The organism is Actinoallomurus liliacearum (assembly GCF_039542035.1).
Taxonomy (GTDB): Bacteria; Actinomycetota; Actinomycetes; order Streptosporangiales; family Streptosporangiaceae; genus Actinoallomurus; species Actinoallomurus liliacearum.
Genome location: NZ_BAABHJ010000030.1, coordinates 56,596 through 111,584 on the forward strand (window position 1 = coordinate 56,596; position 54,989 = coordinate 111,584).

General features: G+C 72.1%; 59 protein-coding genes, 1 tRNA gene and 2 pseudogenes (1 of these 62 running past the window's edge). 24 read left to right on the top strand and 38 right to left on the bottom strand.

The features are described 5' to 3' along the window. Both ABD978_RS34185 and ABD978_RS34190 read left to right on the top strand, forming a co-directional pair. A protein-coding gene (locus tag ABD978_RS34185; protein WP_345363986.1) for an alkaline phosphatase family protein crosses the window boundary here: on the top strand, positions 1-782 show its 3' portion. It extends 331 nt beyond the left edge of the window; 782 of the gene's 1,113 nt are visible here — the last part of the coding sequence; its start codon lies beyond the left edge, outside the window; the stop codon is at positions 780-782. 50 nt (positions 783-832) lie between these two features. Next, the gene (locus ABD978_RS34190; RefSeq protein WP_345363988.1) at positions 833-1,666 is read left to right on the top strand and encodes a sulfurtransferase; all 834 of its coding nucleotides are present in this window, start codon (positions 833-835) and stop codon (positions 1,664-1,666) included. 61 nt (positions 1,667-1,727) lie between these two features. Here ABD978_RS34190 and ABD978_RS34195 read toward each other — a convergent pair whose 3' ends face one another. Together ABD978_RS34195 and ABD978_RS34200 are read right to left on the bottom strand one after the other, a co-directional pair. Further along, positions 1,728-2,093: a DUF2203 domain-containing protein gene (locus ABD978_RS34195; RefSeq protein ID WP_345363990.1), complete on the bottom strand. Its 366-nt coding sequence runs from the start codon at positions 2,091-2,093 to the stop codon at positions 1,728-1,730. A 230-nt stretch (positions 2,094-2,323) separates the two neighbouring features. Beyond that, complete coding sequence (locus ABD978_RS34200) at positions 2,324-2,887, bottom strand: TetR/AcrR family transcriptional regulator (RefSeq protein WP_345363992.1); 564 nt, start codon at positions 2,885-2,887, stop codon at positions 2,324-2,326. 97 nt (positions 2,888-2,984) lie between these two features. On the opposite strand from ABD978_RS34200, the gene ABD978_RS34205 reads away from it, so the two are divergent. Beyond that, positions 2,985-3,521 (top strand): hypothetical protein, encoded by a 537-nt coding sequence (locus tag ABD978_RS34205; protein ID WP_345363994.1) that lies wholly within the window; start codon positions 2,985-2,987, stop codon positions 3,519-3,521. Positions 3,522-3,525: 4 nt separating this feature from the next. Here the strand turns inward: ABD978_RS34205 and ABD978_RS34210 are convergent, their stop codons facing one another. The 5 genes from ABD978_RS34210 to ABD978_RS34230 all read right to left on the bottom strand — a co-directional run bounded on the left by ABD978_RS34210 (position 3,526) and on the right by ABD978_RS34230 (position 9,336). Further along, positions 3,526-6,069 (bottom strand): CHAT domain-containing protein, encoded by a 2,544-nt coding sequence (locus ABD978_RS34210; RefSeq protein WP_345363996.1) that lies wholly within the window; start codon positions 6,067-6,069, stop codon positions 3,526-3,528. Beyond that, the gene (locus tag ABD978_RS34215; protein ID WP_345363998.1) at positions 6,062-6,478 is read right to left on the bottom strand and encodes a hypothetical protein; all 417 of its coding nucleotides are present in this window, start codon (positions 6,476-6,478) and stop codon (positions 6,062-6,064) included. The genes ABD978_RS34210 and ABD978_RS34215 overlap by 8 nt, the downstream gene beginning before the upstream one ends. Then, complete coding sequence (locus tag ABD978_RS34220) at positions 6,475-7,005, bottom strand: RNA polymerase sigma factor (RefSeq protein WP_345364000.1); 531 nt, start codon at positions 7,003-7,005, stop codon at positions 6,475-6,477. The genes ABD978_RS34215 and ABD978_RS34220 overlap by 4 nt, the downstream gene beginning before the upstream one ends. A 102-nt stretch (positions 7,006-7,107) precedes the next feature. Then, a complete protein-coding gene (locus ABD978_RS34225; RefSeq protein WP_345364002.1) occupies positions 7,108-7,866 on the bottom strand; it encodes a GH12 family glycosyl hydrolase domain-containing protein in 759 nt (252 codons plus the stop codon). A gap of 306 nt (positions 7,867-8,172) precedes the next feature. After that, on the bottom strand, positions 8,173-9,336 hold the full coding sequence (locus ABD978_RS34230) for a S8 family peptidase (RefSeq protein WP_345364004.1): 1,164 nt from the start codon (positions 9,334-9,336) through the stop codon (positions 8,173-8,175). A gap of 142 nt (positions 9,337-9,478) precedes the next feature. On the opposite strand from ABD978_RS34230, the gene lnt reads away from it, so the two are divergent. Continuing rightward, entirely contained in the window at positions 9,479-10,987 is a 1,509-nt protein-coding gene (gene lnt / locus ABD978_RS34235) for an apolipoprotein N-acyltransferase (RefSeq protein WP_345364006.1), read from the top strand. Here lnt and ABD978_RS34240 read toward each other — a convergent pair. Then, a complete protein-coding gene (locus ABD978_RS34240) occupies positions 10,947-11,306 on the bottom strand; it encodes an FxLYD domain-containing protein (RefSeq protein WP_345364008.1) in 360 nt (119 codons plus the stop codon). The genes lnt and ABD978_RS34240 overlap by 41 nt on opposite strands. A gap of 225 nt (positions 11,307-11,531) precedes the next feature. Here ABD978_RS34240 and ABD978_RS34245 point away from each other — a divergent pair, with 225 nt between their 5' ends. The 4 genes and pseudogenes from ABD978_RS34245 to ABD978_RS44075 all read left to right on the top strand — a co-directional run bounded on the left by ABD978_RS34245 (position 11,532) and on the right by ABD978_RS44075 (position 13,395). Next, on the top strand, positions 11,532-12,026 hold the full coding sequence (locus ABD978_RS34245; protein ID WP_345364010.1) for a DUF3145 domain-containing protein: 495 nt from the start codon (positions 11,532-11,534) through the stop codon (positions 12,024-12,026). Between the two features lie 194 nt (positions 12,027-12,220). After that, positions 12,221-12,460: a DUF4158 domain-containing protein gene (locus tag ABD978_RS44065; protein WP_425550795.1), complete on the top strand. Its 240-nt coding sequence runs from the start codon at positions 12,221-12,223 to the stop codon at positions 12,458-12,460. A gap of 16 nt (positions 12,461-12,476) precedes the next feature. Then, a pseudogene (locus ABD978_RS44070) lies at positions 12,477-12,566 on the top strand (hypothetical protein); the annotation flags it as partial. A 622-nt stretch (positions 12,567-13,188) separates the two neighbouring features. After that, entirely contained in the window at positions 13,189-13,395 is a 207-nt protein-coding gene (locus ABD978_RS44075; RefSeq protein ID WP_425550796.1) for a winged helix-turn-helix domain-containing protein, read from the top strand. Here the strand turns inward: ABD978_RS44075 and ABD978_RS34260 are convergent. The 3 genes from ABD978_RS34260 to ABD978_RS34270 are packed head-to-tail and all read right to left on the bottom strand — an operon-like array spanning position 13,382 to position 17,316. After that, positions 13,382-14,014 (bottom strand): response regulator, encoded by a 633-nt coding sequence (locus ABD978_RS34260; protein WP_345364014.1) that lies wholly within the window; start codon positions 14,012-14,014, stop codon positions 13,382-13,384. The two genes, ABD978_RS44075 and ABD978_RS34260, sit on opposite strands and share 14 nt — an antisense overlap. Then, complete coding sequence (locus tag ABD978_RS34265; RefSeq protein WP_345364016.1) at positions 14,011-15,150, bottom strand: sensor histidine kinase; 1,140 nt, start codon at positions 15,148-15,150, stop codon at positions 14,011-14,013. The genes ABD978_RS34260 and ABD978_RS34265 overlap by 4 nt, the downstream gene beginning before the upstream one ends. A gap of 6 nt (positions 15,151-15,156) precedes the next feature. After that, positions 15,157-17,316, bottom strand: a complete 2,160-nt coding sequence (locus ABD978_RS34270) for an MMPL family transporter (RefSeq protein WP_345364018.1) — start codon at positions 17,314-17,316, stop codon at positions 15,157-15,159. A 102-nt stretch (positions 17,317-17,418) separates the two neighbouring features. Between ABD978_RS34270 and ABD978_RS34275 the strand changes: the two genes are divergently transcribed. Then, entirely contained in the window at positions 17,419-17,736 is a 318-nt protein-coding gene (locus ABD978_RS34275; protein WP_345364020.1) for a hypothetical protein, read from the top strand. Between the two features lie 747 nt (positions 17,737-18,483). On the opposite strand, the gene ABD978_RS34280 is transcribed toward ABD978_RS34275, so the two are convergent. Then, on the bottom strand, positions 18,484-18,759 hold the full coding sequence (locus ABD978_RS34280; RefSeq protein WP_345364022.1) for a hypothetical protein: 276 nt from the start codon (positions 18,757-18,759) through the stop codon (positions 18,484-18,486). Positions 18,760-18,938: 179 nt separating this feature from the next. Here ABD978_RS34280 and ABD978_RS34285 point away from each other — a divergent pair, with 179 nt between their 5' ends. Genes ABD978_RS34285 through ABD978_RS34295 form a run of 3 tightly spaced genes read left to right on the top strand, consistent with a single transcriptional unit; the run spans position 18,939 to position 21,060 of the window. After that, complete coding sequence (locus ABD978_RS34285; RefSeq protein WP_345364182.1) at positions 18,939-19,265, top strand: tyrosine-type recombinase/integrase; 327 nt, start codon at positions 18,939-18,941, stop codon at positions 19,263-19,265. Between the two features lie 59 nt (positions 19,266-19,324). Next, positions 19,325-19,600 (top strand): helix-turn-helix domain-containing protein, encoded by a 276-nt coding sequence (locus ABD978_RS34290; RefSeq protein WP_425550798.1) that lies wholly within the window; start codon positions 19,325-19,327, stop codon positions 19,598-19,600. Beyond that, positions 19,597-21,060, top strand: coding sequence for a hypothetical protein (locus tag ABD978_RS34295; protein ID WP_345364026.1), 1,464 nt, complete (start codon positions 19,597-19,599; stop codon positions 21,058-21,060). Before ABD978_RS34290 ends, ABD978_RS34295 begins: the two co-directional genes overlap by 4 nt. Here ABD978_RS34295 and ABD978_RS34300 read toward each other — a convergent pair. After that, positions 21,057-21,554: pseudogene (locus ABD978_RS34300) on the bottom strand (S1 RNA-binding domain-containing protein); the annotation flags it as partial. The gene ABD978_RS34295 and the pseudogene ABD978_RS34300 overlap by 4 nt on opposite strands. A 200-nt stretch (positions 21,555-21,754) precedes the next feature. Between ABD978_RS34300 and ABD978_RS44080 the strand changes: the two are divergent. Continuing rightward, the gene (locus ABD978_RS44080) at positions 21,755-21,949 is read left to right on the top strand and encodes a tyrosine-type recombinase/integrase (protein ID WP_425550799.1); all 195 of its coding nucleotides are present in this window, start codon (positions 21,755-21,757) and stop codon (positions 21,947-21,949) included. On the opposite strand, the gene ABD978_RS34305 is transcribed toward ABD978_RS44080, so the two are convergent. Beyond that, positions 21,865-22,362 (bottom strand): hypothetical protein, encoded by a 498-nt coding sequence (locus ABD978_RS34305; RefSeq protein WP_345364028.1) that lies wholly within the window; start codon positions 22,360-22,362, stop codon positions 21,865-21,867. The two genes, ABD978_RS44080 and ABD978_RS34305, sit on opposite strands and share 85 nt — an antisense overlap. 172 nt (positions 22,363-22,534) lie before the next feature. After that, complete coding sequence (locus ABD978_RS34310) at positions 22,535-22,993, bottom strand: MarR family winged helix-turn-helix transcriptional regulator (protein ID WP_345364030.1); 459 nt, start codon at positions 22,991-22,993, stop codon at positions 22,535-22,537. 97 nt (positions 22,994-23,090) lie between these two features. On the opposite strand from ABD978_RS34310, the gene ABD978_RS34315 reads away from it, so the two are divergent. Beyond that, positions 23,091-24,314 (top strand): amidohydrolase family protein, encoded by a 1,224-nt coding sequence (locus ABD978_RS34315; protein ID WP_345364032.1) that lies wholly within the window; start codon positions 23,091-23,093, stop codon positions 24,312-24,314. A gap of 19 nt (positions 24,315-24,333) precedes the next feature. On the opposite strand, the gene ABD978_RS34320 is transcribed toward ABD978_RS34315, so the two are convergent. Then, a complete protein-coding gene (locus tag ABD978_RS34320; protein WP_345364034.1) occupies positions 24,334-25,059 on the bottom strand; it encodes a hypothetical protein in 726 nt (241 codons plus the stop codon). Between the two features lie 307 nt (positions 25,060-25,366). Between ABD978_RS34320 and ABD978_RS34325 the strand changes: the two genes are divergently transcribed. Next, a complete protein-coding gene (locus ABD978_RS34325; RefSeq protein WP_345364036.1) occupies positions 25,367-25,771 on the top strand; it encodes a hypothetical protein in 405 nt (134 codons plus the stop codon). Positions 25,772-25,836: 65 nt separating this feature from the next. Here ABD978_RS34325 and ABD978_RS34330 read toward each other — a convergent pair whose 3' ends face one another. Continuing rightward, positions 25,837-26,214: a VOC family protein gene (locus tag ABD978_RS34330; RefSeq protein ID WP_345364038.1), complete on the bottom strand. Its 378-nt coding sequence runs from the start codon at positions 26,212-26,214 to the stop codon at positions 25,837-25,839. Between the two features lie 111 nt (positions 26,215-26,325). On the opposite strand from ABD978_RS34330, the gene ABD978_RS34335 reads away from it, so the two are divergent. Beyond that, positions 26,326-26,721, top strand: a complete 396-nt coding sequence (locus ABD978_RS34335) for a winged helix-turn-helix transcriptional regulator (protein ID WP_345364040.1) — start codon at positions 26,326-26,328, stop codon at positions 26,719-26,721. 180 nt (positions 26,722-26,901) lie between these two features. On the opposite strand, the gene ABD978_RS34340 is transcribed toward ABD978_RS34335, so the two are convergent. The 11 genes from ABD978_RS34340 to ABD978_RS34390 form a co-directional block, all read right to left on the bottom strand. Next, positions 26,902-27,294: a VOC family protein gene (locus ABD978_RS34340; protein WP_345364042.1), complete on the bottom strand. Its 393-nt coding sequence runs from the start codon at positions 27,292-27,294 to the stop codon at positions 26,902-26,904. Positions 27,295-27,445: 151 nt separating this feature from the next. Next, positions 27,446-28,894, bottom strand: a complete 1,449-nt coding sequence (locus ABD978_RS34345; protein ID WP_345364044.1) for an acyl-CoA carboxylase subunit beta — start codon at positions 28,892-28,894, stop codon at positions 27,446-27,448. Next, a complete protein-coding gene (gene fabF, locus ABD978_RS34350) occupies positions 28,891-30,144 on the bottom strand; it encodes a beta-ketoacyl-ACP synthase II (protein WP_345364046.1) in 1,254 nt (417 codons plus the stop codon). The genes ABD978_RS34345 and fabF overlap by 4 nt, the downstream gene beginning before the upstream one ends. A 29-nt stretch (positions 30,145-30,173) precedes the next feature. Next, positions 30,174-30,428: an acyl carrier protein gene (locus tag ABD978_RS34355; RefSeq protein WP_345364048.1), complete on the bottom strand. Its 255-nt coding sequence runs from the start codon at positions 30,426-30,428 to the stop codon at positions 30,174-30,176. Between the two features lie 79 nt (positions 30,429-30,507). After that, entirely contained in the window at positions 30,508-31,473 is a 966-nt protein-coding gene (locus ABD978_RS34360) for a beta-ketoacyl-ACP synthase III (protein WP_345364050.1), read from the bottom strand. After that, entirely contained in the window at positions 31,470-32,405 is a 936-nt protein-coding gene (locus ABD978_RS34365; protein WP_345364052.1) for an ACP S-malonyltransferase, read from the bottom strand. Before ABD978_RS34365 ends, ABD978_RS34360 begins: the two co-directional genes overlap by 4 nt. A 102-nt stretch (positions 32,406-32,507) precedes the next feature. After that, positions 32,508-33,629 (bottom strand): PucR family transcriptional regulator, encoded by a 1,122-nt coding sequence (locus ABD978_RS34370; RefSeq protein ID WP_345364184.1) that lies wholly within the window; start codon positions 33,627-33,629, stop codon positions 32,508-32,510. A gap of 73 nt (positions 33,630-33,702) precedes the next feature. Next, entirely contained in the window at positions 33,703-34,905 is a 1,203-nt protein-coding gene (locus ABD978_RS34375; RefSeq protein ID WP_345364054.1) for an acyltransferase family protein, read from the bottom strand. Positions 34,906-35,048: 143 nt separating this feature from the next. Beyond that, a complete protein-coding gene (locus ABD978_RS34380; protein WP_345364056.1) occupies positions 35,049-35,960 on the bottom strand; it encodes an alpha/beta hydrolase in 912 nt (303 codons plus the stop codon). Positions 35,961-36,104: 144 nt separating this feature from the next. Further along, positions 36,105-36,764 carry a response regulator gene (locus ABD978_RS34385; RefSeq protein WP_345364058.1) on the bottom strand — a complete coding sequence of 220 codons (660 nt, stop codon included), beginning with the start codon at positions 36,762-36,764 and terminating at the stop codon, positions 36,105-36,107. Further along, entirely contained in the window at positions 36,761-38,020 is a 1,260-nt protein-coding gene (locus ABD978_RS34390) for a sensor histidine kinase (RefSeq protein ID WP_345364060.1), read from the bottom strand. Before ABD978_RS34390 ends, ABD978_RS34385 begins: the two co-directional genes overlap by 4 nt. A 179-nt stretch (positions 38,021-38,199) precedes the next feature. On the opposite strand from ABD978_RS34390, the gene ABD978_RS34395 reads away from it, so the two are divergent. Next, a complete protein-coding gene (locus ABD978_RS34395) occupies positions 38,200-39,447 on the top strand; it encodes an RNA-guided endonuclease InsQ/TnpB family protein (RefSeq protein ID WP_345364062.1) in 1,248 nt (415 codons plus the stop codon). Between the two features lie 34 nt (positions 39,448-39,481). Continuing rightward, positions 39,482-40,504, top strand: a complete 1,023-nt coding sequence (locus tag ABD978_RS34400; RefSeq protein ID WP_345364064.1) for a PHP domain-containing protein — start codon at positions 39,482-39,484, stop codon at positions 40,502-40,504. Here ABD978_RS34400 and ABD978_RS34405 read toward each other — a convergent pair. From ABD978_RS34405 to ABD978_RS34415, 3 genes are read right to left on the bottom strand one after another with little or no spacing between them, the layout of a single operon-like run. Beyond that, a complete protein-coding gene (locus ABD978_RS34405; protein WP_345364066.1) occupies positions 40,494-41,423 on the bottom strand; it encodes an ABC transporter permease in 930 nt (309 codons plus the stop codon). The two genes, ABD978_RS34400 and ABD978_RS34405, sit on opposite strands and share 11 nt — an antisense overlap. Beyond that, a complete protein-coding gene (locus ABD978_RS34410; RefSeq protein ID WP_345364068.1) occupies positions 41,410-42,396 on the bottom strand; it encodes an ABC transporter ATP-binding protein in 987 nt (328 codons plus the stop codon). Before ABD978_RS34410 ends, ABD978_RS34405 begins: the two co-directional genes overlap by 14 nt. After that, the gene (locus ABD978_RS34415; protein ID WP_345364070.1) at positions 42,393-43,571 is read right to left on the bottom strand and encodes a LolA family protein; all 1,179 of its coding nucleotides are present in this window, start codon (positions 43,569-43,571) and stop codon (positions 42,393-42,395) included. The genes ABD978_RS34410 and ABD978_RS34415 overlap by 4 nt, the downstream gene beginning before the upstream one ends. A gap of 163 nt (positions 43,572-43,734) precedes the next feature. On the opposite strand from ABD978_RS34415, the gene ABD978_RS34420 reads away from it, so the two are divergent. The 4 genes from ABD978_RS34420 to ABD978_RS34435 all read left to right on the top strand — a co-directional run bounded on the left by ABD978_RS34420 (position 43,735) and on the right by ABD978_RS34435 (position 47,661). Further along, positions 43,735-44,412, top strand: coding sequence for a response regulator transcription factor (locus ABD978_RS34420; protein ID WP_345364072.1), 678 nt, complete (start codon positions 43,735-43,737; stop codon positions 44,410-44,412). Beyond that, on the top strand, positions 44,405-45,862 hold the full coding sequence (locus ABD978_RS34425) for a sensor histidine kinase (protein WP_345364074.1): 1,458 nt from the start codon (positions 44,405-44,407) through the stop codon (positions 45,860-45,862). The genes ABD978_RS34420 and ABD978_RS34425 overlap by 8 nt, the downstream gene beginning before the upstream one ends. Positions 45,863-46,084: 222 nt before the next feature. After that, positions 46,085-46,633, top strand: coding sequence for an amino acid-binding protein (locus ABD978_RS34430; protein WP_345364076.1), 549 nt, complete (start codon positions 46,085-46,087; stop codon positions 46,631-46,633). Between the two features lie 29 nt (positions 46,634-46,662). Continuing rightward, positions 46,663-47,661 carry a cation diffusion facilitator family transporter gene (locus ABD978_RS34435; RefSeq protein ID WP_345364078.1) on the top strand — a complete coding sequence of 333 codons (999 nt, stop codon included), beginning with the start codon at positions 46,663-46,665 and terminating at the stop codon, positions 47,659-47,661. 94 nt (positions 47,662-47,755) lie between these two features. Here the strand turns inward: ABD978_RS34435 and ABD978_RS34440 are convergent, their stop codons facing one another. After that, on the bottom strand, positions 47,756-48,133 hold the full coding sequence (locus ABD978_RS34440; protein ID WP_345364080.1) for a hypothetical protein: 378 nt from the start codon (positions 48,131-48,133) through the stop codon (positions 47,756-47,758). A gap of 201 nt (positions 48,134-48,334) precedes the next feature. On the opposite strand from ABD978_RS34440, the gene ABD978_RS34445 reads away from it, so the two are divergent. Beyond that, positions 48,335-49,033 carry a helix-turn-helix transcriptional regulator gene (locus ABD978_RS34445; RefSeq protein ID WP_345364082.1) on the top strand — a complete coding sequence of 233 codons (699 nt, stop codon included), beginning with the start codon at positions 48,335-48,337 and terminating at the stop codon, positions 49,031-49,033. Between the two features lie 10 nt (positions 49,034-49,043). Here ABD978_RS34445 and ABD978_RS34450 read toward each other — a convergent pair whose 3' ends face one another. The 4 genes from ABD978_RS34450 to ABD978_RS34465 all read right to left on the bottom strand — a co-directional run bounded on the left by ABD978_RS34450 (position 49,044) and on the right by ABD978_RS34465 (position 52,028). Then, on the bottom strand, positions 49,044-49,754 hold the full coding sequence (locus tag ABD978_RS34450) for a hypothetical protein (RefSeq protein WP_345364084.1): 711 nt from the start codon (positions 49,752-49,754) through the stop codon (positions 49,044-49,046). Positions 49,755-49,824: 70 nt separating this feature from the next. After that, positions 49,825-50,223, bottom strand: a complete 399-nt coding sequence (locus ABD978_RS34455) for an MmcQ/YjbR family DNA-binding protein (protein WP_345364086.1) — start codon at positions 50,221-50,223, stop codon at positions 49,825-49,827. A gap of 120 nt (positions 50,224-50,343) precedes the next feature. Further along, positions 50,344-51,096 carry a glycosyltransferase family 2 protein gene (locus tag ABD978_RS34460; RefSeq protein ID WP_345364088.1) on the bottom strand — a complete coding sequence of 251 codons (753 nt, stop codon included), beginning with the start codon at positions 51,094-51,096 and terminating at the stop codon, positions 50,344-50,346. Further along, a complete protein-coding gene (locus ABD978_RS34465; RefSeq protein ID WP_345364090.1) occupies positions 51,093-52,028 on the bottom strand; it encodes an alpha/beta hydrolase in 936 nt (311 codons plus the stop codon). Before ABD978_RS34465 ends, ABD978_RS34460 begins: the two co-directional genes overlap by 4 nt. Before the next feature lie 41 nt (positions 52,029-52,069). Between ABD978_RS34465 and ABD978_RS34470 the strand changes: the two genes are divergently transcribed. Next, complete coding sequence (locus ABD978_RS34470; protein WP_345364092.1) at positions 52,070-52,546, top strand: MarR family winged helix-turn-helix transcriptional regulator; 477 nt, start codon at positions 52,070-52,072, stop codon at positions 52,544-52,546. A gap of 96 nt (positions 52,547-52,642) precedes the next feature. Here the strand turns inward: ABD978_RS34470 and ABD978_RS34475 are convergent. Together ABD978_RS34475 and ABD978_RS34480 are read right to left on the bottom strand one after the other, a co-directional pair. Beyond that, positions 52,643-52,715 (bottom strand) — tRNA-Val (locus ABD978_RS34475). Between the two features lie 63 nt (positions 52,716-52,778). Beyond that, positions 52,779-54,884, bottom strand: coding sequence for a PIG-L family deacetylase (locus ABD978_RS34480; RefSeq protein WP_345364094.1), 2,106 nt, complete (start codon positions 54,882-54,884; stop codon positions 52,779-52,781). Positions 54,885-54,989 lie beyond the last annotated feature (105 nt).

Consider the following 54,989-nt stretch of genomic DNA (forward strand, 5'->3'; position numbering starts at 1 on the left):
TGCACAACTGCCTGCGCTGGAGCGACGGGATCGACCCGCTGACCTGGCAGCCCGCGCCCACGATCTACGACCGGGCCGCGGCCGCCGGCGTGGTGACCGGGCACGTCTCGGCGAGCGCCTTCCAGAACAGCGGGCTGACCCGTTCGGCCTACCGCGGGGCGCGATATCTCCCCGCGGACCTGCTCGGCCAGCTCGTCGCCCGCGCTGAGCAGGCCGTCCGCGAGGGCGAGCGCGCCCTCGTCACCGTCTACCACGGTGACCTCGACGCCATCGGGCACATCAACGGGTCACGATCGGCGGCCTGGCGCCACCACCTGGGCTTCGTCGACCTGCTGGCGCGGCGGCTGGCCGAGGTGATGCCGCCGGACGCCGCCTTCTACGTCACCGCGGACCACGGCATGACCGATCCCACGGACCGGGTCGACGTCGACGCCGAGACCGGCCTGAGGGCGGGCGTGGCCCTGCTGGGCGGTGAGGCACGGGCCCGGCACGTGTACACCGAGCCCGGGGCCGCCGCCGACGTGCTCGCCGCCTGGCGCGAGCGCCTCGCGGGTCAGGCGTGGGTGCTGTCGCGGGAGGAGGCGATCGCCGAGGGCCTGTTCGGGCCGGTCGAGGCGGCCCTGGCCCCGCGCATCGGCGACGTCCTCGCCATCCCGTACGCCGACGTCGCCATCGTCGCGACCGAGGCGGAGCCGCTGGAGTCCACCATCGTCGGCATGCACGGGTCGCTGGTCGCCGCCGAACAGCTCGTTCCGCTGCTGTCCCACGAGGATCCGGGATGAACGCCGAACGGCCTCTCGCAGACGGCGGGATTAACGGTCAGACTGGCGGCGTGCAACCTCTCATCGACGTCCAGTCACTCGTCCGCGAACTCCGTGGTGACGTCGTCCTGCTCGACGTCCGCTGGCGACTCGGCGGCCCACCCGGCATCGAGGCGTACCGGCGGGGCCACCTGCCGGGAGCGGTCTTCGTCGACCTCGATGTCGACCTCGCGGGGCCGCCCGGCCCGGCCGGTCGGCACCCTCTCCCGGAGCGGCAGGCATTCCAGGACGCGATGCGGCGGGCGGGAGTGCGCGACGACGGCCTCGTCGTGGTCTACGACGACGCGGACTCCACCGCCGCGGCACGCGCCTGGTGGACCCTCCGCTACTTCGGGCACCAGCGCGTCCGTGTCCTCGACGGCGGCCACCACGCCTGGGTCGAGGCCGGCCGGCCCGTCACCACCGAATCACCGAAGGTGGCGCCGGGGGACTTCACGGCCCGGCCGGGCGGTCTGCCGACGCTCGACGCGGACGGCGCCGCCGCCCTGGCCAAGGGCGGTGTCCTGCTGGACGCCCGCGCGCCGGAGCGGTACCGCGGTGAGGTCGAGCCCATCGACCCGGTCGCCGGGCACATCCCGGGCGCCGTCAGCGCCCCGACCACCGGGAACGTCGGGGTCGACGGCCGCTTCCTGCCCGCCGACCTGCTCCGCGAGCGGTTCGCCGAGCTGGGCGCCACGGACGCCGCCGAGGTCGGCGCCTACTGCGGCTCCGGGGTGACGGCCGCCCACGAGATCCTCGCGCTGACGGTGGCCGGAGTGCCCGCCGCCCTGTACGTCGGCTCGTGGTCCAACTGGGTCGCCGACGGCACCCGTTCCGTCGAGACCGGCGACCAGGCCGGATCGTAGCCCTTCCGGCCGGGGTCCCGCGCCCGCGCGGGACCCCGGATCGCGGCCCGGCGCGCCCCGGCTACGTCAGGGGACGTCGCCCGGCGAAGCCGAGGTCGGCGCGGTGATACCAGGTGAGCGCGGACTCGGTCTCCAGCAGGCACAGCCGGATCGACTCCCCGCGTAGGAAGGCGGGGAAGTCCACGAGGACCGGCGTGACTCCCTTCACCTCGATGCCCTGGATGGTGAACCACCCGATCGCCTCGTCGATGCGCGCCTCGTACGCCTTCAGCTCCGGCGTGCCGCCCAGCGGCGACGGCCGGCCCGACCGCAGGTCGAAGGCCAGCTCGGCGAGGTCGGCGCGGGCGGCGACGATCACGTCGATGTGCGCGCGCACCTCGGGAAGCAGCGCTCGAGCCTCCCCGAGCGTGAAGACGCGTTCGGTCACGGACCGTACGCTACCGCCGCGAAGCGGCCCTCGCTCGGATCCGCCGCACTGACGGGCGAGCCATCGCGCCGATTTCGGCCCGCCCGCCTCCGACGTCGCCGGCGAGGCGTGCCGATTGCTCGGTGAAAGCCTGGGCTGAGGTCGCGAGATGGGCGGTTCGTTCCGGATTGGGAAGGCGGTCCCGAGTGTTCGGTCCGTGGCGGCCGGGAGGGGAGCGGCGTGGAGCGTTCTCAGGGCGCTCGCGGCGGGATGCCGAAGGGCGCGAGCGCGGCGTCGACGTACGCGTGGGTGTCCTCCGGCGAGATGTCGACGCGCCGCAGCGCGGCGGCCCCCAAGAACGCGGAGTAACTCACCATCGCGTAGTGGCGTGCGAGGTCGGACGGATGTCCCAGCTCGGCGAACGCCGCCTCGATCACGTCGAGCCGCCGGCGGGTGACCCGCGAGACGACGGCTCGTACGGCGGGCTCGTCGGAGGCGGTCAGCAGCCGCAGCGCGAGATCGCCCGCGCCCGTCGCCGCGAACGCCCCATGGACCAGGCGGCGCAGGCGTTCCGCGGGATCGGGGATCTCGGCCAGCCCGGCCACGACCGCCGCGGTCTGCCGCCGTTCCCAGCGCTCGAGCGCGGCCTCCAGCAGGGCCTGCCGGTTCTCGAACAACCAGTAGAAGCTCGACTTCGACGCGTTCAGGCGTGCGGCCACCGGTTCGACGGCCACCGCGTTCGGCCCGCCTTCGGCGAGGGCGTCGAGCGCCGCGGCGGCCCAGTCGTCGCGGGTCAGGCGGGCGGTACGCGGCATCGGGTCACCTTGGGAGAGCCAGTTCTGTACGGTGCCGTACAGTATAGTTCTGTACGGCGGCGTACAGAACGCCTCCCTTCTCGCAAGGAGCGACCGGATGGACTGGATCCTGGATCGGCTGGTCCCGACGTACGACTTCCGCAGCCGGTACACCCGCCGGATCGCGGCGTCCCCGGAGGCCGTCTGGGCGGCGCTCCACGCCGTCACCGCGGCCGAGCTCCCCGTCACCCGGCTGCTGATGGGCGTCCGCTCGGCCGGCCGCAGCCGCATGTCCGGGCCCATGGCAGAGGTCCTGTCCACGAACGAGCTGGGGCGCCAGGAGGGGCGCGAGGCCGTGGGCGGAATCGTCGCGAAGTTCTGGCGGCTCCGCCCGGCGTACGGCCCGGAGGAGACGGCCGATCCCGCCGGGTTCGCGTCCTTCGCCGAACCCGGTTGGGCCAAGGCCGCGATGGCGTTCCAGCTCAGCCCCGCGGGGGAGGACACTCTGCTGGCGACCGAGACCCGTATCCGGGCCACGGACGGGGCCAGCCGGCGTGCCTTCGGCCGGTACTGGCTGCTCATCCGTGCCGGAAGCGGCGTCATCCGCTTCGAGTTCCTTCGCGCGATCGCCCGCCGCGCCGAGAGCACCCGCTGATCGCTTACCGCCGGGCGTCCTGGCAGCCGAAAGTCCTGGCACTGACGGGAAGCCCTGCTCGGGTGTGGCCCGCGCCGAAGCAGACGAAGCCGAGTGCGGACGAGGGCCGGGGCGCCGCGGCGAGGGCCTCGGCGGGGGACAGGCCCGCGGTGAGACGCGTGTGAAAGCCGGTCATCAGGTCGCGGGCGGCGGCGTCGCCGACGGGGGTCACGGCGGCGACGACCGTCTCCGTGCCGTAGCCGAGGGCGGCGGTGACCATGCCGATGACCGCCTCGCCCTCGTAGATCTCCGCGCGGCCCGCGTCGCAGGCGGACAGCACCAGCAGGCGTGGTGCCCGCTCCAGGTGCTCCAGGTCGTAGGTGAACAACGGCCCGTCGGCCAGGCGGAGGCCGGAGAACAGGGCGTTCCCGGAACGGAAGACTCCGTGCGCGGCGACGTGGGCGACGGAGGCGCCGTCGAGGACCGACCGGGCCGCCTCAGCGGTCGCGGCCGCTCCGGCGCGGACCCGTGCCTCCGGATACCGCGCGCGTACGGCTCCGATCTCCTCGTCCGCGTGCGCGAGGCCCGGACCGGCGACCAACGCCACATGCCCGCCGGACGAAGGCGTCCGCATCGCGCGCAACCAGCCCGCGGCGGACGGCGCGACGGTGCACGGACGGCCCCGCAGGGACGGCAACGCGGGCCACGGCAGGCCGTGCAGCGCCCCGACCGGGGCGAGGACCAACGGCCGCTCCCCGGCGGACGGCGGTCCGATCAGCCGGGCGTCGAGGCGGCCGGCGGTGGCCTCGAGCGAGGCGCGCGCCGCCGCGTTCTCGGGATCGCGGGCCAGCCGGGAGACGGCGAAGCGCAGCAGCCGCACGTCGTCCCGGACCCGGTCGTACGGGCCCAGCGACCGGCGGCGGCAGCGCCCGTTCGCCAGGGTCACCGCGACGAGGTCCGCGCCCACGCGGACGTACTCGACGAGCATCCGGTCGCCCAGCGTCTCGGCGAGGGCGGGGACGAGCCAGCCCCATCCGGCGACCGCGTCACGGCTGGACGGCAGGCGGCGGCACCGGGCGCGGACGGCGTCCTCCAGACGGGCCTGGGCGGTGAGCAGCTCCGGGCGGTCGGGCACCTCGGCGCTCACGCGGCGGAGCTCGGCCAGAAGCCCGGCGAGCCGCCGGTCACGGGGTGGACGGATGGCCGGCGGGCGGTCGGCGATCGCCCGCGCCCGCTCGGCCGCGACCAGCAGGGCGCGGGAGCCGGTCGCGAGCCGCAACCCCAGCTCGGCCAGCTCCACCGCCCAGCCCGCCGCGCGTCCGCGCAGCTCGACCGCGCCGAGCACGGCGGCGTGCTCGTCGACCGCGCGCAGCCCGGCGCCGACGGCGGCCGCCGCGCCCGGCCGGTCACCGCGCGCCAGTCGTAGCAGCGCGGTGGCGTGCAGGCCCGCGACCCGGGCGCTCACGGTGTCACCGCCGACCCGGTGGAGGAGGCGTTCGGCGTGCTCCCGGTCGCCGTGCGCGAGGGCGACCAGGCCCGCCAGCGTACGGGCGTCGGCCGCGGCGGACGCCCAGCCGTGGCCCGCCAGCCGTTCGGCGGCCTGCTCGGCGGCCGCGAGCAGGGCGGCGGACCGGTCACCGGCCGCCCAGCGGGCGCGCAGACCGACCTGCCCGGCCAGCAGGGCGAATCCGGCGCGGTCCGCGAAATCCGCCTGGGCCCGCCGGGCGGTCGCCGCGGCGGCGCCGGGGTCGCCGTCGGCCAGCTCGGCGTGCGCGAGGAGCAGCAGCGCGTCGGCGGTGTCGCATCGGTAGCCGCCGGCCGTCGACCGTTCGAGCGTGTCCGCCAGGACGACGCGGGCCTCGCCGGGCAGCCGGGCGGTGATGAGCGCCTCCGCCCGGTCGATGCGCAGCTGGCAGAGGCGCTCTTCCGCGCCGACGAGCGCCGGCTCGACCGCGTCGTACAGGGCGAGCGCGCGGGGCAGGTCGCCGCGCCGCATGGCGACGAACGCGAGGTTGTGCCGGACCATCGCCGCCTGGTGCCGCAGGCCCGCCCGCTCGGCCACCGCGAGCGCCGCGCGAAGGTCGGCCTCCCCGCCCCCGAGCCGCCCGGCGTACGCCTTGGCCAGCCCGGTGTTGATGCGCAGGCCCACGAGGACCTCCGGGTCGGCGCAGGTCCGGGCGACGCGGGCGACCTCCCGGATTCGGCCGCTCCGGGCGAGGAGGTACGCGCGATTGGCGCGCAGCCGGTCGGCGTCGGCGCCGGTCAGCACCGGCGCGGCGGCGTCGGCGGCGGCGAGCGCGCCCTCGATGTCCCCGCCGGTGGCCAGGAGGCCGACCAGGTTCATCCGCACCTGGGCGGCGGCGTAGTCGAGGCGCGCGGACTCGGCGACGTCCAGCGCCTCGCGCAGGTGCGCGATGCCCTCCCCGAGCCGGCCGAGCTCCTTGTCGGCCAGGCCGAGGGCGCGCAGTGCCAGCACGCGCTGTCCGGGGTCGCCGGTGTCCCGCAGCGCCGACGCGGTGGCGTACGCGCCGCGCGGATCGGCGGCCGCGCGCGCCAGGAGGTCAGACATGGATCCAGCTCGTCACGATCGAGGTGCCGTCGGCCGGCCGGAACAGAAGGCTGATCAGGCCGGCCGGGACCTCGGACAGCACGAACCCGCCCGACTCGTCGGTGCGGGTGCCGCGCTCACCGCGAGGCGATCGGAGGATCACCTCCGCGGCCGCGCCGGGGGCCAGCTGCCCGACGATCTCCCGGCCGTGGACCTCGATCTCCACCCGGACGCCCGGCCCGGCGAACGTCAGCGTCCGCGGCTCGCCGCCGCGCACCCCGGCCGGCGTGTCCGCCGCGTCGTAGGCGAGCGTCGCCAGCGTCGCGTTCGGGGCCAGCCAGTCGAACGCGGCCAGCCCCAGGGCGAACAGGCGGCCCGGTACCGGCGGGAACACCCCGCGCAGGCGCTCGATCAGCTCGTCGTCGGTCACGTCACCCCCAGCCGGCGCCGCAGGTGGAGCAGGCAGCGGGTGCGGGTCGGGCCGACGCTGCCCAGCGGAACGCCCAGCGCCGTCGAGATCTCCGCGTAGCTGAGGCGCGGAGAGGCGATGGACAGCTCGAGCAGCGCCCGGCAGCGGGGCGGCACGGCGTCGAGCGCGGCCGCGACCGAACCGGCGAGCTCCCGTCCGAACACCACGTGGTGCGGCCCGGTCACCACCGGGGTGTGGCCGGTGAGAGGGCGTTCGCGCCCGCGTCGCCGCAGCACGGCCTGGCTCTCCCGGCGGGCGGTGACGGCCAGCCAGGCGCCCGCCCGCGCCGGGTCGCGCAGCCGGGGCAGCCGCTCGACGAGCCGCAGCCACGTCGTCTGCACCACGTCGTCGATGTCCGCGCCGCTCAGCCCGTACGATCGCGCGATCGCGCAGAGCAGCCGTGAGTAACGGGCGACGAGCGCCCGCCAGGCCGCCGGATCGCCCGCCCGGGCCCGCCTCACCAGTTCGCCGGTCTCTTGACACTCCACGCGCCGGAATATTAGCGGAAAGTGTTCGACTGATTACAATCGGTTGAAGAAGGGGGGCGCCTCGAAGGCGGCGAAGGCGCCGCCCCTCCGACGGACCGGCGGTCAGCCGATGCTGTACGAGAAGTTGTTCACGGCGAGGCCGACGCCGCCGACCCACGGCTCGAAGCCCGCTTGGACGCTGGTGATGTACCAGGAGCGCTGCGCGTAGCCGCGCCGCACCATGTCGTCGTAGAAGGTGTGCACCGGGAAGGAGATCGAGGAGGTCGGGGAGGTGCGCACGTACGACACGACGTTCCAGCCGCTGTTGCCGTACCAGACGTCCCAGGTGCCGCCCGCGAGGCTGACGGTGGCGACCTTGGAGCCGACGGGCTGGACCGAGCCGGTGTGGTTCAGCCAGACCATGAGCTCCGCGCCGGTGTTCTGGCCGTTCGTGCGGGCCGTCGGGTCGAACCAGATGTCGTACGAGGCGTCGTACACCCCGGAGCCGGGGTAGGACATGCTCACGCTCGTCTGGATCGTGGTGAACCGGCCGTCGTCGGTCCGCAGGGGCAGGCCGCTGCCGGTGGAGCAGTTCCCGTAGTGGCAGCCGGCGTAGATCGACGGGTACGAGCCGGGCGCGCCGTTCTGCGGCTTGTTGTGGCTGGCGGTGGTGACCGAGAACCCGGTGCCGGTGACGTTGATGCACTGCGTCGTGCTGTCGCCCCAGTTGTTGTTCTGGACGACGTACCGGCCACTCTGGATCTTGGTCGAGCCGTACTGCGCGCAAATCTGGGTGTCGGCGTGCGCCGGGGTGCCGGCCATCGCGGGGATGAGGACCGACCCGGCCAGCGCCAGGGCGGCCGAGAGGGCTCGACGTCTCATGGGGAACCTCCGGGGTTCGCGAGCGGGTACGGGGACCCGTACGGCCGCCGGGCGGCCGTACGGGCTGAGAGCGCTCTCAAACGTCGGGATGCTAACCCGGCACCCACGGAGGCCGCACGGCCCGCGGCCCCGGCGCCGCGCGGACGACCGCGCCGCAGCGGGCCGACGAGGCACGATCGCGCCGCGTGTCCGCGGAGCGGGTGAAAGTCCTTTCATGGCGGACCGGGCCGGGGCGGCGACGCGATCGCCGGCGAGGCTCACGCTGCCGGTGACCCCCGCCGGGGCAGGCGCGGCCTCCGCGCCCGGTCAGATGACGGGTACGCCGAGGTCGGGGTGGGTGGGATGGGTGGCGGGGTCGAGGAGGCGGTCGGCGGCGGCCGGGGCGGGCAGATCCTCGGCGGCGGCGAGCCCGGCGATGGCGCCCGCGACGGCGGGGGTCGCGAAGGACGTGCCGCTCCAGTAGGCGTAGCCGGTGAAGTCGTCCGGGTCGGTCCCTCCGACGCGCGGCCGGGGGCCGTCGAAGCGGACGAAGCAGCTGTGGACGTCGACGCCGGGCGCGCAGGCGTCCACCCACCAGCCGTAGTCGGAGAACGCCGCGCGCTCGTCGCCGTCCAGGGCGGCCACCGCGATGACGTTCTTGAGGGCGGCCGGCCAGAACGGCCGGTCGCTCGCGTGGTTGCCCGCGCACGCCACGACGACCGTACGTCGGCCGAGGGCGGCGATGGCGCGGGAGACCAGGGGAGAGGGGCGGTCGTCGTACGTGTGGCAGCCGAAGGACAGGTTGACGACGTCCGCGCGTCCCCAGCCGGCCAGCCAGGCCAGGGCGTGCAGGACGCCGAACTCGTCGCCCACGCCGTCGCCGCCGATCACGCGCTTGGCGCGGATCCGCGCCGACGGCGCGCGGCGCAGCAGCACGCCGGCGATGAACGTGCCGTGTCCGGCCTGCGCGTCGAGCGTGTGGTCCAGGTCGGCGTCCAGGACCTCGGTGACCTCCGCGCGCTGCTCGGCGTACCAGGGGGTGGCGGAGTACCAGGGGTGCGATGACAGGCCCGTGTCGAGGACGGCGACCGTGACCGTACGGCGGGCCGCCCCGTCGGCGGCGGGCGCGTCGAACGCCGGCGCGGGACGGGGCGCTCCGGCGGGGCCGCTCCACCACATCGGCTGGCCGTGGACGAGGTGGTTGGGCGCGACGGCCAGCCGTCGGTGCGGCGCGTCCCCGGCCAGCCGGGCGGACAGGTCGCAGACGTCCACGTTCGCGCCGGCGCGGAGTAGCAGCCGGGCCACTCCCGGCCCGTCGTGCCGCGCGTCGTGCCAGCGGCGCACGGCGTCCTCGACGGCCGGCACGTCGCGGGCCGCGACGAGGATCTGGTCGCGGCGGACGAGCGCCGGGCGGCCGGGAAGCGCCTCGACCACGGTCGCGTCGCGGTGGCGGGCGAGGAGGCGTTCGAGTCGTGCGTCCTGATCCGTCATCTGTCACCTTCTCGGCGTGTCCGTGTGATTACACATCGTCGTCGGATGGTTCCGTGTTTCCCGGACGGGGTGGTGTCTCCGGACGAGCCCGGCCGGGAGGCGGGTTCTTGCCGCCGGGTCGCCCCGGGGTCACCCTGATGGGATGAGAACGGCGGCGGAGCGCACCGGCTCGAGCGATCCCGCGCCGGACGAACGTCCGCCCGCTCCCAAGGGGGCACGCGCCCGGCCACGGCTCGCCGCGCTGGCCGCCGGGGCGCTTCCGGTCCTCGCGTTCCCCCGCGCGGGGCTCGACTGGTTCGCGTGGGTCGCGCTCGTGCCCGGCCTGCTGGTCGTACGGTCCGCGGCGACCGGTCGGGAGGCCGCCGTACGCGGCTGGTGGTTCGGCGCCGGGTTCCTCGCCGCCGCGCTGTACTGGCTGATCCCCAACATCGGTCCGGCGCTGGCCTTGGTGGCCACGGGCGCCGGCGTCCTGTGGGCCGGGTGGGGCTTCGCCGCGTGGGCGCTGCTGCGGCCGGGCCGTCTCCTCGCGGCGCTGGTCGTGGTGCCGAGCGTCTGGGTCGCGGGGGAGTGGGCGCGTTCGTGGCACGCCCTGGGCGGACCGTGGGCGCTGTACGGCGCGACGCAGTGGCGGCACCCGGCGGTGCTGAGCCTGGCCTCGCTGGGCGGCGTCTGGCTGGTGACCTTCGCTCTCGTGGCGGTCAACACCGCGGTGGCGATGGTCCTCGTCACCCGGTCGGCGCCCGTGGCGGTCCTGGCCACGCTGATCGCGCTGTCCGGACCGGCCCTGTACACCCCCTCGTCCGAGGCCGTGGGCCGGCCGATGCGGATCGCGCTCGTGCAGCCCGGCGTCGTGGACGGCCCGGACCGCCGGTTCGCCGACGGCGAGCGGATCACGTCCGCGCTGCCGGCCGCCGACCTGGTCGTCTGGGGGGAGAGTAGCGTGGGCTTCGACCTGGACCGGCGCCCCGACCTGGTCGCGCGGCTGACGGCGCTCGCCCGGGCGCACGGCCCGCTGCTGGTCAACGAGGACGCGCGGGACGCGTCCGGGCGCATCGCCAAGAGCGCGGTGTTCATCGGTCCGGACGGCGTCCAGGGCCGGTACGTCAAGAACCGGCTCGTGCCGTTCGGGGAGTACATCCCGCTGCGCAGGGAGCTCGGATGGGTCGCCCGCATCAGCGAGGCGGCGAAGGAGGACCGGCTGCCCGGCACGGGCCTGGTGCTGATGCGCGCGGGCGGCGGCCCGGACGCCGTGACCTTCGCACCCCTCGTCTGCTTCGAGTCGGCGTTCCCGGACCTGAGCCGGGCGGTCGCCCGCCGTGGCGCGCGGCTCATCGTGTACGAGTCGGCGACGTCGACCTTCCAGGACAGCTGGGCTCCGGCGCAGCACGCGTCGCTCGGCGCGGTGCGCGCGGCCGAGACCGGGCGTCCCGTCGTTCAGGCCGCGCTCACCGGGGTGTCGGCCGCGTTCGACGCGAAGGGGCGCCGGCTCGCCTGGTCGGACACGTCCCGCCGGGGGTCGGTGCTGGTGGAGGTGGTGCCCGCCGGAGGCCGTACGCCGTATGACCGGTTCGGCGACTACGTGGCCTGGCTCGCGGTGGGCGTGGTGCTCGTCAGCGGGGCGTTCGCTGTACGGACGCGACGCGGCAGGTGATCTTCCCGTTGTAGGTCTGCACGCCGCTGGCGGAGAACTTCACGTTCGCGCCCGGCGCGACCTCCGTCTCGGCGTGCAGCGCGGTGTCGACCGGGTTGCCGCCGCCGTCGATGATGTCGATCTGGACGACGTATCCCGCCGCACGGCCGGCCGTGTTGGTGATCACACCGTGGACGACCCCGGCGTGCAGTTTCCGGCTGAGCACACAAGAGGTGAGCCGGACGTCCTTTTCCGGTGGCCCGGCGGCGGAACCGCGATGCTGACCACCACACCCGGCGAGGAGCCCCGCGGTCGCGGCCAGGATCAGGGCTCTTCGCATACGGCAATCTCCTCGACTGTCATCACCGAACCACGTAGTGGCGCCTGTTGATCGCGCACGACGGCCGAGCCTACCAACGAGTAGGAAACGCTCGAGGCGCACCCGCGACCGGGATCCCGGGCTGGTGCGACTGGTGATGATGAGGCACAATAACCAGGCGGTCATCTACCTGGAGCGCCGAGGACGTAGGGGAAGACGAACCTCGCGACGTTCCCAGGAGGTCCGGTGTCCGCACGTGGCGTTTTCTACGTCCACTCAGCGCCACCTGCGCTGTGCCCGCATGTGGAGTGGGCCGCCGCAGGTGTACTCGGCGTGCCCGTGTCACTGCCGTGGAGCGATCAGCCCGCGGCGCCCGGCACGATGCGCGCCGAGCTGTGCTGGGAGGGCCAGCCGGGCACGGCGGCCGGCATCGTCTCCGCGCTGCGCCAGTGGCGGTTGCTGCGCTTCGAGGCGACCGAGGACGCCAGTCCGGGCTGCGACGGTGTCCGCTACAGCTCCACGCCGTCCCTCGGCGTGTTCACGGCGGTCATCGGCGCCAACGGGGACATCCACGTGCCCGAGGACCGCCTCCGCGCCGCCATGGCCAACGCGCTCGCCGGCAAGGCCACGTTCGAGCATGAGGTCGACCGCCTCCTCGGCAAGCCCTGGGACGACGAGCTCGAGCCCTTCCGCCGGGCCGGCGACGGCGCGCCCGTCCGCTGGCTGCACGCGGCGGGCTGAGGTCCTCACCAGGAGTCCTCGCCGGTCGGGAACACGGCGAGGACTCCTCGCCCGATCCTCGATCCGGCGCGGGAGGAACGCCGGCATGCCGCAGGAACCACGGCCCCGGCCCGGGTTGGGGTCCCTGTAGCGAACGCGGAAAATCCAACGGACCAACGTCTGAACTGGGGTTATTCGGGTTCTGAGGACAGGCGTTGATCTCTGCCGCTACGGTTCGTGTCGGTTCCGATACATCCGTTGGGGGTTGGTGGGGTCGGCCACATCCGGCGGCGAGACTCGGGCTGGCCGTTCAGCTGTGCACGCTGCCGTGGCTGGGGTTCGTGCCCGATGACATCTGGTCGGTTCCGCAGGCTGCGGTGTTGCGGTTGGCGAATCAGTTGGCGGTGTTCCCAGGGTCGCTGGAGCAGTACGGGCGGCGGGGCGCAGACCCGTAGTGACCATCTGCGGCTGGTGCAGGCCTATCTGGACTGGAGCCCGGCATCCAGCGGCGGGGAGTCGTTGAAGGAGCTGGAGCAGTTCCTGCTGGACCGGGCGATGGAGCACGACACCCCGTCGCTGCTGTTCCACCAGGCCGCGGAGTTCCTGGTCAGCGCTAGGGTGACGCGGCTGGCGTGGCTGAGCACGCCGGCGGTGGAGGCGAGCGCCGCGGCGGTCAAGCTGGCGATCGACAAACTGCTGTTCCTGCGCGGGATGGACGCCCACCTGCTGGATCTGTCGATGCTGCCGCGCGAGCGCCGCAGGTGCCTGGCGACGCTGGGCCGCCGTTCGACGGTGCAGGGGCTGCGGCGGCGCGAGGAACGGCGCTTCCCGATTCTGCTGGCGCTGGTCGCCCAGTCGGCCGGCGACCAGTTGGACGAGGCGATCGCGCTGTTCGACCAGGCGGTGTCGGCACGCGAGTCGCGGGCGAAGGCCAAGACCAACGAGGCGCTGGCCGAGCGGGCCAAGAAGGGCGAGGCCCGGCAACTGCTGATGGAGGTGATCCTTCCGGTGCTGGCCGACCCGTCGATCCCGGACGAGGACGTCGGCGGGATCTCGCGGGAGCAGGTGGGGATGCGGGCGCTGCGTGAGGTGTCGGCGATGGGCTGGAAGCCGCTGCCCCGCGACCAGGGGCGCCTGTCTGCGCTGGAGGCCTCCTACTCCTACCTGCGGGTTCACCCCGCAGGTGCTGGAGACGATCGACTTCCACGGCGGACCCGGAATCGCGGACCTGATGAGCGCGGTGGCGATGCTGAAGGAGCTGAACACCGTCACGGTGACGATCGGCCGGCTCCGCCGCAAGCTGGGCGAGCCGCCCGTCATCGCCGCCACCCCGGGTGTGGGGTACCGCGTCGTCGACGAGGCCCCGACAATCCGCTTCAGGGACGGGTGAGCAGGCCGCGTTCGAGGGCCACGACCACGGCGTGGGTGCGGTCGCCGACGTCGAGCTTGGCGAAGATGCGCAGCAGGTGGGTCTTCACCGTCGCCTCGGCGATGACCAGCCGGTTGCCGATGTCGGCGTTGGAGAGGCCGTCGGCCACGGCGCGCAGGACGTCGATCTCGCGGGCGGTCAGCGCGACGGGGGCGGGTCGGCGCATGCGGGCCACGAGCTTCTGAGCGACCTTGGGGGCGAGGACGGTCTCGCCTCGGGCGGCGGCCTGGACGGCGTCGATGAGCTGGTCGCGGGTGGTGTCCTTGAGCAGGTAGCCGACGGCCCCGGCCTCGACGGCGCGTTCGATGTCGGTGTCGGTGTCGTAGGTGGTGAGGATCAGCACCCGGGTGCGGGTGGGGCCCGCGACGATCGTGGCGGTGGCCTCGACGCCGTCCAAGACGGGCATGCGCAGGTCGAGCAGGGCCACGTCGGGGGCGTGCCGTTCGACGAGGGCGAGGGCCTCGCGCCCGTCGGAGGCCTCGCCGACGACGGCGATGGCGGGGTCGGCGGCGAGCAGGGCGAGAACGCCCGCGCGCATGGCCGGGTGGTCGTCGGCCACGATGACGCGCAGCGGGGTCATGGTCGGTCCTCCACGGGGAGCACGGCGAGAACACGGGTGCCGTCGCCGATCGAACTGGTAACGGTGAGCTCGCCGCCCAGATCCTCCAGCCGACGGCGCATTCCGGCCAGGCCGAAGCCGCTGCTGTCCTCGACCGCGAAGCCGCGTCCGTCGTCGGTGACCTCCAACTCGACGCGCTGCGGATGCCCCTCCAGGACGACGCCGACGGTTGACGCGGCGGCGTGCTTGCGGATGTTGGCCAGCGACTCCTGCGTGCAGCGCAGCAGCGCGATCCGAGTGGGCTGGTCACAGTCGAGATCGGCCAGTTCGGCGTGGACGGTGAGGCCGGTGTCCTCGGCGAAGCGGTCCACGGTGCGACGCAGGGTACGGGCGATCGAGCCGGGTGCGATCATCTCCTTCGGGGATGAGCCGACCAGCACGCGTGCCTCGGCCAGGTTCTCGCGCGCGATGCGCTCGATCGACAGCAGCCGGGAGGCCGTGTCCGCGTGGACGTCCGAACGCGCGGCCTCGGCGAGGACGACGATGGACGCGAGCCCTTGGGCGAGGGTGTCGTGGATCTCCCGGGCCATGCGTTCACGTTCCTCCGCCGCGCCCTGCCGCCGGTGGGCCTCGGCGAGTTCCGATCGGGCGTCGGCGAGTTGTTCCCCGAGGCGTTCGGCGCGCTGCTCGGCACGTTCGAGCCACCGGCGGATGGTCAGCGCGAGGATCGTTCCGACCCCGTAAGCGAACAGCGTCACGACCGCGTTGCCGCTGACCGGTTCCCCGCCCCGCAGGATGGCACCGACCAGGGCGGCGCCTGCGGCGAGGCCACTGAGCCCGATCGACTGCAGGACCGTCCGCGCGGTGAGCCAGAAGAGCGGAAACGAGACGATGTAGAGGGAGGCCGCTCCGTACTGCAGATAGGACACCGCGCCGATCCCTGCGGCGAGCACCCACAGGAACCAGGGGACGCGACGGCCCGGCAGGCGCAGTGACACCGCGTAGGCCGCCCCGAGCATCGCCGGCACGCCCAACGCCCAGTTCCGCAGGCCCGCCGGGACGTCGTGGGCGGCGACGAGTTCGGGCCCCAGCCCGAACAGGACCCACAGGACGGCATTCCAGCGCAGTATGCGGGACTGGTCGTCGGGGAGTCGCACGATTGATCAGCCTACGGTCTGCATCGAGCGTCCTTCGCGGCCGGTGTCCGCCGTACGGCGGCGCGACGGCCACCAGGCGGCCTCGCCGAGCAGCAGCATCAGCGCGGGCAGGAGCACCAGCCGGATCACGAAGGCGTCCAGGAGTACCGCGAACGCCAGGCTGAACCCGATCTGTTTCATCTCGATCAGGTGCAGCGGGACGAAGCTGGCGAAGACCGTCACCATCACCACCGCCGCGCTGGTCACCACGCCCGCCGACGAACCGATGCCGTCGAGCACGGCTCGGCGGGCGGGCACGCCACGCCGCACCGCCTCCTGGATCCGGCTGAGCGTGAACACCTGGTAGTCCATCGACAGCCCGAACAGGATCACGAACAGGAACAGCGGCACCCGGGACCCGATCGACCCCATCGAGGTGAAGCCGAGCAGCCCCTCGGCCCAGCGGTACTGGAACACCGCCGTGAGCACGCCCAGGGATGCCGCGGCTGACAGCAGGTTCAGCACGACACCGACCAGCCCGAGCACGACCGAGCGGAACGCCAGCACGGTGATGACGAAGGTGACCAGCAGGAGCGCACCCAGGATCGTCGGCAGCCGCTGCTTCTGATGGTCGGGGTAGTCGGCGGAGCGGGCGACGTTTCCGGTCACCGCTGCCTCTGCCCCGTCCAATTTCCCCACGGTCGCCGGGACGTACTCCGCCCGCAGACGCTTAAGTGACTCCTGCGCCCGCTTCTCACTCGGGTAGGCGGGAACCGACACTTCCAGCACGGTGATTCGGCGGTCGGCCGAGACCCGGATCCGGGTCTGCCCGCCGAACAACGGGTCGGTCTTCACTCGTCCGGCCAGGGCTTCCAGTGACACGCGCACCTGCGCCCGCCGGGACGCGTCAGCCCGGACGACGACTTGGTTGGTCGACTTCAGCTCCGGGAACGCCGCGGTGATTCTGTCGCCGGCCCGCATGGCGGCCAACTGGCGCGAGAAGGTCTCCTGCCCGACATCGGTCAGCTTCAGGCCCACCAGCGGCGCCGCCAGGGCGAGCATCGCGGCCACCGCGACGCCCAGCGTGAACATCGGGCGCCTGGCGACCGAGTCCAGAACGGACGAGGTGAGTGCTGGGCCTCGCGTGTGCGCTGGGCCCCGCGTGTGCCGCCGGGACGCGCGAGCGCCGAGCTTGGCCAGCAGCGCGGGCAGGATGGTCAGTGAGCTGACCACAGCGGCGACGGTGACCACAATGGCACCGGTAGCCAGCGAGTCGAAGATCACGTCGCCCGACAGGTACAGCGTCGCGCTGGACGCGGCGACCGCCAGCCCCGACACCACCACCGCGCGCCCCGAGGTCGCCGCCGCCAGCTCCACCACGGTCGCCGACGACAGCGTCCCACCCGACCGGGCGTGTTCCTCGCGATCCCGCTTGAGATAGAACAGCGTGTAGTCCACCCCTACCGCCATGCCGATGAGCAGGATGACGTTGGTGCCGACGCCCGCGTCCGGGAACACGTGCGAGGCCAGCTTCGACAGCCCCACTCCCGCGATGATCGAGGACACCGCCAGCAGCAGCGGCACGACCGCCATCACCACCGACCGGAACACCAACAACAGCACGATCAGGGTCACCGGCAGTGCGAACATCTCGGTGCGGGACAGGTCTTCGCCGCGCTGCCCATCGACGTCCTTGTCGATGGACGGGCTGCCGGACTCATCCACTCGCAGATCGGGATTGGCCTTCTGCACCTGGCCGGTCTGCGCGAGCAGCGCGTCAACGTGTTCCGTGCCCTCCAGTTCGGGGCCCGTCATCGTCACGTCCACCCGGACGGCCCGCCGGTCGGCCGACCACACCGGCGCGCCCACCGACTCGACCTCCGCGAGCCGCGACATCCGCTCGCGTATGTCCCGGGCGACCGCCTCGCCTCGAGCCGCGTCCAGGCTTCCCGGCCCCCGCATCGATATCAGGACACGTTCGAGTGGCTTCTGTTGGAGGCCGCCCTGCGTGGCCAGCGCCTCGGCACGTCCGGCCTCGCCGACCCGGTAGTCCTCGGTCGTGGCCGCCTTCCCGCCGACGGCCATCCCGGCGCCGAGACAGACCATCACGAACAGGATCCGTCCGGCGATCGCACGCCAGGGATGGTGGGCGCTCCATCGCGCCACTCGCACTGAGGGGTTCGTCATGCGATCAAGCCTGGTCGCGGGCCCCCTTCCCCCGACAGCATCGACCGGCTGAACCTGCCGTCCACCGATCGGTGGACAAGATCAGGCGGGGATGCTGGCCGGATGAACGATCCGGCCTGGAAGATCCGGCCCTTCGCGGGCATCAGCGGGTTCGGCGTGGAGGTCGACTTCGGCGCACGGCGCGACGAGGTCACCGCCGCCTTCGCGGAGCGGTTCGGCGACGACCTCGGTACGGTCCGCCCCTTCCGCAAAGCCTCCTGGGACGTCGGATCTGCGACTAGCACGTCGCGGGCGACCTCATCCTCTTCTACGACGACCACGATCGGCTGTACTACATCGAGTTCGGCTCCCGCGCGCCGGTCCGCTTCGACGGGATCGCGTTCGCCGGCCGCCCGTACGACGACGTCGTGGCGGAGCTGACCGCCCACGAGCACGATCCGGTCGAGACCGACGCGGGGCACACGGCGTACGCGGTCGGCATCGCGCTGACCAAGGGCGGAGACGGTGAGGTCGGCACGGTGGGCGTCTTCCCCGAGCGTCCCCGGCTGTCCGCACCCCCGCCGACCAGCCCGTTGCCCCTTTCAGGCTTATCTTGGAACCGGCGCGGATTGCATCCGTTGCGAATACGTACCGCAGTGCGGTCCTTGCGTCGGCTTGCTGTGCTCGGGGCCTGTGAGCTGGCCGTTCGTGGCTATGCGCAGGGGTGTCGAGAATGGCGATGCGCTTGTGGCCGGTGTGGCTGGTTGGCCGGGTCCGGCCGATTGACCTGCATGCCATTCGCCGGGTCGCGTCTGGTGCGAGCATCTCGCATCAGATGCGATCGACGGAGCGTGACGAGATGGGGACGGATCTTCCGGGTTCGGCTCGGTTGCAGCTGGCGGCCGGGGTGCCGCTGCTGCGGCCCGAGGAGCAGGTGTTCGAGGCGATGCTGACCGGCTGGCGGAACCAGCAGCTGGCCCGCAACCTGGCGTTCTCCACGATTGAGGGCCGGGAGAAGCGGGTGCGGGCCTTCGCCCGGCATTGCGAGGCGTTCCCATGGGAGTGGAGTCATCAGCTCGCGGATGAGTGGTTCACCGACATCCGGGCGGTGCGCGGCAACGCCCGTTCCACGCTGCGGTCCTACCAGGAGGCGCTGCGCTCGTTCTGCACCTACCTGGTCGACCCGGCCTACGGCTGGGCCGACCAGTGCCAGACCCGGTTCGGCACGCACCCGGTGCAGGTCGTCACCGAGGTCAACACCGCCGTCCACGTCCAGGAGTACGAGGGCGAGCCGACGAAGCGGGCCTTCACCATCGATGAGCTGGAGGCGTTCTTCGACCACGCCGACCAGCAGGTCACCCGGATCCGAGGCCGGGGCCGCAAGGGCTGGCTGCCGGCGTTCCGCGACGCGACGTTGTTCAAGGTCGCGTACGCGTTCGGGCTGCGCCGCAACGAGACCCGCATGCTGGACGTCGCCGACTTTAGCGCCAACCCGCAGGGGCCGGAGTTCGGCGAGTACGGCGTGCTGGACGTCCGCCACGGCAAGGCCAAGAAGGGCGCCACCCAAGCGCCGCGGCGTGCTGACGGTCTGGCCCTGGTCGGCGGAGATCGTCGAGCAGTGGGTGACCGAGGCCCGGCCGCTCATGGCCGCCGAAGGCAACCCCGCTCTTTGGCCGTCCGAGCGCGGGCGGCGGATCGGAGTGAAACGCCTGGACTCCCGGTTCGCCGCCTACCGCGACGAGCTCGGCCTGGATCCCGGCGTCGACTTCCACAGTCTTCGCAGGTCATACGCCACGCACCTGATCGAATCAGGCATGGACGCGCTGTTCGTCCAAGCTCAACTCGGCCACGAGGTCGCCAGCACCACCGCTCTTTACACCTGCGTGTCATCGGACTTCCGCACCCGCACACTGCGGCGGGCCCTGGACCAGACCCTGGACGCCGCACTACGAGAGCGGAGCGCCCGATGACCGCAAAACGCCAGGTCAGCTACCGATGGCGGCTGCGGGAACTCATGGCCACCCGCGGCATGTTTTCCACCACCGAGCTGGTCCCGCTGCTGACCGACCGCGGAATCAAGCTGTCGGCCTCCCAGGTCCACCGCCTGGTCACCGGCACCCCCGAACGATTGTCACTACCCGTGCTGGCCGCGCTGTGTGACATCCTCGAGGTCACCCCCGCCGACCTCATCGCCACCAAGGCCGAGAACCGCGACGTCCGCCGCACCGGCACCACCGGCGACCTGCGCGCCGTCGATACCACGGCGATCCGGCCCAAGCGGGCCCGCCTGCGGCCCGACCCGTGACCCGCCCGGCCACCGACGAGGTTCACGGCGACCGGCCGCGGTGCGTTCGCTGCGGCCGGCTTCCCGGCTGGCTGCATCGCTGGCCCGAGGGCGTCGTCTGCTCCACCTGCTGCAACGACGCGCTGGAGGTCCAGGGCCGGTGCGCCGACTGCGGCGCTGAGCGGATGACGCCTGGAATCGCCGCCGGCGGCGGGCGGCTCTGCGTCGACTGCGCCGGGATTCCGGGCAACTTCTTCTGCATCCGGTGCGGGCACGAAGGGCTCCGTCAACGCGACCACGTCTGCCGCCGCTGCATCCTCACCGAGATGCTTCGCGACGTCCTGGACGATGGCACCGGCCAGGTCAGCTCGGCGCTGCTGCCACTGTTCGACGGGCTCCGGCAGGTCGGGCGCCCACTGGGCTGCCAGACCTGGCTGCGCACCGAACACGTCCAGCGGATGCTGCGGAGCCTGGCCCGCGGCCGCACGCCTCTCACCCACGAGGGCCTCAGCATGCTCGGTGCTCCGCGGACGGTTGCCTATCTGCGTGACCTGTTGATGAAGTACGGCCTGCTCCCGGTCCGTGACCGGCACCTGCTGATGTTCGAATCATGGCTGGTCGGCCACCTGGCCGCCGTCGACGACGCTGACCAACGCACGCTGCTCAACCAGTACGCCACCTGGGATGTCCTGCGCAAACTCCGCGAGTCCGCCGCCCGCGGACCGCTCGGCCCATCACGTGACAGCACCGCCCGCGACAAGATCCGCAAGGCCACCGAGTTTCTGAGGTTCCTCTCCGACCGGGGCCGCACCGCCGCCCAGTGCACGCAGGCCGACCTGGACGCATGGCACGCCGAGCACCGCCTCGCCCGGCGCCACGCACAACAGTTCCTGCGCTGGTGCATGCGAACCGGGAACATGCCCCGCCTGACCATCCCGAACATCTCCACGCGCAACCCGGCGCCGCTCGACCAGCACCGCCGGATCACGTTGATCCGACGAGCCGTCACCGACGAGCAGATCCCGGCGATGGACCGGGTCACAGCGATACTCCTACTGCTCTACGCCCAGCCCATCACCAAGATCGTCCAACTCACCCTCGACGACATCACCAGCCACGACGGCCAGATCCTGCTCCGGCTCGGTGACCCACCCACCCCGGTGCCCGAACCCTTCGCTCAGATCCTGCTCGCCCACACAGCGGCCCGCCCGAACACCAAGACCGCGACCAACCCCGACAGCCGCTGGCTGTTCCCCGGACGACGTGCCGGCCAGCCCGTCCACCCCAGCACCATCGAGCAACGGCTCCGCGACCTCGGCTTCACACCGGGCCGGGCCCGCACCTCAGCGATCCGCCACCTCGTCCTGCAAGCCCCAGCCCCCGTCGTCGCCAGCATGCTCGGCTACAACAACGAAAGCCTCACCATCATCGCCGCCGAAGCCGCCGGCCCCTGGAGCCGCTACGCCCCCGGCGATCATTGAATGAACTCGAGCCTCATACGGTGATGCCCGAGATTGATGTCGCTGATGCGGACCGTCAGTTCCTCGCCCTCGGCAGGCAACTGCTCATCCGGGAACTCGGAGATGTGGACCAAGCCTTCGATGCCGTCAGCCACAGCAACGAAGGCACCGAATGGAACGAGCCTGGTCACAGGCCCGCTCAGCACCTCACCGAGCTGAGTCCGGGCGATCTCCTTCCACGGGTCCTCCTGCAGCGCCTTCAATGACAGCGACATCCGCTCCCGCTCGAGATCGACATCCAGAACCATGACGGTGACGTCTTGGCCGACCTGCACTACCTCCGATACATCAGTGAAACGGCGCCACGACAGCTCGGTCACGTTCACCAGGCCTTTAGCCCCACCAAGATCCACGAACGCACCAAATCGTTCAATGGACGCAACCACTCCCCGACGGACCTGCCCCTGCTCCAGAGTCCTCAGGAACTCTAGAACGGCCTCGACCTTCCGATCTTCGCCCATATCGCCCCGACACTACGGGCGGATGACCACGGACAGCAATCTCCGCCGCGGATTCTCACGAACACGTCCTCTTCGAGCGCGCACTTCCGGGCGAGAAGACCTCGCCCTCACCGCCGAAGAAGCCGCCGAACCCCTTGGCGCCGCTACTCCTCGGCGACCACACACCGTGACCGATCAGGCCCTCCATCCAACGAATACAAGCCAGACGGTTACGAGACTTCACCAGTTCTGCCCCCCACCACACCTTCGCCACCCGGCTCCGCCAAGGCGGCGCGGACCCCGCCCGGGTCCAAGCCCTGCTCGGTCACTCATCTCTGGACACCTCGACGCGGTACTTCCGAGCCGGCCAGACCGAACAAGCCGAAATCGTCGACCGCGTCTTCGAATAACCCCAGATCAGACACAGGTTCGCTGGATTTTCCGCGTTCGCTACGGCTACCCCGAGTTGTCGACGGCGCTCGTGTCGTTCGCGGCCGCCGACCCGGGCGGCTGGGACCCCATGTTCCGCGCCGCGCGCCTGCTCGACCAGGCGGGGTTCGATCGTCTGGTCGTCTCCGACCATGTCGTCCTCGGCGAGCGTCTCGACGAGTACGGCAGGCCGGAGATCGGCGGGCGGCAGGGCGGCCGGCAGCCCACCGGTCCCGACGGTCACTGGCTGGAACCGCTGACCACGCTCTCGGTGCCGGCCGGGATGACCCCGCGGATCCGGCTCGGCACCAACATTCTGATCGCCGCGCTCCGCGAGGCCGGCCGTGACCCGTCCGGTCTTCAGGTCGTCGGGCGACCGCCCGTCCACCACCACACCGACGGCACCCTCGACATCCCGAGCACGATGGCCGAGGTCCCCCCGCTGCCGGCCCCGCCGGGATCACCGACGTGCGACTCGCCGTCGGCGTGCCGGAAGACGACTCGGCGGCGCTCGACCACCTGTCCGCCATCGCCGCGCACTTCCGCGCCACGGTGCAGAACCACGCCTAACCGGGCTCGTGGTGCTCCTGCCGGCGCAGCCGAGCGCCGTCCTCGACGTATCTGAGCAGCAGCCGGGCGAACTGGAGCCGCTCTTCCGCGGGCCAGTCACGGGTGATCTCTTCGAACGCCAGGCGTTGAGCCTTCGCGAAACCGTCCCGCGCGGCGGCGCCTTCCGGGGTGACCTTGAGGACGGTCCGCCGGCCGTCCTGCTGCGAGGCCGCACGGAGTAGGTGCCCGGCCGCTATGCAGTCGGAGACCATGCGGCTCGCCACCGACTGGTCCACGCCTAGCTCCTCCGCGACGCCGCCGACGGTCATCTCACCGTCCCCGGCGGTGACGATGTTGAGGATGAGATTGCGGGAGGCGTCCCTGCGTGAGGTGGGCACACGCCGCCGCAACCGGGAGAAGGCCGGTCCGATGCCGTCGAGGATGGCGTCGTCCTCCGATTCCGCACCGCTCGTCATGCGGACATCATAGAGCGCATGCATGCGGTTGAGAATATGTATGCTGTAAGTCATGCTCCTGCATGAGAGCATGTTCTGGGGAAAGAAGCGAGGGACAGTGACCACTACAGCCATCACCGGCGCGCGTGTCTTCGACGGGGAACGGGTGCTGCCGCAGACCACCGTCCTGATCGGCGAGGGCCGGATCATCGCCGTCGGCGGCGACGTGCCCGCGGGCGCGCACGTCGTGGACGCGAGGGGCGGGACCCTGCTGCCCGGCCTGTTCGACGCCCATGTCCACACCTCTGAGCAGGCGCTGGCGTGCGCACTGAGGTTCGGGGTCACGACCGAGCTGGAGATGCAGGGGCGATGGACGAAGCACAACCGGACGGCCATCAGTGAGGACGACTCCCTGGCGGACGTCCGCTCCGCGGGGTTCGGTCTCACCCCGCCCGGCGGACACCCCAGCGAGCTCTTCCCCGAGGGCTTCCGCCCGGGAGGGGACGATCGCTCCGCCTTCGGCAACGTCGTGATGCCGTTCTCCACCACCCCGGAGGAGGCGGTGAGTCACATCCCGAAGCTCGTGGCGGCGGGCTCGGACTACATCAAGTTCATGGTCGACGACGGCACGGTCGAGGGCCACCCGGGCCTGCCGATGCTCGACCAGGCCACGTTGAACGCCGGTGTCGCCGAAGCGCACCGGCACGGGATGCTGACCGTCGCGCACACGCTCACCGTCGACGCGACCCGTATGGCGATCGAGGCCGGTATCGACGGCCTCGTCCACCTGTTCATGGACCGGCCGCACGACAAAGAGATCATCGAGCTCATCGCGGGATCGGGAGCGTTCGTCGTGCCCTGCGTCGTCCTCGACGCCTCGATGATGGGCATCACCGGCGCGGCCCTCGCGGACGACCCGCGCGTCAGCACGCGTCTGGACGAGGCGTGGCTCACGACGCTGCGCAGCAGCTTCGACCGGTACCCGCAGGGTCGCATCGCGGACGTGCTGGACTCGGTGCGCGCGCTCCACGCCGCCGGCGTCGACCTCATCGTCGGAACCGACGCCTCCTTCCCGCTGCCCTTCCTCGGCGGCCTCGCCCACGGCGCCAGCGTCCACCAGGAGCTGGGCTACCTGGTCCAGGCGGGCCTGACCCCCATCGCGGCCCTGCGGGCCGCGACGAGCACCCCCGCACACCGCTTCGGCCTCGACGACCGGGGCCGCATCGCTGCCGGTCGCCGCGCCGACCTGCTCCTCGTCGAAGGCGACCCCACGACCGACATCTCAGACACGCTGAACATCCGCGCCGTATGGCGTCGCGGCGTACGGCTCGCCGACGGCTGACCGGCCCCGCGCGGGTGGCTCAGTGCACGCGTTCACCACAGACCGCGGGATACAGCACCGCACCCGCGCGGACGCGGTCTACCGGCACGCCGATGAGGCGTAGGCATGCCTCGTCCGAGTCGGCATTCGGAGGGATCTCAAGCGTCACCGCCGCGAGCTGAATGATCCGGCGTCCATCGTGCAGCTCTGCCGCATGCGCGCCGTCCGGGAAGGTGCCGCCGAGAAGGCCGAAGACGGCAGTGGCCTCGTACTCGGCGGCGACGTCGCGGACCTCGAACCGCCAGTGCTCCGCCGTGTCCGCGAGCAGTGACCTGGCTCCATGCCCCTGTGCGCCGAGGGCGTCGTCCCGGGCGCGAATCTGCTCCGCTATCGCACAACAGAGCGGGACCCCCTTCACGGAAGGTGTGTCGACTCTGGTGTAGCCGGCGAAGGGCTCGTGGGTGAGGGAACAGCTAAGGAGGTCCAAGGCGGCGCCCTGCGCCTTGGGGCGGCCGTGCTCGAGGATGTCGAGGAGGAAGGGAGCCGCGACCACCGCCGCGGGGAAGACCGCGCCGCTGTGGTCGTGGATGATCCCACCGCCGGCCAGCCGACTGGCGGCCTTGGCCGCTTCAAGGTTGCTCGTCGCGGAGGCCAGATCACGCAATCCGGCGGCGGCGCACTCTGGGCTGTACCAGCCGGCACGGCCGGGGATGGCAGCCCAGTCCACGGCATTGATGGAATCGAGCACATCGGCATTGTCCAGCATGTGCTGAAGCGGCACCGGTCCGCCATCACCACGCGCCTCCGCGCCACGGTGCGGGACCACGTCGGCTGAGCCCGATCTCGCAGCCGGCAGACGGCAAGCCAGCGAATTTCCGGGCCGATTTGCCGGCGCTCGACGAGGAAGGCCGGGCTCTTGCCGTCAGATCTGGCGGTCCCTACTGTTTGAGCAGTTGCTTGATCCGACCGCTCAATGTCGGGGAGCGGCATGGCCCGAGCAGGTCCGCGGCCCTGTTCGACCGCGCCGGGAAAGTCGCCTCCGTGCTCGACATCTTCCGACGAAAGAAGAGGGCATGACCGGCAACAAGCGTGACTGGCTGATGTTCACCGGCTGGCTCCTGATCGGGGCCTGCTACCTTCTCGGCCTGCTGAGCATCCTGTCGATAGGGATCTTCATCCTGCCCTTCACCGTGGTGGGCACCGTCGCGCTGGCCACGCGCCGGGACACCCAGCGGGGCCTGCCCGGCTTGGTCTCCAGCGCGAGCCTGCCGCTGTTCCTGCTCACGTACCTCAATCGGCACGGCCCCGGCACCCACTGCACTACCTCTGTCAACGGCGGGAGCGACTGCACCGAGGGACTGCTGGACCCGTGGCCCCTGCTGGCCGGCGGCCTGGTCTTCCTGGTCGCCGGGGTCGCGCTGTTCCATCTACTACGGAGGCGGCCGGTGATCGGGCCCGCGCCGGGACGGTTCCGGTAGTCCTCGTGTCGCCACCCCCTGCCCCTCTCGCGCACACCCACCTCGCGTTCCACCTCTGAGTCAGGTCAGGGACCGAAGACGCGCGCCACCAGCTCGGGCGCCCACTCGACGTACTCGACCTCGGCGCCACCGGGGTGGCGGGCGTAGAGGAAGCGCCCGGTGGCGCTGGTGGCCTCCGGGGTGGTGATCCGCGCGCCGGTGCGCCGCAGGGCGGCGGTCACCTCGTCGAGGTCGCGGACGACCACGGTGGCGGTCGCGTGGGCGTACCGGGCGCGTTCCTCAGGCGGTCCGGCGATGACGAGGAAGTCGCCGATCGCGGCGAGTTCCACGCCCTCGAAGCCGAACCGCAGGTGCGGGTCCGCGCCGACGAGGTCGCGGAGGAAGGGCAGGTCGCGGTCCAGGTCGTCCGTCCACAGCCGGGCGTAGGTCTTGAGAATGGTCACGAGGTGCCCCTCCTGAGAAGCGTTCTCACGCACTTTTGGTTACTGGGGAACCGTAGGAAAGTATGGTGTGAGGTGCAAGAACGCACTTTTTCGTGAGAGAGGCACCTCAAGGTGAGCGAGCAGCCTGCGAACCCGGCGGACGACGGCGATGTGACACGTGCCGACTCGCTCGCGCGCGAGATCTTCGCCGACGTCGCCAACAAGTGGGCGTTGCTGATCATCAACGTCTTGGGGGAGCGGACCCTCCGCTTCGGCGAGCTGCACGCCGAGGTGGGCGGCATCAGCCACAAGATGCTGACCCAGACCCTGCGCGTGCTCGAACGCGACGGCCTGGTGGAGCGAACCGTCCACCCCACGGTGCCGCCGAGGGTGGACTACGTCCTCACCGGCCCCGGCCAGGCCTTGCGCGCCATGGTCAACGGCATGTGCGGCTGGACCCGCCGGCACCTGCCCCATATCGAGGAGGCCCGCCGCCGCTTCGACGCGGACCGGTCGGGGAACGCGTAGGTGAGCCCGGTAGCCCGAGATGCGCGCGGTACCGCCACCGAACGGAATGCCTGACGGCCGACGGGCGTACCGAATGCTCGGTGATCGAGGTCGCGTGACCGAACGAACCGGTACGAATCACTCGCCTGCGACCCGCCTTATCCGAGCGTTCGGATCACTCGACGCTCACGCCGCCGTCCGTCAGGCCGGTCCGAGCAGGTCCCAGCGGTTCCCCGCGATGTCAACGAACACGGCGACCCGTCCATAAGCCTCCGCACGTGGTGAGGTGACGAACTCGACCCCAGCGGCCACCATCCGCTGGTAGACGGCGTCGAAGTCATCCACCCGCAGGAAGAATCCCACTCGGCCGGCGACCTGGTTTCCGACGACCATCACCTGCCGCTCCCCGTCCGCACGGGCGAGCAGGATGCCCGTCTCGGCACCCGGCGGCCGGACAACGACCCACCGTTTCGGACGACCGTCATTCGTCAGCGATGGTGAGTCCTCGACCAGATCGAAGCCGAGCACGTCGACGAAGAACTCGATGGCCGGGTCGTAGTCGTCCACGACCAGCGTTAGAAGATCGACGCGCACGCTGCCTGAGCATACGACCTACCCGGATACCTCCAGCCGATTCCGCCGCTCCGCGTGATCGCCGTCCATCCATGCGGAGAGGCAGGCGAGGCCGCGGATGACGAACGCCCCGCCCAGGTCGTCCTGGACGGGGCGCTCGGGTCTTCGCGGGCTACAGGGGGATGTTGCCGTGGGCGCCCCGGGCCGGGGTCGCCTCGGCGATGGCCTGCGCGATCGCGCGCCGGGTCTTGGCCGGCTCGATGATCTCGTCGATCACGCCGAGGTCATGGGCCCGTTCCACGCCACCGGCGATCTTCACGTGCTCGGCGGCGAGCTGCTCCTCCAGCGCGTGCCGCTCCTCCTCCGGGGCGGCCGCCAGCTTGCGGCGGTGCAGGATGCGCACGGCGGCGACCGCGCCCATCACCGCGATCTCGGCGGTCGGCCAGGCGAAGACGCGCGTCGCGCCCAGCGCACGGGAGTTCATCGCGATGTACGCGCCGCCGTACGACTTGCGGGTCACGAGCGTGACGCGCGGCACGACCGCCTCGGCGAACGCGTGCAGCAGCTTCGCGCCGCGGCGTACGACGCCGTCGTGCTCCTGGCCGACGCCCGGCAGGTAGCCGGGCACGTCGACGATGACGACCAGCGGCACCCCGAACGCGTCGCACATCCGCACGAACCGCGACGCCTTCTCCGCCGACGTGGAGTCCAGGCAGCCGCCCAGCCGCATCGGGTTGTTGGCGATGACGCCGACGGTACGGCCGCCGAAACGCCCGAGCGTCGTGACGATGTTCGGCGCCCACTTCGGGTGCAGCTCGATGGCCTCGGACGGGTCGTCGAGCAGCTTGTTGATGATGGGGTGCACGTCGTACGCGCGGCGCGGGTTGTCGGGCAGCACGCCGCCGAGGTCGATCTCCTCGACCTCCTCCGGCCGCATGCGGCCCTGGTGGCCGAGGAGCGACGCGACCCGCCTGGCCTTGACGAGGGCCTCGGTGTCGTCCTTGGCCACGACGTGCACGACGCCGCTGCGCTTGCTGTGCGGCTCGGGCCCGCCGAGCGCCGCCATGTCGACGACCTCGCCGGTGACCGACCGTACGACGTCCGGGCCGGTCACGAAGATGCGGCCGCCCTCGGACAGGATGACGATGTCGGTCAGCGCCGGGCCGTACGCGGCCCCGCCGGCGGCGGCGCCGAGCACGACCGAGATCTGCGGGACCACGCCCGACGCCTTGGTCATGGCCGCGAACACGCGCCCGACCCCGTGCAGGGACTCGACACCCTCGGCGAGGCGCGCCCCGCCGGAGTGCCACAGGCCGATGATCGGCAGCCGCTCGCGTACCGCGTGGTCGTAGGCGTGGACGATGGCCTCGCAGCCTTCCGCGCCCATCGCGCCGCCCTGGACGCGCGGGTCGCTGGCGAACGCCACGACCGGCATGCCCTCGACCCGGCCCACGCCCGCGAGGGCGCCGCTGGTGTCCTCCTCGGAGAGGAGCCGCAGCGACCCCTCGTCGAAGAGCGCCTCCAGCCGTACGCGCGGATCCCGGGGGTCCGGCGCGGTGGGTTCAGGGGGTGCCGTGGGCTCGGGCGCCCGGGTGGCGGACCTGCTGTCGACAACGGTCACGACTCATGCCTCCTCAGCGCGACGGTCACGTTGTGCCCGCCGAATCCGAACGAGTTGTTCAGGGCGGCGGCGGGACCGCCGGGCAGCTTCCGGGGTTCGTCTCGAACGATGTCCAGGTCGACGTCGTCGTCGAGGTTCTCGATGTTGATCGTCGGCGGTACGAGGCCCTCGCGCAGGGCGAGGATCGCGGCGATCGACTCGACCGCTCCCGTGCCGCCGAGCAGGTGGCCGGTCATCGACTTGGTGCTGGTGATGGCGACCTGGTGGGCGACCTCGCCGAGCGCCAGCTTGATCGCCTTGATCTCGCCGGTGTCGCCGACCGGGGTGGACGTGCCGTGCGCGTTGATGTGCACGATGTCCGACGGCTCCAGGCCGGCGTCGGCCAGCGCGCGGAGCATCGCCTTCGACATGCCGTCGGGGTCGTTCGACACGATGTCGACCGCGTCGGCGGAGTAGCCGACACCGGCGGCGACGGCGTAGATCCGGGCGCCGCGGGCCCGCGCGTGCTCCTCCGACTCCAGGATGAGGATCCCGGAGCCCTCGCCGAGCACGAAGCCGTCCCGGTCCTTGTCGTACGGGCGCGAGGCGTGCTCGGGGTCGTCGTTGCGCGTGGACATCGCGCGCATCGAGCCGAACGCGGCGAGGTTGAGCCGGTGGATCGCGGCCTCGGTGCCGCCGGCGATGACGACGTCGGCCCGCCCGGACCGGATCATGTCGATGCCGTAGCCGATGGCCTCCGCGCTGGACGCGCAGGCGCTGGCGAGCGCGTGCGCGCCGGCCTTCGCCCCGAACTCGATGCTGACGACTCCGGCGCCGCCGTTCGGCATCAGCATGGGGACGGCGAACGGCGAGACCCGCTGCCAGCCCTTCTCGTTCAGGATGTCGTAGTTGTCGAGGGTCGTGATGATCCCGCCGATCCCCGACGAGACGACCGCGCCGACCCGGTCGCCGTCGACCTGGAAGCCCGCCTCGTCGCCGAACGCGAAGCCGGCGTCGAGCCAGGCTTCGCGGGCGGCGATGAGGGCGAACTGCTGGCAACGGTCCAGCCGGCGCAGCCGGTGCCGCGGCAGGACCTCCGAGGGTTCCACCGCGATCGGAGCCGCGATCCGCACCGAGAGGCTCTCCGCCCACTCGGCGGTGAGCCGCTTCACGCCGGACCGGCCCGCCAGCAGAGCGGACCAGGTCGATGCCACGTCGCCGCCGAGAGGCGTAGTAGCGCCGAGTCCGGTCACGACGACGGAGGTACTCATATGGTCACGCTCTCCCTTGCTGTTCGACTTCAGGCAGAGACGCCCTTGTTCTGCACGTAGACGACGACGTCCTTGACCGTCTTGAGGTTCTTCAGCTCGTCGTCGGGGATCTCGACGCCGAACTTGTCCTGCGCGGCGACGGCGATCTCGACCATCGACAGGGAGTCGATGTCCAGGTCGTCGACGAAGGACTTGTCGGGGGTCACCTCGGACGGGTCGACGCCCGCGATCTCCTCGACGATCTCGCCGAGGCCTTCGAGGATCTCCTTCTCGGAAAGAGCCATGGGGTATTTCTCCATTTCCTGTGTTGCGATGTGTGCTTCGAAGGGAGTTCAGGGGGACGAACGCGCGCGAGCGGCCCGGCTACGGAATCCGGACCACCTGCGCGGCGTAGGTCATGCCGGCGCCGAAACCGATCAGCAGGGCCGGCGCGCCGGAGGGCACGTCACCGTGCTCGATCATGCGGGACAACGCCAGGGGGATCGAGGCGGCCGAGGTGTTGCCGGCGTTGACGATGTCGTCGGCGACGATGGCGTTCTCGGCCTTGAGCTTACGCGCGATCGCCTCGATGATGCGCAGGTTCGCCTGGTGCGGGATGAAGGCGGCGAGCTCGGAGGGGTCGACGCCCGCGCGCTCGCACGCCTCTCGCGCGATGGGGTGCAGGGCCGTCGTCGCCCACCGGAAGACGGCCTGCCCCTCCTGGAACAGGAAGCTGGTGCGGTCCTTGATGTAGATCCGGTCGGCCATGTCACCGGCGCTGCCCCAGACCACGGGGCCGACGGCGGCCTCCTCCGAACCGGTCACCACCGCGGCGCCGGCGCCGTCGGCGAAGATGATGGAGGTCGAACGGTCCGTCCAGTCCACCCACTGCGACAGCTTCTCCGAGCCGACCACCAGCACGTTGCGCGCCGAGCCGGCGCGGACCGCGTCGGAGGCGTTGGACAGCGCGTAGCAGAAGCCCGCGCACGCCGCGTTCACGTCGTACGCCCCGGGCGCGGCGATGCCGAGCCGGTCGGCCACGCGCGCCGACGCGTTGGGGATCTGCGCCTCCTGCGTGCAGGTGGCGACGATGACCAGGTCGATGTCCTCCGGGGACAGGCCGCTGCTCGCCAGGGCCTTGCCGCCGGCCTGGACGGCCATGTCGACGACCGACTCCTCCGGGCCCGCGATGCGGCGCTGCTTGATGCCGACGCGGCTCTGGATCCACTCGTCGTTGGTGTCCACCGTCTTGGCGAGGTCGTCGTTGGTGACGACGTTCGACGGCTGGTAGTGGCCGAACGCGAGGATGCGCGCCCCGGGGGCGCCGGTGCGAAGCTGGAATGACGTCACGCGTTCTCCAAAGTGTCGTCGCCGGCGCGCGTCTCCTGCTGGACGAGGGCGCGCGCCTTGTCGAGGTCGTCGGGCGTCTTCAGTGCGACCCGCTCCACGTCGGGGAGCGCGCGCCTGGCCAGACCGACGAGAGTACCCGCAGGGGGAAGTTCGATGATCGCCGTGACGCCGAGGTCCGCCATCGTCGCCATGCAGGAGTCCCAGCGCACCGGCGCGCTGACCTGCTCGACGAGACGGGCGACGAAGTCGGGGCCGTGGTCCACGACAGCGCCGTCGCGGTTGGAGAGCAGCCGGGTGACGGGGTCGGCCACCGGCATGCCCGGGGTGATCCGCCGCAGCGTGTCGACCGCGGGGGCCATGTGATGCGTGTGGAAGGCTCCGGCCACCGACAGCGAACGCAGCCGCGCGCCGGCGGGCGGCGCCTCCGCGAACGCGGCCAGCTGCTCCTTCGTGCCGGCCGCGACCACCTGGCCGGCGCCGTTGGCGTTCGCCGGGGTGAGGCCGTGCTTCTCGATCGTCGCGAGGACCTCCTCGGCGTCGCCGCCGAGCACGGCGGTCATGCCGGTCTCGGTGACGGCGGCGGCCTCGGCCATCGCCCGGCCGCGCTCCCGCACGAGCACCATGGCGGACTCGGGGGAGATGACACCGGCGATCGCCGCGGCGGCGAGCTCGCCCACGCTGTGCCCGGCGGTCACGTCCGGCCGCACGCCCAGCGCCTCGTAGGCGACGAGCGCGGAGGCCACCAGGAGAGGCTGCGCGACGGCGGTGTCGCGGATCTCATCGGCGTCGGCGGTGGTGCCGTAGCGGATCAGGTCGAGTCCGGTGACGGCGGACCACCACGCGAGACGGTCGGCGACACCCGGCAGTTCGAGCCAGGCGTTGAGGAATCCCGGGGTCTGGGCGCCCTGCCCGGGCGCGGCGATGACGAGCACGCACTCAACCATGCACTGTAGGACTCCGCCATGTTCATGCGGTGAGGTACGAATCTCCGGCGGCGAGCCTTGTGAGGGTCCTACAAGGCGACGCCGGGGCCGTCACAACGAAAGGGGCCGGTCGGCGAAACGCCCGAGAACCAGGGCGATGCGGAGAGTGAACGCCGCCCGGCCGTCGGCGGGGACGTATCCGGTCAGCTCGGTGACCCGGCGCAGGCGGTACCGCACCGTGTTGGGGTGCACGAACAACAGCCGCGCGGTGGCCTCCAGCGACGAGCCCTGCTCCAGGTAGGTCGTCAGCGTGTCGAGCAGCGGGGCCCCGGCCACGCGCAGCGGTTCGTAGACCTCCTCCACCAGGAACGCCCGCGCGTCCGGGTCGCCGTCGAGGGCACGCTCGGCGAGCAGGTCGCCGGCGAACACCGGCCGGGGCGCGTCCGGCCAGCCCGCCACGGCCCGCAGGCCGGCCAGGGCGGCCCGCGCGGACATCGTCGCGGCGTACAGGTCGTCGACGCGCGGCCCGATCACCACCGCGCCCGGACCGAACTTGGACGTGAACGGCTTGGCCGCGGCGAGGGGGTCGTCCTCGACGCCCCCGACGATGACGATGAGGCGGCTGCCCTGCACCCCGGCGAGCACGTCGACGCGCGCCCGGCGGGACGCGATGCGGATGTCGTCGATGATGGCCTCGGGCTCGTCCTCGGGGGTGTTGCCCGCCATGACGGCCACCGACGTCGACGCCCAGCCGAGCGCGGCGGCCCACGAGTGCAGCGACTCGTCGACCTCGCCGCGTAGCAGCGCGTCGACGATGAGGGCCTCCAGCCGGGCGTCCCACGCGCCGCGGGTCTCCGCCGCCCGCGCGTACACCTGGGCCGCGCCGAAGGCGACCTCTCGGGTGTAGCGCAGGATCGCCTCCCGCAACTGCGTCTCGCCGCTCGGGGCCGCGAGCTCGTTCACCTGCGCCTCGACGACGTCGATGACGACCCGGACGATCTCCACGGTCTGCTGGAGCCGTACGGCCCGCATCAGCTCGCGCGGCGCGGTGCCGAACACCTCGCCGGCGATGGCCGGCCGGATCTTCTCCTCGTGCTTGAACCACTCGACGAACCCGGCGATGCCCGCCTGGGCGACCAGGCCGACCCACGAGCGGTACTCCGCCGACATCGCACGGAACCACGGCAGGCGCTCCTCCATGCTGGCCGTCGCGGCGGTGCCCAGCGCCCCCATCGCCTGTTCGAGCCGCTCGGTGGTCTGCTCGCGGATGTCGAGGTCTTTCTTCACCCGAACAGCCTCCCACCTATCAGTCGTGCCGGCGGCACCGCCTCCGCCCACGTGTCACGCTCGTACCCTCGAACCGCTGGAACACCGCCCGGCACCCGGCCAGCACCGACGCGAACGCCGGCAGCCACGCCATCCGGGCCGGGATCCAGCTCCAGTGGTCGGGGACGTCGTGCAGTCCGGGCAGCCTACCGAAGGGCCTGGTCACGATCGTCACCAGCATGAACGCCGTCTGGTGCCAGCAGAACACCGTCATCGCCGACAGGTTCGCCAGCGCCACCGGCGCCCAGGCGAGAGGCCGCCGCATCCAGCGCGCCAGCCGGTCGTGCAGGAGCAGCGCGGCGCCGACCTGCGCGAGCCCGAACGCCACCGCGACCGCCGTCGGCGGGCTCAGGTTGGACACCCGTGCGCCCGGCAGGCCGACCATGCTCGCCGGATACCCGGCGAACGCCACGAGCGCGACCGCGGCCGCCGCACCGCCGACGAGGAGGGCCACGGCCGTACGCCGCGAGCCGAGCCGGCCCTTCGCCCAGGCGATGCCGAGCAGGTACGGCACCGCCCAGGCGGCGGGCACGTTCAGCCAGCCGAGCCAGGCGGGCCCGTCCAGGCCGAACCTGACCAGGTCGACGCCGCCCACGACGGCCGCCGCGACCGCCGCGGCGTACGGCCCGCAGCGAGCGAGCAGCGGGGTGAGCGCGGTCAGGCCGATGAAGACGCACAGGAACCACAACGGGCTGTACATGAGACGGACCAGCGGCATCGGGTCCGTCCCGGTCGCCGCGAGCAGCAGCGTGAGCGGCACCCAGGCCACCACCAGCACCGCCGGGGGCGTGCCCAGCCGCACCAGCCGGGAGCGGACCCACCCGACGGTGCGCTGGGGGCGGCGCAGGCTCCTCGCCGCCGAGTACCCGCCGACGAAGAAGAACAGCGCCAGCGTCTGCAACGCCCAGGACACCGGGGCCAGCGACGGCATGAAGGACAGCGGGCTGCGCGCACTCCACGTGCGGCCGTCTCCGGGGGCGGCCGAGACGACGAGCGCGGTGACCAGCCAGTGCCCGAGGACGACGCCGAGGATGGCGAACGCCCGCAGCGCGTCCACGGCCCGGTCACGATGCTCCGGTGTCGCGGCGTCGAGGCGCCGGGCCAGCGCGCCGAACGACCCGCGTCGCGGGAGCCCGTCCGGCTCGGGCACCGGGCGTGGACGGAGAGCGGGTTCAACGGTCACGGGACACCTCCGTCGCGGGGCGCGGCGCGAGCCGGCGGCGGCCGATACCGGCGGTCACGGGATGCCGCGTCGCCGGGCGTGGCCGGAGGGCGCGTTCGGCGGTCACGGGGGGCCGCGTCGCCGGGCGTGGGCGGAGGAGGCGTTCAGCGCACACGGGACACCTCCGTGTCGCGGCCGAGGGCGATGAGCGCCAGGTCGCGCAGGGCGATCCCGCCCGGCCGGAGGTAGTCGCCGTGGCCGCCGGCGCCGGCCGCGAAGACGCGGGCGCCGAAACCCCGGCCCGTCGGGTCCGCGCCGAAGCCCAGCCCGAGCACCCGGACCTTCGGCACGTACGCCATCCAGTCGCCGGACGCGCGGCCCGCCCACACCCGCGCGCGGGTGTGCAGCGCCGCCGCGGACGAGACGGCCATCCCGGGACTGCCGAACACCGCGATGTCGGTCGCGTCGACGTGACGGGCGGCCCGGCCGCAGACGACCGAGCCGTAGCTGTGGCACAGCAGGCTCACCGCGACGCCGTGGGCGTTCAGGGTGTTCACGAGCGGCCGCAGGGCGCGGGCGCCCTGGTCGGCGCGGCCGGTGGTCGCGACGTCCAGGCTGATGGTGCGCGGCGCGCCGTAGCCCAGCCAGGCGAGCACGGCCAGCCGGGCGTGCGGGTCGATCCGCAGGGCCTCGGCCAGCACCGCCCGCGCCCCGCCGCCGGGGGAGGCCGTGCCCCGCGAGTCGAAATCGCGCAGCGTGGTGTCCGAGCCGGGGACCAGGATCGCCACCCGCCGGGCCGCGGCCAGGTCGCCGACGACCTCCACGGCCCGGCCGCGCGGGTCGAACGCGATGAACGTACGGCCCGGCGCGGCCAGCGGCGTCAGCCGGGGGTCGCGCCGGGCGGCGGCCTCGATGGCCTGCCGCTCCGCCGCGTACCGCGCGGTGAGCGCGCGGTACGTCAGCGCGGGCAGCGGCTGTACGGGCGGCGACACGGAGGGGCGGCCGCCGGCGGCCCCGGTCGTGAGCATGATGCCGCCGACGGCGATGGCGGCGAGTGCCGCCCGGCGCTTCTTCACGGGCCCGTCCTCCCTGATCAACGAGTGATCAGGAAGCTACGAATCGTCCGTTGTAACCCGCGTCCCCCTGAGGACCGCACTTGCCGCGTACATCCCCGGTAGGGGGAGGATGACGGCCGGACCGGTGACTCATCCGGGCGGGGGTCACTCGCCCGGGCGCACCAGTCCGGTCTCGTACGCGTAGACCACGGCCTGGGTGCGGTCGCGCAGTTCCAGCTTCATCAGGATCCGGCCGACGTGCGTCTTGACCGTCTGCTCGGCGACGACGAGGCGTTCGGCGACCTCGGCGTTGGACAGGCCGCGCGCGACCAGGCCGAGCACCTCGGTCTCCCGGTCCGTCAGGCCCTCCAGCCGTCTGCGGTCCGGTGCCTTCGGCGCGCCCATCCGCGCGAACTCCGCGATCAGCCGCCGGGTCACGGTCGGCGCCAGCAGCGCCTCGCCCGCCGCGACCACGCGCACCGCGTCCGCCAACTCCCCCGCCGAGGCGTCCTTGAGGAGGAACCCGCTGGCCCCGGCGCGCAGGGCCTCGTACACGTAGTCGTCCAGGTCGAACGTCGTCAGCACCAGAATGCCGGGGTGGCCGGGCCGTTCGGTGATCCGGCGGGTGGCCGCGAGACCGTCCAGGACCGGCATCCGCACGTCCATCAGCACCACGTCGGGCCGCAGGTCGGCGGCCTTGCGCACGGCCTCCTCCCCGTTGCAGGCCTCGCCGACGACCTGGATGTCCGGCTGGGCGTTCAGCAAGATCGAGAAGCCGGATCGCACCATTCCCTGGTCGTCGGCGATGACCACACGGATGCTCATGAGTCCCTTTCCTCGGGGGCGTTCGGCTCCAGCGGGAGGGCCGCCGTCACGACGAAGCCGCCGTCGGCGGCCGGGCCCGCGCCGAGCTCACCGCCGAGCATCGTGGCCCGTTCGCGCATGCCGACCAGGCCGTGACCGCCGCCCGCCCGCACCACCCGGACCGGTTCGGTGCCCGGCCCGTTGCGCACCCGGAGCCGTAGCACGTCCGGCTCATAGCCGATCTCCACGCGCACCGACGCGCCCGGCGCGTGCCGCATCGCGTTGCTCAGCGACTCCTGCAGGATCCGGTAGGCCGACAACCCGACTCCGCCCGGCAGGACCGGCGGCTCCCCGGTCACCGCCGTCTCGACGCTGAGCCCGCCGGCGCGCGCCGAGGCGACGACCTCGTCCAGGCGTTCCAGGCCCGGCTGCGGCGCGGTCTGCGCCGAGGGATCGGTGCGCAGCACGCCGAGGATCCGGCGCAGCTCGGTGAGTCCTTCGAGCGCGCTGGCGCGGATGTCGGCGAAGCTCTCGGCCAGCTCCGGCGGCGGGTCGGCGACCTTGTACGGGGCGGCCTCCGCCTGGATGGCGATCACCGACATGTGGTGGGCGACGACGTCGTGCAGCTCACGGGCGATCCGCTGCCGCTCCTGCAGCACGGCCGTCTCCGCCTCGTGCCGGGCCTCCTGCTCGGCGAGCGCCTGCCGGGCCGTACGGCGGAGCCGCACGGTGTAGCCGAGCAGGATCGGAACCGCGCACAGCAGCGCGAGCGCCTTGGTCGGCGGATCGAGGAGGACGCAGCCGAGCGCCGAGACCACCATGGCGCCGGCGGTGACCGTACGCTCGCAGCGCACCGCCAGCGAGTACAGGCACAGCAGGTAGGCGATGCCGAGCGCCGGCAGGTACGGCACGCCGTACCCCGCGCGCGGATGGATGACGACGGCCGTGACGAGCATCATCCCCAGGGCCACCCGCCAGGCGACCAGCGGGCGGCTGCGGCGCATGAGCAGCGGGACCACGCCGCCGAAGGCCACCAGCGTCAGGAAGATCGGAGAGGCCGGACCGCCGGACTCGGGATGCGGCGACTGCAGCTGCGCGTACCCGCTGACGGCCAGGATCAGCGCCAGCGCCGGGTCCACCGCGTCGGCGAGGTGGACCGGGCCGATCCTCAGCCGGCGACGAGGCCTGGGCATCGGTGGATCGGTGCGGCCCCCGACGAAGACGGCGAACATCGGGCCCAGGGCACCGGAGATCCCCGCACGTCGTCCACCGGCCATGGGCCGAGCGTACGGGCCCGCCGGTGTCCGCCTCGTACCCCTGCGGACTGATTCGCGGATGCTACTCAGGTATGGCTGGGTAGCCGGACGCTCGTCTGACACAGCTTCCGAGCGCCAGAGTTGGAAAGATGCTCGAAAGACTCCATACAGAAGGGCATGACGCGGTAGGGTGCGGTGGTATGCAGTTACGATACTCCTACCGTTTGAACCCCACCCCGGCACAGCGGATCGCGCTGGCCAAGGCGTTCGGGTGTGCCCGAGTGGTGTTCAATGACGGACTGCATGCAAGACGTAACGCCCATGCGGCCGGGTCGCTATACATCGGCGACGGGGAGTTGTCCAAGCGGGTGATCACGGAGGCGAAAAAGACGCCTGAGCGGGCGTGGTTGGGTGAGGTGTCGGCCGTGGTGTTGCAGCAGGCACTGGCCGACCTGAACGCCGCTTACCGGAACTTCTTCGCCTCCCTGCTGGGGAAGCGAAAGGGGCCGAAGGTCGCACCTCCCCGGTTCCGGTCGAAGAAGGGTCGGCAGGCGATCCGCTTCACCAAAAATGCCCGTTTCGCGATCACACGGGGCGGGAGGCTGCGCCTGCCAAAGATCGGTGACGTGGTGGTCCGTTGGTCCCGCAGCTTGCCCGCCGAACCATCGTCGGTCACGGTCATCAAGGACGCAGCCGGACGTTACTTCGCCTCGTTCGTGGTTCAGACCGACGAACGACCCCTTGAGCCGGTCGAGGCCGAGGCCGGAATCGACCTGGGGCTGGGACACTTCGCGGTCCTGTCGGACGGGCGGAAGATCGACTCACCGCGGTTCCTCCGCCGTGCGGAAAAGAAGCTCAAATTCCTGCAGCGGGCGCTGGCCCGAAAACAGATCGGATCGAACAACCGTGAGAAAGCCCGCCTAGCGGTTACCCGCCAGCACGCTAAGGTCACCGACGCACGCCGAGAATTCCACCACCAGCTATCCACGAAGCTGATCTGCGACAACCAAGCGATCTACGTGGAGAACCTGGCCATCATGGGATTGGCGCGCTCCCGGCTGGCCAAGAGTATCTACGATGCCGGCTGGTCGTCCTTCCTCGCCATGCTGGAGTACAAAGCTGCTTTGTATGGACGGACCGTCCATCGAATCGACCGGTGGTACCCCTCCTCCAAGCGGTGCTCAGCCTGCGGGACGCTGCAAGCAGCGATGCCGCTTTCGGTCCGGTCGTGGGCCTGTTCTTGTGGGGCGGTCCACGACCGGGATGTGAATGCGGCCAAGAACATTCTCGCCGCCGGACGGGCGGAGAGGCTAAACGCCTGCGGAGGGCAGGTAAGACCACCCACCCCGGTGGCATGCCCGTTGAAGCAGGAAGCCACAGAGGTGCCGCATGACGCGGCACGGACTGAATCCCAGCCCCTCAGGCTGAGGAGCGCGTCAACCAGGTAGGGGGTGGCCTTCGTGGGGCGGGTAGGAGTGGGGGATGGAGCCGATCGAGGCGTTGAAGCGCATCGCGTTCCTGCTGGAGCGGGCGCACGAGGCGACGTACCGGGTGCGGGCGTTCCGGCGGGCCGCCGAGACGGTGGAGCGGACCTCCGCCGACGAGCTGGCCGCCCGGGCGCGGGCCGGGACGCTGGAGGCGCTGCCCGGCGTCGGCACGGTGACGGCGCTGGTCATCGGGGAGGCGCTGCGCGGGGAGACGCCGACGTACCTGCGTCGTCTCGAGGCGACCGAGGGGATCCCGATCGACGAGGCGGCCGCGGCCCTGCGCGCCGCGCTCCGCGGCGACCTGCACACGCACTCGGACTGGTCCGACGGGGGCTCGCCGATCGAGGAGATGGCCGAGGCGGCGATCGGCATCGGCCACGACTACATCGCGCTCACCGACCACTCGCCGCGGCTGAAGGTGGCAGGCGGACTGTCCCCGGAGCGCCTGCGCGAGCAGCTGAAGATCGTCGCCGCGCTGAACGAGCGGCTCACGCCGTTCCGCGTCCTCACCGGCATCGAGGTCGACATCCTCGACGACGGGTCGCTCGACCAGGACCCGGCGCTGCTCGCCGAACTCGACGTCGTCGTGGCCAGCGTCCATTCCAAGCTGCGGATGCCGGGCCCGGACATGACCCGGCGGATGCTCGCCGCCGTCGCTAACCCCCGGGTCAACGTGCTCGGGCACTGCACCGGGCGGATCGTCCAGGGCGGCGGCCGGCGCGGGAACAAGCGGCCGGAGTCGGAGTTCGACGCCGAGCGCGTGTTCGCCGCGTGCGCCGCGAACGAGACCGCGGTCGAGATCAACAGCAGGCCGGAGCGCCTCGACCCGCCGAAGCGCCTGCTGCGGCTGGCGGTCGAGGCGGGCTGCCGGTTCTCCATCGACTCCGACGCGCACGCCCCCGGTCAGCTCGACTGGCAGCCGTACGGATGCGAGCGGGCCGCCCGCTGCGGCGTCGACCCGGCGCGGATCGTGAACACCATGGCCGCCGAGGACCTCCTCGCCTGGGCTAGCAGGTGATGTCCTTGCTCGTGAACCGCGCCCACGCCAGCGAGCCGAAGACCAGCGTGTAGGCGGCGAACGTCAGCAGCCCGCGGGTGATGTGGTCGGTGACGATCGGCGCCCGCAGGAGGTCGTCGTAGCTGTACCACCAGTGGCTGAACAGGTAGGGGTGCGCCCATCCGAGCTGCGGCACCGCGTCGATCACCTGGCTGAACACCGGCAGGACGGCGGTCGTCGTGATCGCGGCGATCGGGCTGTCCGTCACCGTGGACACCGCCAGGCCGATCGCGGCGAGCGTGGCGACGCCCGCGGTGATGTACAGCGCGATGAGGAGCAACCGGAGCGTCCCGGCCCCCAGGGAGACCGTCGAGCCGGACAGCAGCGTCACCGGTCCGACCGGGAACAGCAGCAGCCCCGTGACCAGCGCGGTCGCGGTGAGCGTCGCGACGGCGGCCACGCAGAAGACCACCGACGAGACGTACTTGACCAGCAGCAGCCGGGTGCGCCCCGCCGGGACGGCCAGCAGGTATCGCAGGGTGCCGGTGCCGGCCTCTCCGGCGATCGCGTCTCCGGACACGACCGAGACGGCCAACGGCAGGATCAGCGGCAGCACGAAGAACAGCGAGCCGACCGTCAGGAAGACGCCATTGCCCGTGACCTGGGCGACCAGCCGCGGACCGCCGTCGTCGGGGCGCGGTGTGCTCAGCCTCAGGGCCGTGCCGACCAGCACGGGGATCGCCCCGAGCAGGACGAGCAGCGCCTGGTTGCGCCGTCGCCGGAACACCAGCCCGAGCTCCGAGCCGAACAGCCGCAGCCCGAGCGTGGAGCCGGCGGATCCCGTCCCGGCCTCCGAGCGGGCGGACGCGGGCGTCGGCGGGTCCGTCGTCCCGGCGATCGCCCGCCGGTCGGTCTGCCGTGACAGGTCAGCCGTCGACATCGAAGCCCTCCCCGGTGAGCTCGACGAACATGTCCTCCAGGCTCGGCCGTACCACCGCCAGCCCGCGTACGGCGACGCCCACGCCGACCAGCTCCGCGCACACCCGTTCGGGCGCCATCCCGCCCAGCTCCGCGCTCACCTCGTCGTCCGATCCGCGTACGTCGGTGAGGCCCAGTCCGGTCAGCACGCCGCGCGCCGAGCCGGTGTCCGGCGTCTCCACCCGGATCCGGACGCCGGCGCCCGCCCGCAGCTCGTCGAGGGAGCCCTGCGCGACGAGCCGGCCGGTGCGCATCACCGCGACGTGCGTGCAGACCTGCTCGATCTCGGCGAGCAGGTGCGAGGACACGAACACCGTGGTGCCGTCGGCGGCGATCTCGCGGATGAGGGTGCGGACCTCCCGCGTGCCCTGCGGGTCGAGGCCGTTCGTCGGCTCGTCGAGGATCAGCAGCTCCCGGTGGCGCAGCAGCGCCGCCGCGATCCCCAGCCGCTGCTTCATGCCGAGCGAGTAGGCCTTGTAGCGCTTGCTCGCGGCGGCGGTCAGCCCGACGCGTTCCAGCGCGTCCCCGATCCGACGGCGCGAGGTGCCGGGATCGGCCGTGCGGTCGGCGGCGTCACAGCGGCGCAGGTTCGCCGCGCCCGACAGGTGCGGGTGGAACGCCGGCCCCTCGATCAGCGACCCGACCTTCGGCAACGCGGTCGCCCAGCCGTCCGGCATCGGAACGTCGAGCAGTGTGTGGCTGCCGGACGTCGGTGAGATCAGCCCGAGCAGCATCCGGATCGTGGTGGTCTTTCCCGAGCCGTTGGGGCCCAGGAAACCGAAGACCGACCCGCGGGGGACGGTCAGGTCGAGGTCCGCCACGGCGAGCTGGCCGCCGCGGAACCGCTTGGTCAGGCCACGTGTGGCGATCGCCTGACCCTCGGCGGGGGACGGGGGCGCCGCGACCGGCGCCCCCGCTTCGGTGGCCGCGGTCACTTGTGCGCCGCCGCCTGCTCGAGCACATCGGGGGTGACGGCTCCGACGTACACCCGGCCGTCGTCGGTGAGCAGGGCAGAGACGAGCTTGGTGCGCAGCAGCCGCCCGCTGCCCCAGGATCCGCTGACCGGGGTCGCGGCCTTCTGGAGGGCGGACAGGACCCCGGCCCGCTGGTCCTTCGGGCCGGGCTGCCCGCTGTTCTGCGGGAGCGTCAGCCGCTTCACCGCGGTCCAGCCGCTGCCGATCGTCGACGAGTCGGCCGACCGGCCACCGGGCTGCGCCCTGCCCGGCAGGGTCTTCGCGATCGGACCCTTCCCGTCCGGGATCTTCCCGCCCGGGATCTTCGCACCCGGCGCCGGCTTGGAGGTGTCGGGGCGCACGACCTTCGCGCCGGAGGGCGGCGTGAAGGAGAAGTTCGCCGCGGCCGGCTTGGAGAAGGTCACGGACGTGAACCCGATCTGCGCGGCCGGGCTGTTCGCACCCCGCGCGAACACCTGCACCCGCAGCGGGACGTACGTGTCGCCGTCGAGCGCCAGCCGCACCCGGCCGACCAGCGATCGCCCGTCCTTCGGGGTCAGGACCAGCTCATAGACGTCCCGTCCGGCGACGCGAGCCGTCGGGTCGACCCGTACCTCGGTGGTCTTGTCGATCGCGGCCAGCGCCCGGTCGGCGGCCTGCTGGGGCGTCAGCGGCGTCTCCGTCGGCGCGGCCTTCTCCGGCCTTCCCGGCTTGTCGGCGACCCGCCGGTACGTCGCGGTGTTCGCCTCACTGTTCCACTCCCAGACGTCCTGGTTGTTGCGGATCAGGTCGGTCTCGCTGCCGGTGCCCAGCAGCGCCAGCCGTACGTGCTTCTCGTCGCCGTACCAGACCCGTGCGGTGTTGGACCCGGACAACAGGCTCATCAGCGAGGTGCCGCCGCTACCGATGCCCGGCAGCGCCGGAAGCCCGAGAGACGCGTTCTCGACGACCGTGCCGGAGAACGGCTGGACCTTCCCCGAACGACGCGCCTCCTGGACGGCGGTGAGGAGCTGCGCCGCGGTCTTCGGCGGCAGCGACGGCCTGCCCTGTGCGGCGGCGATGACCGGACCGGCGCCGGCCGCCGCGCCGACGACGGCGATCGCCCCGACGGGCACCGCCCATCGGATGGCGCGCGAATTCTTGAACGTGGATGCCATCGAGACCCCCTGCTCGTTTCCAATGTCCGCAACACTGCCAATCCGTTCCTGTGTGGACGCTGAGAAAGCCGTACGTCTCGGGAGGTATCCCGATTCATCCCTGCGCACGACGTCGTGAGTCGGTGAACCCCGTCATGCTGGGACGGGCCGAAAGGAGGCGGGCGTGCGGGTTCTCGTGGTGGAGGACGAGCGCCGGTTGGCCGACGCGCTGCGCCGCGGGCTGCAGGCCGAGGGGTTCGTCGTCGACTTGGCGCACGACGGCGTCGACGGTCTGCACCTGGCCCGCGAGGGCGGCTACGACGCGATCGTGCTGGACATCATGCTGCCCGGCCTGTCCGGCTACCGCGTGTGCGAACGGCTGCGCCAGGAGCAGAACTGGGTGCCGATTCTCATCCTCTCGGCCAAGGACGGGGAGTACGACCAGGCCGACGGTCTGGACCTCGGTGCCGACGACTACCTCACCAAACCGTTCTCCTACGTCGTCCTGGCCGCCCGGCTCCGCGCCCTGCTGCGCCGTGGCCCGACCCGCAGGCCCACCGTCCTCACCGTCGGTGACCTCCGGCTCGACCCGGCCCGCCGCGAGGTACGCCGCGGAGACGCGGAGATCGAGCTGACGCCGCGCGAGTTCGCCCTGCTGGAGTACCTCATCCGGCGGCCCGACGAGGTGATCTCCAAGACGGAGCTCCTCGAACACGTGTGGGAGGACTACGACGGCACCGACCTCAACACCGTCGAGGTCTACGTCGGTTACCTCCGTCGCAAGATCGACGCGCCGTTCGGCCGGACCGCCCTGCGCACCGTGCGCGGCGCCGGATACCTGCTGGTCGGCGACGGTGGCTGACCCCGCGCCACGGCGCCGCGACCGTCCGGACGGATCGAAGGCCGCGGCCGGTCGCACGCGGCGCCCGACCGAGCGGCGTGGCCCACTCCGGTGGTGGCGTAGACGCGGGATCCGCGCCCGGCTGGTCCTCACCTCCGCCGCCGCCCTGGCGCTCGCGCTGTTCGGCCTGGCGCGCCTCTTCGCCTTCGCGGTGGGGCACTCGATGCTCGCGACGCTGGACTCCTCCACCCGGCGCAGCGCCTCGGACGTCGTCACCCTGATCAACGCGAATCGGCTGCCCGATCCGATCCTGACGGCCGGCGGCACGATGACGATCCAGGTGGTCGACCCGACGGGCCGGATCCGCGCGGCGTCTCCGGGCGCCGACCGTCTCGTCCCGCTCCTGGACGCCCACACCCTGGCCGCGGCGCGTCGCGACGGCCGCGCCCGATTCCTGGACGGGCGCGGTTACGGAATGCCCGCCGTGCTGCGCGTGGTGGCCCTCCCGGCCGACGATGGTGAGACGGTCATCGCCGCGACCTCGTTCGAGCAGGTACAGGACGGCCTCAAGACCGTCTCGCGGATCCTGGTGATCGGCGCGCCGATCCTCCTGGTCCTCCTCGGCACGGCCGGCTGGCTGGTGATCGGGGGAGCGCTGCGCCCGATCACCGAGCTGCGGCGCGGCGCCGAGGAGATCAGCGGCACGGCCCGGTCCCGCCGGCTGCCCGTCCCCGAGGCGCGGGACGAGGTGCACGACCTCGCGGTCACCCTGAACGACATGCTGCACCGGCTCGAACGCGCCGAGGCCCGGCAGCGGGCGCTGGTCTCCGACACCGCCCACGAGCTGCGCAGCCCGCTCGCCAGTATCCGGGCCCAGCTGGAGGTCGCCCTGGACCACCCGGACGGTCAGCGGTGGTCCGAGACGGCGGCCGGCGTGCTCGCCGACACGCTCCGGCTCTCCCGCCTCGCCGACGACCTGCTCGTACTGGCCCGGCTCGACGAGCACGGGGTCCGGCCGGCGGCGCGCGAGGCCGTCGACCTGGCCGCGCTGGCCCGGGCGGCGGGGGAACGCCATCCCGCCGCGCGGGTTCCCGTCACCGTGGACGCCGGTGAACCGGTGATCGTTCACGGCGACGTGAAGGGCCTTACGCGCCTGCTCGACAACCTGGTCGACAACGCGATGCGACACGCGGCCACCGGCGTACGGGTCCGCGTGGCGCGGGCCGGCCGGCGGGCCGAGCTCTGCGTCTGCGACGACGGTCCGGGCATCCCGCCGGCCGACCGCGAACGCGTGTTCGCCCGGTTCACCCGCCTCGACGAGGGCCGGAGCCGCGATGAGGGCGGCGCGGGTCTCGGCCTGGCCATCGTCCGCGAGACCGCCCGCGCCCACGGCGGCGACGCCCACCTCGAGGACGCGTCGCCCGGCCTTCGCGCCGTCGTACGCCTGCCTCTGCGGGGTCCCGCCCGCTGAAACGGACTTCGGGCCGTCGCATGCCCGCCGCCGGAGCGCGCCTGCCGATCCGGATGCGGAGGCCGATATCCGCAGGCAACATGTCTGAAACGTGACTATGGCAGCCTGTTCGTCCAGGAGGTGAGCAGTATGCCGCTTTTGCGGATACGACTCAGGTTGCCGGACCGACCCGGATCGCTCGGTACGGTCGCCCGTACGCTGGGTGCCGCAGGTGCCGACATCGTGCAGGTCGTTGTGTTGGAACGTTCCGGAGGCCGGGCGGTCGACGACATCACCGTCTCGTGGCCCAAGGGCGCGTCACTCGACGTCCTCTGCGACGCCCTCGTCTCGGTCCGCGGTGTCGAGGTCGACGGCGTCTGGCAGACCCACGAGGCGCCCGGCGTCTTCTCCGACGTGGAGGTGGTCGGCCAGATCGCCGCCAACCCGCCGAACGGAGTCGTCGCCCTCGTCGAGGCCGTTCCCAAGATCTTCGGTGGCGACTGGGCCGCGATGCTGAACCAGGACGGGCTCGTCGTGCACGCGAGCTGGCAGGCCCCTGATCCGCTCACACTGCCGGTCGTCCCCGTGTCCGGCGCCCGCGCGTTCACCGGCGTCGACGGGATCCGCTACGCGTTCGTCCCGGTCGGCCGGTCCCGGCAGACGCTGCTGCTCGCGCGCGTGGCCGCCCCGCCGTTCCACCAGACCGAGCTCGAGCGGCTGATCCAGTTGGCCACCGCCGCCGAGGCGGTCCTCGGCGTGGGCTCGTCGGTGATCGGACGTCCGGTTCCGTGACGCGAGTCGGCCCGTGAAACCCTGAGCAGGTGGTCGAGGAACAGGAACAGCAGGAGAGCCGGCTGACCGTCGTCCTCGCGCTCGCGACCAATCTCGGCATCGCGCTCGCGAAGACGGTGGCCGCGGTGATCACCGGCTCGGCGTCGATGGCCTCGGAGGCGGGGCACTCGTTCGCCGACACCGCCAACGAGGTCCTCCTGCTCACCGCGCTGCGCCGGAGCCGGCGACCCGCCGACCGGCGGCACCCGTTCGGGCACGGCACCGAGCGGTACATCTGGTCGCTGCTCGTGGCCGTGTGCATCTTCGGCATGGGCGCGCTGTTCGCCTTCGTCCAGGGCGCGCAGGCGATCCTGGGCGGGGAGGCCGAGCGCAAGAACGCACTGGTCGGCTACCTGGTGCTGGCCGTGTCGGCGGTGCTGGAGTCCATCTCGTGGCGGCAGGCGTTCCGGCAGACCCGGCAGGGGGCCCGCGCGGACGGGCAGTCGCTCCTCGCGTTCCTGCGCAGCACCGACGACCCGACCACCAAGTCGGTGCTCTACGAGGACTCGGCCGCGCTGATCGGCCTCCTCCTCGCCGCCGCCGGCCTCGGCCTGCACCAGGTCACCGGCTCCGCGGTCTGGGACGGCGTCGCCTCGCTGCTCATCGGGGTCGTGCTGACGGTGGCGGCGTTCCTCCTCGGCCGGACCAACCTCGACCTGCTCATCGGCCGGCAGGCCCAGCCGAGGATCCTGGAGGGGGTGAAACGCCTCCTCATGACCGCGCCGGAGATCGAGGCGCTGGTCGACCTGATGACCATGACCGTCGGCACCGGCGAGGTGCTCGTCTGCGCCAGGCTGGACTTCCGCGACGACCTCGGCGCCGCCGACGTCGAGCGCGCCTGCGTACGCCTCAGCGAGGAGCTGCGCGCGAGCCACCCGGACGTCTACGAGGTCTTCCTGGAACCGGTGCCGCGAGACGACCCCGGCCTGCGCCGGCGCGTCATCGAACGGTACGGCCGCCCGCCGTCCTACTGGGCGGCGGGCGAGTGATGACGGCGGAGTCCGGCCGGGCGACGACCGCGCGGGCGCGTTCGTTCCGCCGGGCGCGATCTCCGGCGCGCCGCGGTAGCGCCCGGCGCGGAGGTCAGCCGAGCTGGACGCCGAAGAAGAGGGCGACCAGCGCGCCGAGCGCCCCGAGGGCGCCCCAGATCGCCAGCCCCCGCTTCGAGGTGGCGCGCATGTGCAGGAATGCCGCCACGCCGGACAGCACCACGAAGACCATCTTGACGTTCAGCGTCATCCGGTAGTCGTCGCTCGGGTGGTCGAGCGCGACGATGTTCCAGACGCCGGTGAGGACGAGCACCGCGAACGCGGGCCACGCCACCATGTTGAAACGGCGCGCCGCGACCTTGGTCACGCCCTCGTAGCCGCGCAGGGCGGGGACCAGTGCCCCCAGGGTCAGCTGGCCGCCGACCCAGACGGTCGCCGCCAGAACGTGCAGGAAGACACGCACCGTGTCCATCGAAACCGCGAGCAACGTCCTTCGCCTCTCTCTCGGGGGAACCGGTTCAGATCATTCCGGTACGTCCGGCCGAGTCCGCACCGGGGCCGCCATTGCGCTCCCGAGCGGATCCATGACGCCGTTCCGTACGGCCTTGGCGATACCGTGACCGAACCGGCGCGTCAGCTTGAATCGGCCGACCAATGATCTACGGTCGGTTTCGTGACCCGTACGGACCGCTTGCTCGCCCTGGTCGAGGAGCTTCGTGCGGGCGCCCCCCGATCCTTCAGCGCCGGTGAGCTGGCCGGGCGGCTCAAAGTCGGCGAGCGGACCATCGAGCGGGACGTCGAGGAGCTGCGCGAGGCCGGCGTCCCCATCAAGGCCGACGCGGCCGGAACCGGCTGGTTCCTGGACACCGTCGGGACCCTGCCGCCGGTCGTTCTCTCCCCGGCCGAGGCCGTGGCCCTGGCCACCGCGGTGGGCCGCGACGGCGCGTCGCCCTTCGCCTCCTCCGGCCGTACCGCCCTGCTCAAGATGGTCGCGGCCATGTCCGCGGCGGAGGGCCCGGAGGACCGGCGACTGGCCGAGCGGATCCGCGGGCTGATCCTCGACGGCGCCCCGGAGGTGCCCGCCGCGGCGGTCGTGGAGGAGGCGGTCGCCACCCGCCGGGTCGTCCGGTTCGCCTACACCGGCCGCGACGGCACGCGGACCGAGCGCGAGGTGGAACCGGCCGCGTTCGTCGCAGGCGCCCGTGACTGGCACCTCATCGGCTGGTGCCGGCTCCGCGACGCGCCACGGATCTTCCGGATCGACCGCATCCGGCAGGCCGCGCTGCTGGAGGAGATCGCGCCGCCCCGTGACTACTCCCGCGCGACCCCGCACGTCTCCGACCTCCTGGCCGGCGCCCTCCGCCTCGACTGACCGAACAGGGTCAGCCGGTGAAGTGCGGCTGCTTCTTCACCGGAGACGCCGCGGGAGCCTCGGTCGCCGGAGACGATGTGTCCTCCTCGCTCGGCGTCGTCTCACTCGCCGAGGGCTCCGGTTCCGACGGGGACGGCTCCGGAGCCGAATCCGTCGGCGTGGGCGTCGGTGTCGGCCTCGGGCAGTCCTTCCCGGTGATGTGGCCGTCCACCTTGGGGTACCGGCTGTCCTCCACCATGCGCTCACAGTACGTCCGGTACACCCACCGCCACGGGTCGATGCCGCTCGTGGCAGCGCCGGCGTCCGCCGCGAAGTAGTGCAGCGGCCACTGCGCGGTCGCGGGACCGGCCGTGCCCTCGTAGTGCTCGGTGTCGGCGCACTGCGGTCCGGCGGCACTCGTCACCGTGTAGTCGCCGTCGCCACGGAACGACCCCGTCACCTTCGTCTGGATCGGGTCGCCGCTGTCGGACGTGGTCCCCGGGATCGTCGTGAACTTCCCGCGGTCGCGGATGTGCACCTTCCACGTGCCGTCGGTGTCGCCCGGCTCGAACGTCGTCGTTCGCGTGAAGTCATCGAGCGCCCACGCGGGCGAGGCGTTCTCCGGATGATCCACGAACGTGGCGGTACAGGTCGGCAGCTTGCCGCCGGTCCGGGCGTACGCGACGGCGGGCACGGCGGCGACCGCCGCGGTCACGGCCGTGGCGGCGAGAAGCTTCTTCATGAGTACTACGACGCTCCGGGGCCCCCGAAGGATCGCATCCTGTCCGGTTCAGGACAGGCATGACCGCGGGTCAGGTTCCCCCGAGGGCCGGCCTCGGCTCGTCCGCCTCATCGAGGTCGGCGGCCAGATCATCCGGCGCGCGCATCCGCCACGCGTCGGTCACGAGCTCCCTCAGACGTTCGAAGTCCACCTCTGCCAGGCGCAGCATCACCAAGGGCAGGTTGTCGTAGCCGGGCGCGGTGAAGAAGACGTCGGGCTCACCGAGCAGGAGAGCCTGCTTCTCGGCCTCGTCGCCGACGAAGAGCACCGCGATATCGGTTCGGATCAGGCGCGGCTTCCCAGGCGTGCGCTCGGGGTAGGACCAGACGAACCCTTTGCCGGCCACCCGGAAGTCGAAGCCGTCACTGTCGATCTCCACCACGTGAGGCAGAGCCAGCGCCAACCGGCGCACATCATCGGCGTCAGCCACCGAGATCCCTTCCAGAACGCCCGATCCGCACGTGCAGATGCTACGCGGGCCCGGCGGCCGAGACGTCCCGGCCCGGCGGTCGCCGCGGGCACCAGGCCACGGCCCCAGAGTCGGAAGGTCTCAGGGGCACCGGTCGCCGAGCGAGGTGAGCGCCTTCGCTCGTTCGATGATGAGCAGTCGCCTCTGGTGCTTTCTGCGCGGGTCAGTGTGAAAGTCCTGCGCGGTGGTCTGGTGCGGGTGCTGTCGGTAGAGCATGCTCGGCTCCCCGATGAAGTACCCGTCGGCCACGGCGTTCGCCGCGATGACCAGCCCGGTGTCCTCAGAGGTGTCGAGCGCCATCCACCCGCCGAGCGCGAGCAGGAGGTCACGCCGTATGCAGAGGGTTCCCGGCACCAACGGGAGGATCCACCCCTGCTCTTCCCAGGCGCGCAGGACCGCCCCACGCTCGATGACGCCTTCTGGAAGATCGTTCTCCTCGTGGTTCCTGGTCGTTCCCTCGGGGAGAAGGTCGAGCGCCCGAGACGCGGTCCAGCCGATCTCCGGTCTGTCCGCCAGCAATGCGATGTCCCGGAAGAGCGCGCCGGGGAGCAGGCGGTCATCGGCGTCGAGGTTGCGCACGAGTTCTCCGGTGCCGTGAGCCAGCGCGGTCGTACGGGTCACCGCCGGGCCGCTGGTCGGAGTGGTGCCGAAAGCGATACGCGGGTCCTCGGGAAGCGCGGACTCGATCAGACCGCTTTCGCCGTCCTCCTGGACGACCCACTGCCAATCCCAGCCGCGCGGAAGCACCTGGGCGCATAGTGATTCGTACGCTTCGCTCAAGAACGGCGCGTTCGGCGGATGCGCCGGAGTGACGACGGTGATGGTTCGTGTCATCGTTTCCTCGGCCGCCCCGGCGTATCCGCGGTGTCCCGGACGCGGAGGTGCTGGCTGAGGAACAGGGCCGCGCGATCCAGTGCCTCGTCGGCCTCATCAAGAACGCCGGCGAACGCCTGGAACACGTGGGGCACCTCGGCGGTGATGTCCAGGACGACGTCCACTCCCGCCGCCCTCGCGCGCGCGGCCGTGCGTGTGGAGTCGTCCAGGAGCACTTCGTTGGTGCCCGCTTGCAGCAGCATCGGCGGGAAACCGGCCAGGTCGGCGAGGACGGCCGGGCTGAGCAGGGGCTGGTGCGGGTCCTGTCCCACGAGGTACATGGCCGCGGTCTGTTCCAGCGACTCGCGCGTGAAGAACGGATCGATGCCCGCCTTGGCGTCCATGCTCTCTCCCGTCCGGGTAGCGTCGAGCCCGGGGGAGAACGCCACGAGCGCGGCGGGCATGGGCAGGCCGGCGTCGCGGGCGGCGAGGCAGGTCGTGACGGTGAGTCCACCGCCGGCGGAGTCTCCGGCGAACACGATCATCGAAGGATCTTCACCACTGTCGAGAAGTGCGCGGTAGGCGCTCAGGGCGTCCTCGATCGCGGCCGGGAACGGGTGCTCGGGAGCGAGCCGGTAGTCCAGCGAGAAGGCCCGGTATCCGGTCCGGACCACCAGGTTCCCCGTCAGCGACAGCGCCGTTTCGGGCGAGCCGACCACATAGGAGCCACCGTGGAAGTACAGGATCGTTCCGGCGCGGGGGCCGTCGACCGGCTCGACGAGCAGCGCGGGCCGGTCGCCGAGCGTCGTGGACGAGGTGCGGATCCCGAGCGGGACGATCATCTCGGCCATCATCGCCCTGAATCCGGCTCGGATCTCCTCCACCGACTGATGGCCTTCGGGGCGGGGGCGCCGCAACATCGCGTCGATCTCCGCTCGCTGTTTCCTGCTCATGGTCCCCTCCATCGCAAGTGCATGCCGGTACACTATATGCCGTGGCATACAAGTCAAGCGGGGGCCCGGTCGACCTCCCGGGCTTCTTCAGCGACCTCGTCCGGTGCGAGACGCGTCTCTACAACGCCCTGAACGACCGTCTTCGCGAGCGGCACGGGATCGTCACGTCCCAGTTCGAGTTCCTGCGCTACCTCCGCGACCACCCCGGGTCCCGGGTGGCGGACCTCGCCGCCGAGTTCGCCGCCGGAATCGGGGCGATCAGCAAGGGCGCCGACCGCCTGGAGAGACAGGGATGGATCGTGCGGCAACCGAACCCATCGGATCGCCGGTCATCACTGCTGGCCCTGACGGACGACGGCCTGCGACTCGTCGATGCGGCGGAGGGAACCTTCACCGAGCGGCTGGCCGAACTGATCGGAGGCGTCCTCGGGAGTTCGTCGGCGTCGGCCGCCGCGCAGGCCCTCGCGGAGCTCCGCTCCGTGCTCGAACGCGACCAGATCGGTCTACCGACAGGCTGACGGGCAGGCGCGGGTCGTCCACCCGGCCCACAACGCGAACGACCCCGAACCCAATGAAGGTCCGGGGTCGTTCCGATGTCCTGAGACATGACAGGGTGGGCACAGCTGGATTCGAACCAGCGACTCCTGGTTTGTAAGACCAGTGCTCTAACCACTGAGCTATGCGCCCGCTGCCGGAAGGACCCGGCGCGCCACAGCCTACCGGGATCTTCCCCCTGCTCGCGAAACGGAATCAGGCCACGGGACGCCAGGGGCCGTAGATGCCGGCGGGGCCGCGGGACGTGACGTACAGGAGGCCGTCCTCGGCCAGCGCGAGGGCGTACACCTGGCCGGTCCGGTCGGTGGCGACCATGGGGACGCCGATCGGCGGGAGCGGCAGGGCGGGCGGCGGGACGCGGCTGCCGGTCGGCACCGGAACCTCGCCGGTCTCGTGGAACACCGCCCGCAGCGGAGTGGCGGGGCCGCTCCACGTACGGCCGGTCTCCTTGGCCTGGCGGATCGACGTGGTGCCCGCCTCCTCGTACACGAGGGTCGGGTTGCCGTCGGCGTCACGGGTCGCGGTGATGGGGCCGCCCGGTCGTACGCCGGGGACCGCGCCCGCGTACACGAAGGTGCAGCCCCGGCCCTGCCGCCACTGCAGCACCTGGGTACGGGTCGGCGCGAACAGCTCGATTCCCGCGCTGCCGCCGACGGCGTCCATGCCGTCCTGGACGTCCCGGCCGGGCAGGACGACCCGGGGGCGCTTGCGGGCGGGCGCCGCGGCGGCCGTCTTCCGGGGAACCGCGGTGTGCCGGGGGGAGGCGGGGACGCCGCTGCGCGGGGTCGTCCGCGGGGTCGCCGGTGTGCGGCCGGGCGCCGGGGTGGTGCTCGCGCGGGGCAGCGGGAGGGAGGGCAGGATGGGACGGCGCGCCGACGGCGAGGCGCTCGGCGTCGGGGTCGTGCTCGGGGTGGTCGGCGCCGACGGGGAACCGCGCCGGACGGTCCTGCGGGGCGTGGGGGAGGAGGGCGCCGCGGCACGCCTGCGGGCGGTCCCGGCGGCGGGGCCGCGCAGCTCCTGCCACGAGGTCCACGATCCGTCCGTGACCTGGCACCTCACGCTGACGCCGCCCTTGGCGTTCCGGACGAACAGGGCGGGGCGGCCGGTACGGCCGGGCACGGCCACGGGGGTGCCCGTCGCGGCGCCGAGTCCGGTCCAGGTGGCCGTCCATCTGCCGCCGGTGAAGCGGGGGCGGGCGACGACGATCTGACCGCCCCGGCGGGCGAAGACCTGGCCGTCCGCCGTGGCGATGGAGGGCGCGAGGCCGCTGCCGCCGAGCGAGGCCGGCCCGGACCAGCCGGTGGGCGTCTGCCACCACGTGTACAGCCGGCCGGAGAGGACCGCGAACGCCTGCAGTCGTCCGTCGTCCGCGCGGGTCGTCCAGGAGGCTCCCCGGGGCCAGCGGTAGCGCATGCGCAGCTGCCAGGACGCGAAGTTCTTGGCCTCCGGGTTGATCCGGTAGTCGTCGGCCCGGTAGTCGGCGAAGAAGCGCTGCTTGGCGGTCGACGCGGCCCTGCCGAGGTTCACCGGCGTGTCGCTGAGGTTGTAGTCGCGGTAGTCGACCTGGGCCACGGGCCGGCCGTACGCGGCGACCGCCTCGGTCGCGAACTGAGCCGTCGCCTTGTGATCGGTGTGGTCGGCGGTGTAGCGCCGGTCGGGCGACGGGTCCTGCGTCCGCACGACCGTGGGACGGTACCGCTGGAACAGGGTGACCAGGGCACGGACGACGTCGGCGTGGGTGTAGCAGTGGGCGTACGGCGACAACGGCGGCGTCACGGTCGAGGCGCACTTGGTCGAGCCGCGGTCGGCCTCGAGCTGGGCGACCGCCCGTCTGCCGATGTGGACGCGGGGGTCGCGGCCGTCGGGCAGGCTGAGGAACGCCAGGTGGACGTTCGGGCGCGCCGTCAGCGTGTGCACCTCGATGTTCACGCGACCGGAGCGGACCGTCTCGACCGACCAGCCGTCGGCGACGCCGGCCATGGCGGCGTACGCGGCGTGCAGCCCCTGGCGACGTTGCGCGACGTACGCGAGGGCGTCGTGGGTGTCATTCATCCCGGCGTGGCCCTCGGCCGCGGTGAGCACGACCGTCGTGACGCTCTCGCCGCGGCGGAGGTCGTTCGTCAGGTCCGGGGACATGAAGAGGAGATCGTCGTCCGGGTGGGCGACGACCTGGACGAACCCGGCCCGGACCGGGAGCGTCCGCTGCTGGCCGGCCCCTGCGGGGCCGGCGATGCCGAGAAGTCCGACACATGTCGCCGCAGCCGCCAGACCCGCGATCGTTCGCGCAGGGCTCCCCGCCACGCTCTTCCCCCTCAGCCCTGCGATCGCCCGTCACAGGAGCGGAAGGATCATGCCATACCGCAGGTTGACATTTCGTTAAATGCGGGTGACTGGGGCTTTGATCAC

Coding starts and splice junctions, on each gene's coding strand:
- ABD978_RS34200 (WP_345363992.1), bottom strand. CDS start 2,887: ATGCCGCGTACCGCCCGCCTGACCCGCGACGACTGGGCCGCCGCGGCG.
- ABD978_RS34205 (WP_345363994.1), top strand. CDS start 2,985: ATGGACTGGATCCTGGATCGGCTGGTCCCGACGTACGACTTCCGCAGC.
- ABD978_RS34210 (WP_345363996.1), bottom strand. CDS start 6,069: ATGTCTGACCTCCTGGCGCGCGCGGCCGCCGATCCGCGCGGCGCGTAC.
- ABD978_RS34225 (WP_345364002.1), bottom strand. CDS start 7,866: ATGAGACGTCGAGCCCTCTCGGCCGCCCTGGCGCTGGCCGGGTCGGTC.
- ABD978_RS34230 (WP_345364004.1), bottom strand. CDS start 9,336: ATGACGGATCAGGACGCACGACTCGAACGCCTCCTCGCCCGCCACCGC.
- lnt (WP_345364006.1), top strand. CDS start 9,479: ATGAGAACGGCGGCGGAGCGCACCGGCTCGAGCGATCCCGCGCCGGAC.
- ABD978_RS34240 (WP_345364008.1), bottom strand. CDS start 11,306: ATGCGAAGAGCCCTGATCCTGGCCGCGACCGCGGGGCTCCTCGCCGGG.
- ABD978_RS34260 (WP_345364014.1), bottom strand. CDS start 14,014: ATGACCCCGCTGCGCGTCATCGTGGCCGACGACCACCCGGCCATGCGC.
- ABD978_RS34270 (WP_345364018.1), bottom strand. CDS start 17,316: ATGACGAACCCCTCAGTGCGAGTGGCGCGATGGAGCGCCCACCATCCC.
- ABD978_RS34275 (WP_345364020.1), top strand. CDS start 17,419: ATGAACGATCCGGCCTGGAAGATCCGGCCCTTCGCGGGCATCAGCGGG.
- ABD978_RS34280 (WP_345364022.1), bottom strand. CDS start 18,759: ATGCGGGTCTCGTTGCGGCGCAGCCCGAACGCGTACGCGACCTTGAAC.
- ABD978_RS34285 (WP_345364182.1), top strand. CDS start 18,939: ATGGCCGCCGAAGGCAACCCCGCTCTTTGGCCGTCCGAGCGCGGGCGG.
- ABD978_RS34290 (WP_425550798.1), top strand. CDS start 19,325: ATGTTTTCCACCACCGAGCTGGTCCCGCTGCTGACCGACCGCGGAATC.
- ABD978_RS34310 (WP_345364030.1), bottom strand. CDS start 22,993: ATGACGAGCGGTGCGGAATCGGAGGACGACGCCATCCTCGACGGCATC.
- ABD978_RS34320 (WP_345364034.1), bottom strand. CDS start 25,059: ATGCTGGACAATGCCGATGTGCTCGATTCCATCAATGCCGTGGACTGG.
- ABD978_RS34325 (WP_345364036.1), top strand. CDS start 25,367: ATGACCGGCAACAAGCGTGACTGGCTGATGTTCACCGGCTGGCTCCTG.
- fabF (WP_345364046.1), bottom strand. CDS start 30,144: ATGAGTACCTCCGTCGTCGTGACCGGACTCGGCGCTACTACGCCTCTC.
- ABD978_RS34355 (WP_345364048.1), bottom strand. CDS start 30,428: ATGGCTCTTTCCGAGAAGGAGATCCTCGAAGGCCTCGGCGAGATCGTC.
- ABD978_RS34370 (WP_345364184.1), bottom strand. CDS start 33,629: ATGGGGGCGCTGGGCACCGCCGCGACGGCCAGCATGGAGGAGCGCCTG.
- ABD978_RS34385 (WP_345364058.1), bottom strand. CDS start 36,764: ATGAGCATCCGTGTGGTCATCGCCGACGACCAGGGAATGGTGCGATCC.
- ABD978_RS34390 (WP_345364060.1), bottom strand. CDS start 38,020: ATGGCCGGTGGACGACGTGCGGGGATCTCCGGTGCCCTGGGCCCGATG.
- ABD978_RS34395 (WP_345364062.1), top strand. CDS start 38,200: ATGCAGTTACGATACTCCTACCGTTTGAACCCCACCCCGGCACAGCGG.
- ABD978_RS34400 (WP_345364064.1), top strand. CDS start 39,482: ATGGAGCCGATCGAGGCGTTGAAGCGCATCGCGTTCCTGCTGGAGCGG.
- ABD978_RS34405 (WP_345364066.1), bottom strand. CDS start 41,423: ATGTCGACGGCTGACCTGTCACGGCAGACCGACCGGCGGGCGATCGCC.
- ABD978_RS34415 (WP_345364070.1), bottom strand. CDS start 43,571: ATGGCATCCACGTTCAAGAATTCGCGCGCCATCCGATGGGCGGTGCCC.
- ABD978_RS34440 (WP_345364080.1), bottom strand. CDS start 48,133: ATGGACACGGTGCGTGTCTTCCTGCACGTTCTGGCGGCGACCGTCTGG.
- ABD978_RS34450 (WP_345364084.1), bottom strand. CDS start 49,754: ATGAAGAAGCTTCTCGCCGCCACGGCCGTGACCGCGGCGGTCGCCGCC.
- ABD978_RS34460 (WP_345364088.1), bottom strand. CDS start 51,096: ATGACACGAACCATCACCGTCGTCACTCCGGCGCATCCGCCGAACGCG.
- ABD978_RS34465 (WP_345364090.1), bottom strand. CDS start 52,028: ATGAGCAGGAAACAGCGAGCGGAGATCGACGCGATGTTGCGGCGCCCC.